The organism is Rugamonas aquatica, from assembly GCF_009380215.1.
Lineage (GTDB): Bacteria > Pseudomonadota > Gammaproteobacteria > Burkholderiales > Burkholderiaceae_D > Rugamonas > Rugamonas aquatica_B.
Genome location: NZ_WHUG01000001.1, coordinates 112,158 through 168,961, shown reverse-complemented (window position 1 = coordinate 168,961; position 56,804 = coordinate 112,158). Strand labels below are relative to the sequence as shown.

The following is a 56,804-nucleotide window of genomic DNA, read 5'->3' as shown; positions in this document are numbered from 1 at the left end:
CGCTGGACTACCGCAGCCAGGGCGCGGAGCTGGAACTGGAAGCACAGGCCACGCCGCGTCTGCACCTGCGCGCCGGCCTGGGATACACCAACGGCAAGCTGGCCCACGTGCCGCCACAACACCTGTCCGGCGCGAAGAGCGGCGCCCCACTGCCCAACGTCCCCAAGTACAGCATCGACCTGGCTGCCGACTACACCGCCGACACCCGGCTGTTCGGACTTGCCGGTCAGCTCAAAAGCAACGTCGGCTGGCAGTTCGTGAGCCAGCGCAGCGCCGACATCAAGCAGAGTTTCTACCTGCCCGGCTACGCGCTGCTGAACGCCCGCCTGAGCTGGCAACATCGGGACTGGAACCTCTACACCTACGCCAACAACCTCGCCAACCGGACCTACGCCATGACCGGACAAGCCTGGTCGGCCGGCGTGAATTCAGTCCGCCCGGGCCAAGGCCGCGAGCTCGGTCTCGGCGCCATCAAACAATTTTAAGGAAAGGACCGCCATGCTCGACACGATCGTAGACGGCGCCGTCAAAGCGCCGGCCGCGCGCCCAAGCCATACCTGGCCCATCCTCGGCGCGATAGTGGTGATCTACCTGGCGCTGGGCACCATCATGGGCTTTCTGCAAGGCCTGGGACCGGTGCTGCGCGGCCAGGGCATCCCCCTGCGCGATATGCGCGGGCTGTTTCTGGTGCTGATACCCTTCGGCCTGGCATTCTTGTGGGCGCCCTGGGTGGACCGCTTGCGCTGGCCATGGCTGCGGCATCGCAGCGGCTGGATCTTGAGCATGCAGGCACTGGCGCTGCTGGCGGTGGTCACCATGGCCGGCATGCCGATGCCGACCACGTCATGGTGGCCTACGCTGATCCTGGCCTGCGTCGCCACCGCTGCGGTGGCGACCACCGATCTGGCGGTGGATGCCTTCTGCGTCGAGCACGTCAACGCCGCGCACCGCGCACGCGCGGCGGCGGCCAAGATGGGCGGGATTTCCATAGGCGTCTTTGTGGGCGGCGGCGTCATCGTCGGCGAATACGCGCGCTTGCAATGGCAAGACAGCCTGTTGTGCATCGCCGCCATACTGGCGCTGGCCTGCGTGCCGGTGCGCAGCCTGTCGGTGCGGGAACGCGGCGGCCGCACGGCAGCTCATCGCGCCAACGCGGCGGGACAGGCCAACCCGTCCAGCCTGCGCTCGGCCCTGCGCGACCAGGTCTTGCGGCAACGGCTGCTGCGCGTCACCCTCGTCACGTGCAGCCTGCTGGCACTGTTCAGTTTCAACCGCCTGCTGCTGACCGACATGGGCGTGCCGCTGGCGCGCATCGCCTGGCTGCTGGGCACCATCACGCCGCTGGCGAACGCCATCGCCTGCCTGTTCACGCCCTGGCTGTGCCGACGCTGGCCGGCGCGCGTAGTGGCGTGGTGGGCGGCAGGATTCGGCATCTGCGCGACCTTGCTGCTGGCCGCCGCCTACTGGAACCAGCAGCAGGATCTGGCGATCGCCGCGGCAATTGCCAGCAGCGCCGCAGCCGCCGCGCTCTACGTGGTGCTGGCCAGCCTGATCCTCGGATGGGCCGACCAGCGCCGCGCCGCCACCGACTACGCGCTGCTGTACGGACTGGGGCGCCTGTTCGCGACGATAACGCTGCTGCTCCTGCCCGCCTGGATCGCGCACATCGGCTGGATACGGTTCTTGCTGGTCGATGCCACCGCATTCCTGATCGCGCTGACGCTGCTGCTACGCCTGCCGCCGAACGAGGCCGGGAGAACATAAAAGTCCGATACAAATGAACAGTGCGGCTCCGGCTCAGTGTCAGCTAAGCCGGAGCGGTTATAGTCATGTGCCGCCATCACATTGGATTTCCATGACTACCCTGAACACCGATCTGTTCCTGCTACTGGCCGCGCCGCATACGCCCCCGCCGATGGTGCTGGCCGCCGCCATCGCATTGGCCGAGGTGGCCATCCTGGCCGTGCCACTGCTGCTGGTGACGGGATGGCTGCGCGGCCGCCCGGCCTGGCGCCAGGCGGCGCTGGAGGCATGCCTGGCGGCCGCCGTCGCACTCGGGCTGGCGCAGCTGGCCGGCCTGATATTCCCCCACAATCGCCCGTTCATGGACGGCATCGCCCACGCCTGGGTTGCGCACGCGCCGGACGCCTCCTTCCCCAGCGACCATCTGACGCTACTGTGGTCCGTGGCGTTGAGCCTGTGTCTGCACCCTGCGACCCGCCGCGCCGGCGTTGGGCTGGCCCTGCTGGGCGTGCCGATGGCTTGGGCGCGCATCTACATCGGGGTCCACTACCCTGCCGACATGGCCGGCGCGCTGTTGATCGGCGCCATCGGCGCCTGCGTGGCGCGACAATTGGGCGCGCTGCCGGCGCTGGTCTGCCCGCCGGCCGAGCGCGTGTACCGCAGCCTGTTCCGGCCATTGATCCAGCGCGGCTGGGTACGGGAGTAAGCCATGCGTGTGCTGCTGGTCGAGGACGACCCGATGATAGGCGCGGCCGCGCATGCGGCGCTCAAGGCCGCCTCCTATGCGGCCGACTGGGTGCGCAACGGCCAAAGCGCGCTCGACACGCTTGCTTGCCAGCACTACGACCTGGTGCTGCTGGACCTGGGCTTGCCGGGCAAGGATGGCATGGCCGTGCTGCGCGCCCTGCGTGCGTCCGGCAACGAAGTGCCGTTGCTGATTATCACCGCGCGCGACGGCCTCGATGAACGCATCGAAGGCCTGGACAATGGCGCCGACGACTACGTGCCCAAGCCGTTCGAGATGAGCGAGCTGCTGGCGCGCATGCGCGCCGTGATGCGCCGCAAGGGGGGCAGCGCCGCGCCGGTGCTGAGCAACGGCGTGTTGACGCTTGATCCGGCCACGCGCCAGGCGTCCAGCGGCGAACTCACGGCGCAGCTGTCGAACCGCGAGTTCGCGCTGCTGCAGGCGCTGATGCGGCGTCCCGGCGCCATCCTGTCGCGCAGCGAACTGGAGGAACGCATCTACGGCTGGGGCGAGGAAGTGGAAAGCAACGCGGTCGAATTCCTGATTCATTCGCTGCGCAAGAAGTTCGGCGCGGGCGCCATCAAAAACGTCAGGGGGGTCGGATGGATGGTCGACAAAAGCATCTGAAGGATTCGCTGCAGCTGCGGCTGTCGCTGTGGCTGACCGGCGGCATCCTGGCGGTAGCCGTGCCGGCCGCCGCGCTGTCGTTCGTGGCCGCCTATGACGAGGCCAACGAACTGCAGGACGACACGCTGCGCCACGTGCACGCGCTGTTCGACCAGCACCGGCTGGTCGCGACGCCGCTCCGCGCGGCAGACAGCAATCCATTTGCCGGCGGCGACGAGACGCGCGTGGTGGTGCAGTTGCTGCCGTCGCAACCGGTACAGGCACCGGACCAGCGGACGGCCGACGAACCGTTGCAGCAGCTGGCCGCCCTGCCCGACGGCATCCACCGCCGCACCATCGCCGGCACGCCCTACCGCATCCTGTTGCAACGGCTGTCCACCGGCGAGCGGCTGGCGGTAGCCCAGGCGGCGGCGGTGCGCGACGAGATCGCGCTGGAAGGCGCCCTGCGCACATTGCTGCCGCTGCTGGTGTTGCTGCCGCTGCTGCCATTGCTGGTGGTGCTGATGTTGCGGCGCGGCTTTCGTCCCATCGCCACGCTGGCCGGCGATATCGACCGCCGCAGCGAGCATGAACTGCAGCCGCTGACGCCGGACTTCCTGCCGTCAGAAATGCGCCCCTTCGTTACCGCCATCAACCGACTGCTGGAGCGTGTCGCGCAAGCCATGCAGGCGCAGCGCCGCTTCGTCGCCGACGCCGCCCACGAACTGCGCTCGCCGATGACGGCGCTGTCACTGCAAGCCGAGGCGCTGGCCGACAGCGATTTGTCGCCGGCAGCGCAAGCCAAGGTGGCGACGCTGCGCTCCGGCCTGCGGCGCGGCCGCGACCTGCTGGAACAGCTGCTGTCGCTGGCCCGCGTTCAGGCCTCGCCAGCGCCGGCCGCTGAGCGCGTGTCGCTGCTGCACGTGTTCCGGCTGGTGCTGGAAGACCTGATGCCGCTGGCGCAGGCGCGCAACATCGATCTGGGCGTCACCAGCGACATCGACGCCGCGCCGCTGGCGAGCGAAGTCGATCTGCTGCTGATGGTGCGCAACCTGGTCGACAACGCCATCCGCCACACGCCCGACGGCGGCCGCGTGGACCTGGCGGTGCTGACCGGTGCGGAGGGCATCAGCGTGGAAGTGTGCGACTCCGGCCCCGGCATCGCTCCGGAAGAACGGGAGCGCGTGTTCGATCCCTTCTATCGCGCGCTGGGCAATGCACACACGGGATCGGGGCTGGGCTTGTCTATCGTGGCTGCGGTGGCGCGCCGCCTGGGCGCGCGCGTGACGCTGGACTATGTTGACCGGCAGGTGCCGGCCGGACTACGGGCCAGCATCCTGTTCAGCCGCTGAAGCGCTTACTTCGCCTGCGCCTTGTCGATCGCCGCCAGCAGGTCCGTCATCGCAGCCTTGCAGGCGGCGGCATCCGGACGACTGGCGCGCAGCGCGTCCAGCGCGCGATCGATCGCCTTGTCGACCACGTGCCAATCGGCGGCCGCGCGCGGCTTCAGACCGGCCTCGGCCTCGTCCCACGTGGTCTCCAGATCCTTGATGCGTTTCTTGCCGCCGGCCAGGTCGCCGGCATCGACAAGCTTGGCCGTGTCCTGGGCGATGGTGCGGAATTTCCCCAGGTCGCCCAGCTTGGCGCTGCTGGCAGCCTGCGCGGCCGGCAACAGCGGATTGGTCGGCGCAATGGCGGCCACCGCCAGGGTGACGGCCGCAACGGCCGCGATGATGGCGCGCTTGTAGATGTGGTTTTGCATGTCTGCTCCTCTTGGTTGAAAAATGAATGTCAGTTGGCTCGAACGGTAGGCGGCGTCCTGCTCACGAACGCCACCAGGGCGGCAATCGCCAGCAGGAACACGATGCTGGTGTTGACTGCACCCCAGCCGATGCCGCCGTATTCGGTGGATTGCGACAGCAGGTCGCCCAGCGAAGCGCCCAACGGACGCGTCAGAATGTAGGCCAGCCAGAACGTCAGCACCGGATTGGCGCCGTTGCGCTTGGCTGCGTAGATGATCGCGATCAGCATGCCGAACGCCAGCACGCCCAGCCGGAAGCCCAGCGCCAGCTCCTCCGTGGCCAGGTCGCCGGCCGCCGTGCCCAGCGCGAAGGTCAGCAGGATCGCCGCCCAGTAGAAACGTTCGCGGCGTCCGGTGTTGATGGTGGTGACGGACAGCGTACGTTCGCTGCGGTACCAGGCGGCAAACAGCAGGGCCAACAGAACGCCAAAGACGGCCGTGCTGAGGTACAGGCTCACGCCCAGGCGGTCGGTCAGCGCGTCGGTGATCTGGGTGCCCGCCACACTGAGCAGCACCACGCACAGCCAGTACAGCCAGGGCACGAAGCGCCCAGCGCGTAGTTGCGCCACCAGTGCGGCGGCCAGCAGCGCTGCGGTGATGCCGCCGGTGACGGCCGTGCCCAGGCCGGCGTTCACCGCCAGATAGTCGGCGCCAGTCTCGCCGACGGTGGTGGACAGGATCTTGATGACCCAAAAGCTCAGCACGGCCACCGGCGCCTTGTTGACCATGGCGACGGGCGCGGTAATTGGTTGATTCATGCAACACCTTGTCGAAGTTGAAGTGGGAGCGTGCAGACCATCATAGAGACTGACAATTAGCAGTCCATTAGCCTGGAAAAGTCGGAATTAATAGTCGCTTTTATGGCGCACAAATTCTCGCCGACATAATGCCGACCGCGATACAAATAACAAGCAAATTAATAGCCTTGACCCGCGTCAAGTTAATTAAAAATATATAAAAATTCACGTTGGAATAAGCCAACACAGACGTTATCTTTTTGAAAATTAATGCAATACTACCCATTCCGGTGCGCCGTTATTACGCGCACCTGATTCCCTCCAGAGTTATCACCATCCTCCACTTGTTACTATTGGAAAGGTAGTGTTATGCCTGTCGATAAAATAAATAAGCCCGCATCCGTTTTTCAACAAACATATGACGTGATAGTCATAGGCGGCGGCCCGATGGGGCTCGCCACCGCGTATTACAACAGCAAGCGTTCCGCTTCCACGCTGGTTCTGGAACAGTTCACCTTCTTCAACCAGCAAGGCAGTTCGGCCGGTGTTTCCCGCCAGTTCCGCATTCCCTACCCGGATGAATACATGGTGAAGATGGCCGAGGATGCCCTGCCCTACTGGGCTGAGCTGCAAACCCACAGCCAGGAACAACTGCTGACGACGGTCGGCACCTTGTGGTTTGGCGACCCGACCGTCCAGTCCACGGAGGGCAATATCGCCGCCGCGGAGTTGGCCATGCAGGCGCAGGACGTGCCGTACACCTCACTGACCGTCGGGGAAATCGAAGAACGCTATCATTTCAAAGACTTGCCGTCGAATTACCGGGGCCTGTTCCAGGCCGATGGCGCCAGCATCGACTTGCTGGCCACCCAGCGCACGCTATACGACTGCAATCTCGCCAGCCCCCTCGTGACGATGCTTGATCAGTCGCCGGTCATCGGCATTCAGCAATCCGATCAGCTGTTCATGGTGACGACTCCCGGCGGCACTTACGTCGGCAAGAAGCTGGTGATCGTTCCGGGGCCTTATATTAACGACGTCATTAACCTGCTCGATTTCAGAATTGAAGCGACGTATTGGAACATGGCCTCGGCCTATTTCAAAAAAACCGACCCCGCCATTCAATATCCGACCTGGTTTGTTTTCCAGCAGCCTGAAGGCAACAGCGGTAATCAATTCTACGGTTTTCCCGAGGTTGAATGGAATTACCCCGACTATATCCGGGTTGCGCCGGACTTCGTGATGACGCCCCTGTCCGATCCCAACCAGGCCAGCTTTGTCCCCAACCCCGAGGAATTGGCGTACACCTCCGAATGGGTGCGCAAGCATATGACCGGGCTTGATCCCACTCCGCATTACAAGTCCACCTGTCTGGTGGCGCTGAGCACTATCGCCGGCAAGGAAATGCTGATCGACTTTGCCCCGAGCTACGTGCCCAACCACAAGAACATCGTCATGTATGCCACCGGCTGGGCCGCCAAGTTCGTGCCGCTGCTGGGCAGCATTCTGTCGGAGATGGCGATCGACGGCAAAAGCTCATACGACATCTCGCACTTCCAGACCGGCCAGCTCTACTTCAGAAGCATGTAAATAATTTATCCACTTATATCGGGAGTCCAAAATGGTTGACAAGAACACGGCATTGAACACCGGCTTGCAGGATGGATTGAAACTCGACGTGGCCATCGTGGGCGCCGGCATTTCCGGCATCTACAGCGCCTACCGCCTGACCACGGAAGGCGCCAGCACCGGCAGCCAGGTACAGGTCTTCGACATGAACACCCGCATCGCCGGGCGGCTTGAATCGGTACGCCTGCCCGGCATGCCGACGGTACAGGGCGAGCTGGGCGGCATGCGCTACCTGACCTCGCAAAAAATCGTCACCACGCTGATCGAAGAGGTCTTCGCCGATCAGATGGAAGCGATTGATTTTCCGATGGGCGATCCGGCATATCTGTACATGTACTTGCGCAAAGACCGCTGCAAGCAAAACGCCTGGACGGAAGCGCAGAGCAAGGGGCAGAAGCTGCTGACCCGCTACTACCTGGACGACGACGACATCGGCTTCAGCGCCGACCAGCTGTTCAGCAAAGTGATCTACGACGTGCTGACCGCGGATCCGTGGTTCCGCGAGAATTTCGGCCAGCACGTCCGCCAGGTCGACGCCTATAACTACGTCATCGAACTGACGCTGCGGCAATGGGACGAGATCAAGCCCTACCTGACCTACCAATTCGAAGGCTCACCGTACGACAAGCGCCTCGTCAACGACATCGGCTTCTGGAATCTGCTCAAGGACCAGGTATCGCAGGAGGGCTATACCTTCCTGTCGACCGCCGGCGGCTACTACTCCAACACCATCAACTGGAACGCGGCGGAAGCCTTCCCCTACATGATCGGCGACTTCTCCGCCGGGGCCGAATACAAGACCATCGCCGAGGGCTTCGACAGCACGGTCTATGCGATGGCGAACGAATATATGCGTCACGAAGGCGCATGCATCTGGTCCGAAAACAAGCTGCTGACCTTCAACCAGCAACACCCGCAGAGCGCCACCCACCGCTATGAACTGGTCTTCCTCAACCTGCGCTCGAACCAGCAATGGCGGGTGTATGCCAACCGGCTGGTGCTGGCGATGCCGCGGCACTCGCTGGAGCTTCTGGACCAGGATAACTTCTTCTTCAACGTCAATGAAAACACCGAGCTGAACAAAAACATTCGCTCGGTCATCAAGGAGCCGGCATTCAAGATCCTGATGGGATTCGACACGCCGTGGTGGCGGGAGCTGGGCATCACCGCCGGCCATTCCATCACCGACCTGCCGATGCGTCAGTGCTACTACTTCGGAACCGCGAAAGTGACCGACCATTCGATGCTGCTCGGCAGCTACGGGGACATGGAGACGGAGACGTTCTGGAAGGCCTTGTCCGACGATCCGGTGAAGTTCCGTCCACGCGCGACCAAGATGGCGTCGCAGCGTGAAGTCGAAGCGCTGAACGACGTTGCCGCGAGCGACACGATGGTCAAGGAGATCGTCAAGGAATTACGCGAATTGCACGGCGTTGGCATTCCCCTGCCCTACGTTACCTGGTTCAAGGACTGGGGCGACGACCCGTTCGGCGCCGGCTATCATGCGTGGAAAGCCGGCTACAAGGTGCAGGATGTGATGCCCTACATGCGCAAGCCCTTGGCGACAGAAGACATACACATCTGCGGCGAAGCCTATTCGGACCAGCAAGGCTGGGTAGAAGGCGCCTTCTGCGAGGCCGAGAAAATGCTGCAGTCCTACTTCGGCCTGCCGCGCCCGAGCTGGTTGCCGGCTGACTACTACCTGGGCTGGTAGAGCGCCATGCCCGTAAGTTGCGCAGCAGCTTACGGGCAATCGCCATGCTGAAGTGATGTTTATTATCACCATAAATAATTCTTGACAGAAATATTTCAATGAGTACAATAACTTTAAAACAAGTAGTGTCTCACGCAAGGATTAACACTCCTCCATCCATATAAAAAAAGGACTGCCGCATATGGCGAATGATTTAGACGAAACAACCGGCCCGATCAACCATGAAGGCCGCGATATCAATGTAATCAACAAACAGATTCCCGTTCAAATTGGTACCGGCTCCCTGATCTTCGAGATTGCGCTTTGGACTGTCGGGACAATTCCCGGCATCATTTCCCTGGCAACTGGCGCGCGGCCGCAGCTGCATAGCATCGGATTCATCGTGGCAGGCGTTCTGCCGGGCCTGATTTTCTTGTTCATGAAAATCAACGCCCTGGCCTATCTGCGCAAACTGCAGCAAAAAATTCAGGCCGACGCATCTCAAATCGACAACTACCTGGAACAACGGGTCGTCATCCTTAACAACGTGGTTGGCCTGGTGGCCAAGGCGATCGATCTCGACAAGGATGTGATGAAGTCGGTGGCGGCATACCGCAGCGGTCAAGGCGGCAGTTCCGACGCTCAGCGCAATGCGGCCGCACAACAGATCGACGGGATTTTTTCACGCATCGGTATCGCGTGCGAGTCGTATCCAGACCTGAAGGCGCAAGCCGTTATTGCTGATGCGATGCGACAAAACAGCTATCTCCAAAAAGAAATCACCGCTGCGCGCACGCTGTACAACGACACCGTCTCGATATGGAACCAGGACGTGTTTGCCTGGCCCGCCAAGCAGATCGTTGCCGCCCGCGCCGGCTTCACCACTCGCATTCCATTTACGGCCTCCGCCGAGACCAAGGCCGCCGCCAGGGGTACGTTCTTTTGATCGATGACGTTCACGAGCCGTTGGAGCAATACGCGGCCCATTTCAAAACTGCTCACATCGACAACACCTCCAGCTTCTTCGAAGACCTTGTACGCCAGTCCGGCGTGGACGAAGATGCCAATGCCAGGACCGTTCAGCAGCTGCGGCAGCTGGAACAGCAAGCAGGAGGAGCGAGTTCCACCAACAAATGGTGGCGCGTATTGCGAGGCCTGGTCATTGCGGCCACGCTGTCGGCGCTGGTGTATGTCTTCATGCATTATTCGCGGCCGTGGCTGCTGGCGCCCGCGGCAATTTCCGCACCGGCGCTCTACTGGCTGCATCGCGTCATCAAAGATTCCTATGCGCGGCTGAAACAGCTGGAACAGGCATGCAACGCCAAGCGCGCCGAAGCATGGGGACAGATGGCGCCGCTCAACCGGCTGTTTGACTGGGACATCACGGCCAAGCTGGTGCAGAAAACCGTGCCACGCATCGCCTTCGACCCGTATTTTTCCAACGGCCGCATGCAAGAACTGCGCAACAGCTTCGGCTGGTCCGGCGAGCTGGGAGGCGACGAGTCCATCATCTTCTCCCACAGCGGCGTACTCAACGGTAATCCATTCATTCTGGCGCGTACTCTGACGCATTGGATGGGCAGCAAAACGTATCACGGCTCGCTGGATATCAGCTGGACCGAGCAGGTTCGCGGCTCCGACGGCAAATACCACACCGAGACGCACCATGAGACGCTACGCGCATCGATTGAACAACCGTTTCCGGAATACGACAACCAGACATTTATCGTTTATGGCAACGAGGCCGCGCCCGATCTGTTGTTCAGCCGCAGCCCGTCGAAACTCTCCAAGCTGGAAGACGGCTTCTTCGACAGGCTGCGAAAAAATCGCGCCATTAAAAAGCTCGAAAACAAGTCGCGTGACGTGGGCGAAGGAAAGACGTTCACGGTGATGTCCAACCGCGAGTTCGACGCCCTGTTTGATGCAACCGACCGCAACCATGAGGTGCAGTTCCGGCTGTTGTTCACGCCACTGGCACAGCAGGAGATGCTGAAGCTGCTGAAGGACAGCGAGGTCGGCTATGGCGACGACTTCGAATTCAGCAAACGGAATATGATCAATATCGTGGAGCCAGCGCATATGCGCCCGACCGACATAGGCGGGGAACCGGAAAAATTCCACGCCTATGAACTGGCGCAGGCGCGTGCGTTCTTCAACACCTACCACAACGATTTTTTCCGCTCCTTCTATTTTGGCATCGCACCGCTGCTGGCCATACCGCTGTACCAGCAGCACCGACCTCATTCCGATATCTACAAGGATACCTACGCCAGCAAATCGTGCTTCTGGGAGCATGAGGCGATCGCGAATTACCATGGCGAGGCGGCGTTCAAACACCCTGACTGCGTTACCCGGAGCATCCTGAAGACCGCGGCAAAAGTCGACGCCGATGGATCGCAACGTGTGCGCGTCACGGCCAGCGGATACGGTAGCGTCGAGCGTGTCGACCATGTCTCAGTTCGGGGTGGAGATGGCCATAGCCACCGGGTCCCGGTCTACTGGAACGAGTATTACGATGTGCGCCAGGCAGCCGACATGGTAGTGAGGGAGAAAGCGCCCACCAGCGACGATGAAGCCGCATTGCGCAAGGCGTTTGAACAGCGCGGGGTCGAATACCAGAAGGCCGTCCTTCGCCGCTCCATTGTTTCGGCGGTGTTGCCCGCTTAGTCAGTCAATACGGTTCGAACTGAATGCCCGCCTTGCGCAGCTGGGAGACCATCAAGCTCTTCCAGGGTCCTTCCGGCGACCATACCCGCGCGACCGATTCATAGGCAAGCTCGGGCTTCTCGTGAAGGACGATGGCGCGATACAGGAAGGTCATGCTGGAGGCGCGCATATTGACCTGGCAATGGACCAGCACTTTGCGGTCACGCAGCCGCTCCATGGCCGCCACGAAGGACTGGAAGTCGGCCTCGGTGGGCTTGCCGAAGCCGATAGGAATGTTGATGAACTCTAGCCCCTGCCGGCGAACGATCTCCGCTTCGCCGGCAACGGCATCCGACACGGTCGGCGGCGCCAGATAGATGACTGCGCCAAAACCCTGCGCGGCCAGGCTGGCAAGTGCCTCGGCGCTGGGCTGGCCCGACGTGACGAGCCGGGGCGAGATCGCGACCACGTTCGGCGCCTCGATCACTACATCCGTCGCGGATGCCGTGCTGCATGTCAGAAGTCCGGTGAGCAGCGCGAGCACCGCCATTGCGCGCCTCGTTTCAGCCACGATATGGCCCCTTGACTTCACCCCAGCCCCACTTGGGCATGGGCGCATCCTGATCGGCTTGCGCCCCCGGTTGCGAGTTGATGACGGCCAGACGCGAACCCCACTCCAGATAGCCAACCAGCGCCGAGCGGAATTCCGGGTCGTCGGGCATGTCCAGCTCATCGGCTGTTTCCAGCAGCAAGGCAACCCAGCGGCGCCGCTGCTCCTGGGCCAGATGCCGGTTGAGATGCTGCTGAATCATATGCGGATGCCCTCCATACTGCTCGGAGTAGGTGGTGGGCCCGCCCAGAACTTCGGCAAGAAAGGCAGCAACGTGCGCGGGATGATCGCCGCCCATATGGGCAAACACGGGAGCCAGCAAGGTATCGCGCTTGACATGCTCGTAGAAGCGCGAGGTCAGACGACGCAGGGCATCGATGCCGCCCAGCCATTCGTACAGCGTAGGAGTGTTTTCGGACATGCGTAACCTTTCAAATGCGGGCTAAGGCATCCAGGGTAGCAGGTCAATCAACGCGCGCGGCACATTTTGCGCATTTCACGAGTCCCGTGCGGCCTATCGTCCAACCGCCCTCCCTCGCCGCCACAGCCGCCCGCTTGGCCCACTGTTCCATGGGATCATTGGCGACTTCTTCGAATTCAAAGAACGCGCGGCAGTCATAAGATTCACACACCAGCATGAATTCACAGAACAGCATTTCTTCCAGCAAGTCATTCAACATTGAGATGGCCTTCCAAATGTAGAAAAACCCCTGGCAGCAGGGGTTTTTCCATTATTAACAACGCGCTACAGCCGCGACTTTATTCCCACTCGATAGTCGCAGGCGGCTTGCCCGAGATATCGTACACCACGCGGTTAACGCCCCGCACTTCGTTGATGATGCGGTTCGACACTTTGCCCAACAGCGAGTGTGGCAGGTGCGCCCAGTGTGCGGTCATGAAGTCCTGCGTCTGCACGGCGCGCAAGGCCACCACGTACTCGTAGGTGCGGCCGTCGCCCATCACGCCCACCGACTTCACCGGCAGGAACACGGCAAACGCCTGGCTGGTCGCTTCGTACCAGTTGGTCGGCACGGTGTCCTGATCGAAACCAGGCACCACCACCGGTTCGTACGGCGTGTTGCGCAGCTCTTCGATGAAGATCGCGTCGGCGCGGCGCAGCAGGTCGGCGTAGTCCTTCTTCACTTCGCCCAGGATGCGCACGCCCAGGCCAGGGCCAGGGAATGGATGACGGTAGACCATGTCATGCGGCAGGCCCAGCGCCACGCCCAGCTTGCGCACTTCGTCCTTGAACAGTTCGCGCAGCGGCTCCAGCAGCTTCAGCTTCATGGTCTCCGGCAGGCCGCCCACATTGTGGTGGCTCTTGATGGTCTGGCCCTTCTTGCCCTTGCCGGCCGATTCGATCACGTCCGGATAGATGGTGCCTTGCGCCAGCCATTTTGCATTGACCAGCTTGCCCGATTCGACCTGGAACACCTCGACGAATTCGCGGCCGATGATCTTGCGCTTCTGTTCGGGATCGGTCACGCCGGCCAGGTGGCCCATGAACTGGTCTTCGGCATCGACGCGTATCACTTTGACGCCCAGGTTCTTGGCGAACATGTCCATCACCATCTTGCCCTCGTCCAGGCGCAGCAGGCCGTGGTCGACGAACACGCAGGTCAGCTGGTCGCCGATGGCGCGGTGGATCAGCGCGGCAGCCACCGACGAATCGACGCCGCCGGACAGGCCCAGGATCACTTCATCGGTGCCCACTTGCGCGCGGATTTTCTCGACCGCTTCCGAGATGTAGTCCGGCATGTTCCAGTCCGATTTGCAACCGCAGATCTCGTGCACGAAGCGGCCCAGCATGGCCTTGCCCTGCACCGTGTGGGTCACTTCCGGATGCCATTGCACGCCGTAGAAACGCTTCTCTTCGTTGGCCATCGCGGCGATCGGGCAGCTCGGGGTGTTACCCATCAGGACGAAGCCTGGCGGCATCTCCAGCACCTTGTCGCCGTGGCTCATCCACACTTTCAGCATGCCGTGGCCTTCGTCGGTGACGAAATCGTTGATGCCGTCGAGCAGTTTGGTGTGGCTGCGGGCGCGCACTTCGGCGTAACCGAATTCGCGCACCAGGCCGTTCTCAACCTTGCCGCCCAGCTGGGCCGCCATGGTCTGCATGCCGTAGCAGATACCCAGCACCGGCACGCCCAGCTCGAACACGGCCTGCGGCGCGCGCGGCGAGTCGCCGTCCAGGGTCGAGTTGTGGCTGCCCGACAGAATCACGCCGGCGGCGCCGTAGTTGCGCACGAACTCGTCGCTGACGTCATACGGGTACACTTCCGAGAACACGCCGGAGTCGCGCACGCGGCGCGCGATCAGCTGGGTGACTTGGGAGCCGAAATCGAGAATGAGGATTTTTGAGTGCATGAGTAATGTACTGGAGAGGTAATGAATAGAAAAACGCCGGCTTAGCTAAGCCGGCGTTGCAAGGACTGTTAGTCGCCGGAACGGTAGTTCGGCGCTTCCTTGGTGATCTGCACGTCGTGCACGTGCGATTCGCGCATGCCGGCCGAGGTGATCTCGACGAACTCGGCTTTGTTACGCAGTTCGTCGATGGTGGCGCAACCGCAGTAACCCATCGATTGACGCACGCCGCCGACCAGCTGGAAGATGATCGCCAGCACGCTGCCTTTGTAGGCGACGCGGCCTTCGATACCTTCAGGCACGAACTTGTCGGCCTTCATGGTGGCGTCCTGGAAGTAGCGGTCGGCCGAACCGTCCGACATCGCGCCCAGCGAGCCCATGCCGCGGTAGGATTTGTACGAACGGCCCTGGTACAGGATCACTTCGCCCGGCGCTTCTTCGGTGCCGGCAAACATGGAGCCCATCATCACGGTCGACGCGCCGGCCGCCAGGGCCTTGGAGATGTCGCCCGAGAAGCGGATGCCGCCGTCGGCGATACATGGCACGCCGGTGCCTTCCAGTGCTTCGGCGACGTTGGAGATCGCGGTGATCTGCGGTACGCCGACGCCGGCCACGATACGGGTGGTGCAGATCGAGCCAGGGCCGATGCCGACCTTGACCGCATCCGCGCCGTACTCCACCAGCGCCTTGGCGGCGGCGGCGGTGGCGATGTTGCCGCCAATGACGTCCACGTGCGGGAACTTGGTCTTGATCCATCTCACGCGATCCAGGATGCCTTGCGAGTGGCCGTGGGCGGTATCAACCACCAGCACGTCGACACCGGCGGCGACCAGCAGTTCGATCCGCTCTTCATCCTTGGCGCCAACGCCGACGGCGGCGCCGACCAGCAGCTTGCCCTGCGAGTCTTTCGACGCCAGCGGGTGCTCGGTGGATTTCTGGATGTCTTTGACGGTGATCAGGCCGCGCAGTTCGAAGGCGTCGTTGACGACCAGCACGCGCTCCAGGCGGTGCTTGTTCATCAGGCGCTTGGCTTCGTCGCGGTCGGCGCCTTCTGCGCCTTCTTTGACGAACACCAGTTTCTCACGCGGGGTCATCTTGGCGCGCGCTTCGGCGTCCAGTTCCTGTTCGAAACGCAGGTCGCGGTTGGTGATGATGCCGACCACTTCCTTGCCTTCGACGACAGGGAAGCCGGAAATGCCATATTGCTCGGTCAGCTTGATGACGTCGCGGATCTTCATGGTCGGCGGGATCGTGATCGGATCGCGCAGTACGCCGGCTTCGAAACGCTTGACGCGCGCTACCTCGCGAGCCTGATCTTTGGGATTCAGGTTCTTGTGGATGATGCCGATGCCACCCTCTTGTGCCATGGCGATCGCCAGGCGGGCTTCAGTGACCGTGTCCATCGCTGCGGACAGCAACGGGATGTTCAGACTGATGTTACGGGTCAGACGAGTTTTGAGGGACGTATCGGCAGGCAGAACATTCGAGTACGCTGGGACGAGAAGCACGTCATCAAACGTGAGTGCTTTTTGGAGTAGACGCATAGCATTTCCTATAGGCGCAAAAGCAGATTATACAGAAATAGTGCCTCCCTGTCATAAACTTCTGTAAGCGCCTGCCTGCAAGGGCGTCTCCGGCGGCCTACGCCCCTTTTTGCGGCGGACGCGTCAGGCCTTATCTTTCTTCCGACGGCGAGCTACGACTCCCAGCAACATCAAGCCGGCAGCCATCATTACGTAACCTTCAGGTTCCGGTACTTGTCCCACATTGCCGACGTAGGTATGCTCATAGCTGGTCCAGAACATGGAAACCTCCTGATCTGTATGATTCGCATAGGTCAGATTGAAATCCTTGCTATAAGTGGCGCTGTATGGGCTAACGTAGTCAAGTGACAAACCCGTCACCTCCTGGCCCAGATAGCCGCCTGATACGTGCTCATCCCAAACCCAAAGATAGATTCGCACATCCGATGCGGCGGAGGCGTTAGGCAGGCCGGCGCCGGATTCGACGAATCCCGAAATGTGGCCGGACACGCTGATGGAGCTATGTGGCAGCAGCATGAAACGCCGGTCCTGAAAACTCGATGTGCCTGCCTGATCTGCTCCGCTGACTTCCGAGCGCCCCTGCATTTCCCCAGCGACGCCGCTATGGGAAGCCTGGACTTGAGCCGTGCTGCTGCTAATGGAAAGGTTGGCGGCGCGCAAATCGCTGTAATCCTGATGATAGGACCAGCCCCCTACATCGGAATCGGCGTTGATCCACGATTTCTGCTCGAGAAAACGGACGCCGCCCGTGCCATAGCCGTCAATGTTGCCAACCGTGAACTGCACGTTCGTGATGGCCGCTCCCGCGCTAACGGAAGCTGCAACCGATAGCGGCGATATAGCCGCCAGCGCGAGCCCCAGAACGGAACCGATTGCCGGAATGCAACTGCCTTTAATTTTCATCATACTCCCTTTAAGTGGCCGCACCTGTCGGTGCTCATTGGGAGATCTTATCATATTTTCATTGCAAAAATAAAAATATAGAAATTAAACAAAGCCCCCCCCCCTCGCCGCCCCGATCAGCAAGTCGCCAGCCTCCTCATGCCGGCATTTTTTGCATTTTCCTCAATATTCCCTCTAGAACATGTTGTAAAAAAGCCTCTACATTTCGACTGGATCAAAACAGGCCGGAGACTGCTTGTTTGCTAGCTAAGACGGGCTCATCACTATCGATTTAGAGTAATTTGATAAACAATATATATAGAAAGCCAAGATAGATTGCTGTAGTTTATGAAAAGTAGTCATTTGGGCCAGAGGCATATAACCGTTGCCGTCTGACATGTTCAACGCGCTCGCTTGCCGTAGCGAATTGTATGCAAGCAAACAATACCATTGGGGCATCATGAACTTGAATAAATACCTGATCGGACTCGTAGCCACCGTTGCTACCAGCTCCGTCTTCGCAAGTCCTTTACTGAACGAAGGTTTCAACAACATCAGCACCCTCGCCTCCAGTGGCTGGGTGATGACCAACAACAGCACCGGCTCGGTCGGCGGCAGCGCCGATGTGGCGAACGGCCTTACCAACTGGTTCCAGGGCGACACCTTCCCCTTCGGCGCAGCCGCAGGCCCTGGCACTTCCTACATCGGAGCGAACTCCCTCAACACAACCTTTGGCGGCGCCATCAGCAATTGGCTGATTACACCGGAAGTAGCGCTGTCGAACGGCGAAAAGCTGAACTTCTCGCTGCGCCTGTTCGGTGAAGGCCTTAAAGATACGGTCGAGGTTTACTACAGCGCCCACGGCGCCAGCGCGAACGTCGGCTCGACCACGTCGTCGGTCGGCGACTTCGTTCGACTGCAGACATACTCTTCCGACACCGACACCGACTGGCAAAACTATTCGGTTTCCCTGTCCGGCCTGTCCGGCAACACGACCGGTCGCTTCGCGTTCCGCTACGTCAACGCTGCCGGCGAAGGCAACCTCATCGGTATCGACTCGGTCAGCATCAGCGCCGTACCTGAGCCTACCTCCGCACTGATGCTGCTGCTGGGCCTGGGCGTGGTTGGTCTCAGCCGCAAGAAACTGCGCCTGCTGGCACTGGCCGGCCTGTCCGCCAGCACCCTGGTGGCGACCGCCGCCGAGCCGCAAACCACCGGCCCGAACGGCCTGATGAGCTTCCCGAACGCGCGTGTCGCCGTCCAGCCTGAACTGAACGGCAGCGCCACGCCAACCGGCAACGGCATGGTCGCCTATAAAGATGCAGCCACCGGTCAACTGGTCGGCCCATCGGCAGAACAGGCCGCCGAACTGGCCGCCGCAACCGTACCGGCAAGCAGCGCCAAGTTCGCCGCTGCCAGCGCCCGCGTCAAAGCCGGCGGCCGCGCAGCGCCGCTGACCACGTCGCGCGGCGGCGTCGGCCTCGCGCTTGACGAATCGACCGACAGCTACGCCGTCGTCCACAAGGATGCCGACGGCAAACTGATCGAATCCTGCGTTCCTGGTGAAAACGTCGCCCAACACCTGGCCCACGGCCATAGCCTGCCTGCCGTGCAAGGAGAACAACAATGAAGCGCTTCACCCTGAACGCCGTCGCCGCTGCGGCCGCCTGCCTGTTTGCCTCGTCGACCTGGGCTGCGGCCACCATCGTGATCGTCAACGGCGACCCTGCCAATGTCGGCTTCAATGACCCAACCGTCGTCGCACCGGTCGGCGGCAACGCCGGCACCACGCTGGGCACGCAGCGCCTGAACGCCTTCCAGGCCGCCGCCAACAAATGGGGCGCCACCCTGACCAGCAGCAGCACCATCCGCGTGCTGTCGACCTGGGAAGCGCTGACCTGCACCCCGACCTCCGCCGTCCTGGGCAGCGCTGGCGCGACCCAGGTGTTCCGCGACTTCGCCGGCGCACCGCAGACCGGCGCCTGGTTCGGCAAAGCGCAAACCGGCAAACTGACCGGCGCCGATCCAGACCCTAGCACCGCCGATATCCGCGCCCGCTTCAACATCAACCTGGGCACGGCCAACTGCCTGGCCGGCTCTCCGTTCTACCTCGGCCTGGACGGCAACCACGGCAACTCCGTCGACCTGGTCACCGTGCTGACCCACGAGTTCGGCCACGGCCTCGGCTTCCAGACCTTCACCAACGGCTTGACCGGCGCCCAACTGGGCGGCGTTCCAAGTATCTGGGACTTCTTCCTGAAGGACGCCACCACCAACAAGCTGTGGAAAGACATGACGAACGCCGAACGCATGGCCTCTTCGCTCAAGTCCAGCAAGCTGGTATGGACCGGTTCGATCGCCAACGCCGCCGCCGCCAATCTGCTGCAGCAGGGTTCGCCTGCGCTGACGCTGCTGAGCCCAGCCAACATCGCCGGCACCGTTCAGGTTGGCACCGCCAGCTTCGGCCCTGCGCTGAACAGCCCGGGCAAGACCGGCGAAATCATGCCGGTGGTGGATACCGCTCCCAACCTCGGCCTGGCTTGCGGCCCGCTGTCGGCGATCAATGCCGCAGCCGTCAACGGCAAGATCGCCCTGGTCGATCGTGGCGTTTGCTCGTTCACCATCAAAGCCAAGGCCGTGCAGGATGCCGGCGCGATCGGCGTGATCGTGGCCGACAACGTCGCCGGTTCGCCGCCGCCTGGCCTGGGTGGCGCCGATCCTACCGTCACCATCCCGGCGGTTCGCATTTCGCTGGAAGATGGCAATGCGCTGAAAGTGGCTCTGGCCAAGCGCACCCGCCTGCACTCCAACGTGTTTGCCAACCTGGGCGTGAACCTGGCCATGCGCGCCGGCGCCGATGCGTCTGGCCGTCTGCTGATGTTCGCACCGAATCCGTACCAATCGGGTTCGTCGGTATCGCACTACGACACCAGCGCCTTCCCTAACCTGCTGATGGAGCCGGCAATCAACGGCGACCTGACGCACGAGGTAACGCCGCCGTTCGACCTGTCCTTCCCGCTGCTGCGCGACATCGGCTGGTAAGACATCCCGGCACCTTGCCGAAAGCCCGTCGTCCACCCGGACGGCGGGCTTTTTTGCTTTACAGTTGACAGTTGCCGTGAATCATGGCGAAATTGATGCGTGCCTTACAGGAGCGTCCCCATGAAACACCGTACTCTGCATTGCCTGAGCGGCGCCCTGCTGCTGGCCGCATCCTCGCTGGCGATGGCCCAGTACATGTGGATCGATGACAAAGGCATCAAGCAACTGTCGGATCGCCCGCCGCCGCCGTCGGTGCCGGAGCAACGCATACTGAAGGCGCCCGGCAAGACGCCGTTCAATCCCAACGCCGCGGCAGCGGCCGAGCCCGAAGTACCTACCGAAGCCGCCCCGGATGCACCACCCGCCAAACGCCCGCCCACGCTGGCCGAACGCAACGCCGACTTCAACAAGCGCAAGGCCGACGCCGCAGCCGCCGACAAGAAGGCCGCCGCCGAAGCCCAGCAGAAAGCCGACATCGCCGCCAATTGCGACGCCGCCCGCAAGAACCAGCAGGCGCTGGCCGACGGCCTGCGCATGAGCAACTACGATAAAAACGGCGAACGCGGCATCATGGGCGACGAGGAACGCGCCGAAATGGCGAAAAAGAACCAGAAAGTGTTGGCTGGCTGCAAATAGCCCCTGTCGGGGCAAGGCCAAGCTGCCGTATGATATCGCTATCAAAACGCATATGACCGGCCCTTCATGATCAAGACTGCAGCGAACAAGAGCCGCGCCAGCGGCCGCATCACTTTGGCGATGGTGGCCGAGCGCGCCGGCGTGGCGACCATGACCGCCTCGCGCGCCATCACCCAGCCGGACATGGTGTCGCAGGCGCTGCGCGACCGCGTGGAGCAAGCCGTCACCGAACTGGGCTACGTGCCCAACCGCGCCGCGCGCGCGCTGGCCTCGTCGCAATCGAAGGTGATCGCGGTGCTGGTGCCGTCGCTGTCGAACGCGGTGTTCACCGAAGTGCTGGCCGGCGTGCAGGATGCGCTCGACGCCGACGACTACCAGATCTTGATCGGCAACACCCGCTACTCCGACAAGGAAGAGGAAAAGCTGATCGGCACCTACCTGCAATCGAATCCCGACGGCATGCTGCTCTCCGGCCTGAGCCACAGCCCGCGCGTGCAGCAGATCCTCACCAATTCCCGCGTGCCGGTGGTGTCGATGATGGACATGTCCACCGACCCGGCGCAGCTGACGGTGGGCTTCTCGCAATTCCAGGCCGGCCATGCGATGACGCGCTACCTGATCGAAAAAGGCCACAAGCGCATCGGCTTCATCGGCGCCCAGCTGGACGAGCGCACGCTGCGCCGCGCCGAGGGCTACCGCCGGGCGATGCTCGACGCCGGCCTGGCCGACATCAAGCTCGAAGTGATGGTGGGCGAACCGTCGACCATCGCGCTGGGCGCCGAGCTCGTGGGCCGCATGCTGGCGCAGGCGCCCGATTGCGACGCCATCTTCTGCTGCAACGACGACCTGGCGCACGGCGCCATCTACCAGTGCCAGCGGCGCGGCATCGCGGTGCCGTCGCAGCTGGCCATCTGCGGCTTCAACGACTTGCCGGCCTCGGCCTGGATGAATCCCTCGCTGACCACCATCGGCACGCCGCGCTACCGCATCGGTTTCGAGGCCGCCCGGCTGCTGCGCGCAGTGATCAAGGGCGAGCAGCCGGCCAACCGGCAGATCGACCTCGGCTTCACGCTGATGGCGCGCGAGAGCGCCTGAGCGGTCATAGCCCGCTGCTGCGTCGCAGCATCAATTCCGGTTTACAAATTTCGCCAGAGCCGTACACTGAGCCCACGATTGTTAGCGCTATCATTATGGAGACGACTTGATGCTACGCCCCACCCACGACGGCAACCGCTACGAACTGACCAGTCCCACGGCGATGCCGCGCGCGGCGGGCTTCCTGTGGAACCGCAGGATGATGATACAAGTGACCTGCCGCGGCTACGCCACCGCGCAGTTCATGCAGCCGGAGCCCGCCAAGTACGCGCACGCGCCCAACCTGGAGGCCAGGACCTTCATGCAGCCGGAGCAGAACTACTACGCCCATCATCCGGGCCGCTTCTTCTACATCAAGGACGAGGACAGCGGCCAGCTGTTCTCCGCGCCATACGAACCGGTGCGCGCGCCGGTGGACGCCTTCGCTTTCTCGGTCGGCAAAAGCGACATCGCCTGGACCGTCGAACACCTGGGCGTACGCGTCGAACTGACACTGAGCCTGCCCACCGACGACGTGGCGGAATTGTGGTCGCTGCGCGTGACCGACCTGTCCGGCCGGCCGCGCCGGCTGAGCGTCTATCCCTACTTCCCGATCGGCTACATGTCGTGGATGAACCAGTCAGCCGAATACCGCGCGGACCTGGGCGGCGTGGTCGCCAGCAGCATCGCGCCGTACCAGAAGGTGGCCGACTACTTCAAGCAAAAGGACTTCAAGGACAAGACCTACTTCCTGTGCGAGGAAGCGCCGCAGGCATGGGAAGCGCAGCAGCATGCCTTCGAAGGCGAAGGCGGCCTGCATCACCCCTCCTCCATCCAGGCCGAGCAGCTCTCCAACAGCGATGCGCGCTACGAGACGCCGACCGCCGCCGTGCAATACCGCCTGGCGCTGGCCGGGAACGCGTCGCATGAATACCGCTTCCTGTTCGGCCCCGCCTTCGACGACGCCGAGATCGCGGCCATGCGCGCCAGGTACCTGAGCACCGCCGCCTTCGACGCGGCGCGCCGCGACTACGCCGCCTACATCGCGGAAGGCCGCGGATGCCTGCACATCGAAACGCCGGATCCGGAGCTGGACAACTTCGTCAACCACTGGCTGCCGCGCCAGGTGTTCTACCACGGCGACGTCAACCGCCTCAGCACCGATCCGCAGACCCGCAACTACCTGCAGGACAACATGGGCATGAGCTTCATCCGGCCCGGCGTGATGCGGGCGGCCTTCCTGCACGCGCTGTCGCAGCAGGAAGCCAGCGGCGCCATGCCGGACGGGATACTGCTGGCCGAAGGCGCCGAACTCAAATACATCAACCAGGTGCCGCACACCGACCATTGCGTGTGGCTGCCGGTGGCCCTCAAGGTCTACCTCGACGAGACCAATGACTACGCCATCCTCGACGAGGAAGTCATCGGCCACGAAAGCGGCATCGCCCTCACCGTCTCCGAGCGCGTGAGCAGCGCGATGGACTGGCTGCTGCAAGCACGCGACCAGCGGGGCCTGAGCTACATCGCGCAAGGCGACTGGTGCGACCCGATGAACATGGTCGGCTACAAGGGGCGCGGCGTATCCGGCTGGCTGACCGTGGCCACCGCCTACGCGCTGAACCTGTGGGCCGACATCTGCGACCGGCACGGCGCCGCCGCGCTGACGGAGAGCGCCAAACACTTCCGCGCCGGCGCCGTGGCCGTCAACTGCGCCGCCAACGAACACCTGTGGGACGGCGACTGGTACGCGCGCGGCATCACCGACGAGAACGTCGCCTTCGGCATCAGCAAGGATGTGGAAGGCCGCATCTGGCTCAACCCGCAGGCCTGGGCCATCCTCGGCGGCGCGGCCGGCGACGCGCAGCGCGCCGCCATGCTGGAGCAGGTCGAGCAGCAACTGGCGACGCCGTACGGCGTGGCCATGTTCGCGCCGCCGTACAGCGCCATGCGCGACGATGTCGGCCGCGTCACGCAGAAGCATCCCGGCTCGGCGGAAAACGGCGCGGTCTACAACCACGCCGCCGCGTTCTACATCTACAGCCTGTACACCATCGGCGAGGGCGACCGCGCCTACAAACTGCTGCGGCAGATGCTGCCGGGACCCGACGAAAACGATTACCTTCAACGCGGCCAGCTGCCGGTCTTCATCCCCAACTACTATCGCGGCGCCTGGCACCAGTATCCGCGCACCGCCGGCCGCTCCAGCCAGTTGTTCAACACCGGCACGGTGTCGTGGGCCTACCGCTGCTTCATCGAGGGCTTGTGCGGCCTGCGGGGCGATGGCGACGCGCTGCGCATCGCGCCGCAGCTGCCGAAGAAGTGGGACCGCATCAAGGTCACGCGCACCTTCCGAGGCGCGACCTTCAAGCTCTCCATACAACGTGCGGACGTTGGCGAAACCCAGGTCTGGAGCGAAGGTAAACGTTTGACCGATTGCCGCGTTACCGGTATCGTTGCGGGTGGAGCACACGCGCTGGACGTATTGATCCCGCGTTGAACGATCAATTCAAATTACAAGGACACGGTAATCGTATGAAGAAGCGTCTCTGGCTGTCACTGGCACTGGTTTATCCCCTCATGTTGGCTCACGCTGCGGACGACAAGCGCCCGTGGCTGGACAGCGCGCAATCGCCGGACGCGCGCGCCGTGCAGCTGGTCGCCGCGATGACGCTGGACGAAAAAATCCAGACCGTGTTCGCCTACTTCTCCACCGAGTTCGCGCCGAAGAAGTTCACGCCGCCGAAAGAAGGCCGCCCCGATTCGGCCGGCTACGTGCCGGGCATCGCCCGCCTCGGCCTGCCGCCGCAGTACCAGTCGGACGCCGGTGTCGGCGTGGCCACGCAGGCCGTGTCGAAGAAGCCGTACGAGCGCACCTCCCTGCCCTCCGGCCTGGCCACCGCCGCCACCTGGAATCCGAAGCTGGCCTTTGCCGGCGGCGCGATGATAGGCGGCGAGGCGCGCAGCAGCGGCTTCAACTTCCTGCTGGCCGGCGGCGTCAACCTGATGCGCGAGCCGCGCAACGGCCGCAACTTCGAATACGGCGGCGAAGATCCGCTGCTGGCCGGCGTGATGGTCGGCGAGCAGATACGCGGCATCCAGTCCAACCATGTGGTCTCCACGGTCAAGCACTACGCCTTCAACGACCAGGAGACCAACCGCAATCACGTCAACGTGAAGATCGCCGACGCGGCGGGCCGCATGTCCGACCTGCTGGCCCTGCAGATCGCGATCGAGCGCGGCCAGCCCGGCGCGGTGATGTGCGCCTACAACCGCGTCAACGGCGCCTACGCCTGCGAGAGCGACTACCTGCTGAACCAGGTGCTGAAGCAGGACTGGGCGTATCCGGGCTTCGTCATGTCCGACTGGGGCGCCACCCACTCCACCATTCCGGCCGCGCTGACCGGCCTCGATCAGCAGTCCGGCCATCCGTTCGACAAGGCGGCCTACTTCAACGAAGGCTTGAAGGAGGCTGTGGTCAACGGCCATGTGCCGCAGGCCCGCCTTGACGACATGGTCAAGCGCATCACGCGCGCCATGTTCGCCAACGGCCTGGTCGAGCACCCGGTGGTCGCGCCCACATCGGCCGGCGCCGGCATCGACTTCGCCGCCAACGGCAAGGTGACGCAGGCCGACGCTGAAGAAGCCATTGTGCTGCTGAAGAACCAGCACAAGCTGCTGCCGCTGGATGCGAGCGTGCGCACCATCGCCATCATCGGCGGCCACGCGGATGTGGGCGTGCTGTCGGGTGGCGGTTCGGCGCAGGTGTATCCGGTCGGCGGTTCGCCGGTCGCCAATGAAGGACCGGCACACTTCCCCGGCCCGATGATCTATCACCGCTCGTCGCCGATGCAGCAGTTGACGGCGTTGACCAAGGCGCGCGTGGTCTACCACGACGGCAAGGATGCCGCCGCAGCAGCGAAGCTGGCCGCGTCCAGCGATGTCACCATCGTGTTCGGCAACCAGTGGATGGGCGAGAGCATCGATGCGCCCGACCTGAATCTGCCCGGCCAGCAGGATGCGCTGATCGCCGCCATCGCCAAGGCCAATCCGAACACCGTGGTGGTGCTGCAGACCGGCGGGCCGGTGGCGATGCCGTGGCTGGACAAGGTCGGCGCGGTACTGGAGGCCTGGTATCCCGGCACCAGCGGCGGCGCGGCGATTGCGCGCATCATCAGCGGCGAGATCAATCCGTCCGGCCGCCTGCCAGCCACCTTCCCCGCGTCGGCGGCCCAGCTGCCGCGCCCCGTCATCGACGGCGACGCCAGGACCAAGGACGAGAACATCATCGAAAAAGTCGTCACCGACTACGACATCGAAGGCGCGGCCGTCGGCTACAAATGGTTCGACCTGAAAGGACACAAGCCGCTATTCCCGTTCGGTTACGGGCTGTCGTACACCAGCTTCGCTTACTCGGACCTGAGCGCCAGGGCTGCGGGCAACGGCGTGGAAGTGAGCTTCACCACCCGGAATACCGGCAAGCGCGATGGCAAGGCCGTGGGCCAGGTGTATGTATCGCCGGTGGCCGGCGGCTGGGAAGCACCCAAACGCCTGGGCGGCTGGGACAAGGTCGAGCTGAAACCTGGCGCCAGCGGCAAGTCCACGCTGCGCATCGATCCGCGCCTGCTGGGCATGTACGACAGCGCCAGCAAGACCTGGAAGATCGCCGCCGGCGACTACGTGGTGACGCTGGCCGAATCGGCAGGCGCCGCACCGGCCGCCAGCGTCAGGCTGCATCTGGAAGCGCAGACCGTCAACGTCAACGGCCGCTGATGCGGCGGATCCGCGGGAACGTCAATCCTGTGCCGCCGACGCGGCCAGCAATGGCGCGCTCCCCTGGCGGAATATGCGCTTGACGGTGGCGTCGTCGAAGTACCTGGCGTACAGCACCGGCACCACCTCGTCGACCACCATGCTGCGGATCGCGCTCGCATAGCGCGCCCGCGCTCCGGCGCCGACCGTCTTCCTCGACATGTAAATGCCGGTGATGCGGGCGCTCGATTCCGGCATGGGGATCACCGACGGCGCGGCCTTGAAACGTCGGCTCTTCAGATGCCTGGCGTAGATCGGCGGCGTGGCCAGAGTGCCGTCGGCGCGGCCCATTTCCAGTTTGCCGAACACCGTGTCGAAATCGTTGACCACCTCCAGCCTGCCCGCGGCGGCCAGCAGCGCCAGCTGGGTTTCGACGGCAGGGTCGTAGCTCATTCCACGCGTGACGTTCAGCCTTCCGCTGCCGCGCGCGACAAAATCGGTCAGGCTCGTGTAACGCTGGCCGGCCGGATCGGACAGGACCAAGTCGTATTGAAGATAGGCGTATGGCAGAAAGCTGGCGTAGGCATCGCGCTCCGGCGTGCGCAGCGCCGCCAGCGTCATGTCGATGCGCCCCGCCTCCAGCTCGACGAACAGGCGCTGCCGCGGATACCAGATGAATTCGAAACGGCAGCCGGTCCTGCGCGCCAGCTCCTTGGCCACGTCAACCGAAATGCCGCGTATTTCCCCGGCTTCGCGGAAGGATGTGTAGCCAAGATCGCTGAACCCGACCCGGGTCAGCGCCGGACAAGCCTCCTGCGCCTGGGCGGCGGCAAGGCCGAGCCACAAGCCGGCGATCGCGAATATCCGGTGGCGCATCCAGTGTCTCATCATGGGCCCATGTTTTGCGGTGCAGACGAGTGTAGCCCAGCTTGCCGCGCTTGCGCAATCCGGCGCGGCGATCCGGCGCAGCGCCGTACACTAACGCCTGGACTACCTGGAGATCACCATGCAATTCGCTAAACATGCGGAGCTGCAACGCGCGCTGGCCGACGCCGCGCCAGACATCGTTGCGCCGCCTCTGATGCTGACGGCAGCAGTGCCCCAGCCTGCCGAACAGATCGCCGATGCGAACCTGAACATCGTGCGCCACAAGGACAGCGGCTGCATCCAGTTCGTGTTCCCGGTGCAGCGCACGCAGCTGATGGCTGCCGTCGGCCACGGCAACTGGATCGTGCAGGCCGCTCTACGCGTGAAGGAGCGCGTGACGCAGCAAATGATCGAAACCATCGAAGCCCACAACAAGCCGGAAGGTTTGCTCAGCCTGCGCCACGGCTGGCGCCAGCCTGCAACGGCGGCCGAACTGGCGGCCTCGCGCGGGCGCAAGGTGCTGCTGTTCGTGCACGGCGTGTTCAGCTCCATCGAAGGCGCCTTCGCCGACCTGGATGCGGACGGCACCATGCAGCAACTGCTGGCGCGCTACGACGGCCAGGTCTATGGCTACGACCACTGGACCATCGCCAAGACGCCGCAGCAGAATGCGCTGGACCTGCTGTCACACCTGCCGGTCGATGCCGGATGGGATGTCGACATCGTCTGCCACAGCCGTGGTGGATTGACGGTGCGCTCGCTGCTGTCGGCCGCGCCGCACGCCGAGGATGCCGTGCTGGGTGCCATCGCAGCGCAGCGCGTGGAGCGTATCGCCAAGGTGGGCAAGGTGTTCTTCGTCGCGGCGGCCAACCAGGGTTCGCCGCTGGCGTCACCTGACGACATCAAGAACTTCCTCAACACGACGGCGATGCTGGCCTCCTTCAGCGGCGGCATGGCGCTGGACCTGGTGATCGGACTGGCGCGCATGATGGTCTCGCTGGGCTTTTCGCGGCCCAGCGTGGAGGCGCTGGCGACCAGTTCAGCGCTGATCGGCCAGTTGAACGGCAGTGAGACGCTGCTGACCAGCGCCAGCATCTACTATGCACGCGCCGACTTCGATTTCGGCAAATCAGCGCTGGAACGCACCGGTGCGCTGATCAACCGCATGCTGCTGGAAACCGACAACGACGTGGTGGTGCCTTACACCAGCGTGCTGCTGCCGGAGGCGCAACCCGCCGACGAACGCATGCTGAGCTTCGGCACGCCGCAACAAAAACAGTCAGAGGTCTGGCATACCGAATTTTTCAAGCAAGCGCCGATGCGTGATTTTCTGAAGCGCGCCGTCTTGCCCTGACCTCAGTCCGCCGATTTGCGCCGGCGCCTGGCGTTTTTCGGGTCGGCGATCAGCGACCGGTAGATTTCGACGCGGTCGTGTTCGCGCAGCACGGTGTCCAGCGTCTTCTTCTTCGCGTAGATGCCGACCTGCATCGTCGCCAGGTCGACTTCCGGCGCCTCCTGCAGCACGCCGCTGATGGCGATGGCCTGCTCGATGGTGGTGCCGGCCGGCACCTGCAAGGCGCGCAGGAACTGCACCGCGTCGCTGGCGTAGCAGACTTCGATGTTGAAGGTTTCAGCTGCCATACACCGTTTCCGCCCGTTTGCAGAAGGAATCGACCATGCTGTTGGCGATCATGCCGAACACCGGCCCCACCAGCTGCGCCAGCAAGGCGCTGGAGAACTCGTAGTGCAGGTCCAGCTCGATCTTGCAGGCGTCCTCGCGCAGCGCCTTGAAGGTCCACACGCCGTCCAGGCACTTGAAAGGACCGTCCACCAGCTTCATCCTGATCTCGGTCGACGGCGTGTTTTGATTGCAGGTGGTGAAGCTCTGCCGCACGCCGTGGTAGTTGATGCCGACGCTGGCCGTGACCGCATTGCCGTCCCGTTCGCGTATTTCCACACCACCGCACCACGGCAGAAACTGGGGATAGTCCTCGATCGCCGCGACCAGATCGAACATCTGTTGGGCGCTATATCCGAGGAAAACTGATTTGTGCACTACTGCCATAGTCGAACCATTTGCTATGATGTTGAATTATTCGCGTTTCTGTGCGCGAAGCAGTAGTTTAACCGATAGCATCCCATGACCATAGCCGATAACAAAAAAGCCTTTTTTGACTACTTCATTGAAGACCGCTACGAAGCCGGTATCGTTCTTGAAGGCTGGGAAGTCAAAGCCATCCGCGACGCCCGCGTGCAGATCAAGGAAGCCTACGTCACCATCAAGGGCGACGAGCTGTACCTGTTCGGCGCCCACATCAGCGCCCTGCAGACCGCTTCCACCCACATTTCCCCGGAAGCCATCCGCACCCGCAAGCTGCTGCTGCACCGCAAGGAGATGGACAAGCTGATCGGCAAGGTCGAGCGTTCCGGCTACACGCTGGTGCCGCTGAACCTGCATTACAAGGGCGGCCGCGTCAAATGTGAAATCGGCCTCGCCAAGGGTAAGAAAATGCACGACAAGCGTGCCACCGAGAAAGACCGCGACGGCAAGCGCGAAGTGGCCGCCGCCATGAAGACCAATCGCCGCTGAAAAACCCGCCCGCTCTGTTGCGCGCCCTGTACAAAACCCGGTCCCGTACCGGGTTTTTTATCGTCCAATGAGTTTCTAATTAGAAACTACCATGCTAAACTGGGAGCAGCATGATTTTACATTCGCCGTCTGTGCCTGCGCTGCGGGCAACGGCCGCGAACCGGACTAGACTTTTGACGACGAGGCAATGATGGCGCTGAAAACTGCAACGGCTGTGGCAGCCGGAATATTGCTCGCAGGTTGTGCGTCGCACTACACGCCGACGCCGCTGGCGACGAACTTCCCCACCACCAAGCAGGCCAAGCTGCAAGCCGCTTACCACTGGGGCGTCATCTCCGACAATATCGAAAAGAACATCGTGGCCCAGCTCAAGAAGGGCCCGCCACGCCCGGTCTTCCTCAATGAACCGAAAGAGCCGAGCGCCTTCCAGCGCGCGCTGACCACCCAGCTGACCACCTCGCTGGTCAACGACGGCTACGTGGTGTCGCGCTCGCCGGCCGGCTCGCTCAAGATCGACATGGACGTGCAAGCCGTCACCTTCAACGCCAACCGTCCGCAATACCGCTACCACGGCGAAAGCGCCGCGCTGGCCACCGGCGTGTGGGTGCTGAGCGAGATCGAAGCGCCGGTGCTGGCTGGCGTGGCGGTGGGCGCCGGCGCCTGGGATTCCTACGCCTGGTTCAACGCCCAGTTCGCCCCCGGCGCCACGCCCAAGACCGAAATCATCGTCACCGTCTCGGTGTCCGACCAGTTCCGCTACGTCGCGCGCACCACCTCGGCCTACTATGTGGCCGACAGCGACCGCGTCCTGTACGGCATCATCGACCCCGAGCCGGTAGACCCCGCACAGACCCGTATCTTCAAAGTTCGCGGAGACATGTAATGCCGATCCAAGTTTTGACCAAGCCGCTGGCCCGCGCGGCCCTGCTGGCGCTGCCGCTGTTGTTGCTGGGCGCGTGCTCCTCGACGCCGACCAAGGACGAAGGCAATTATTCGACCATCTCCTCCAACCAGTTCATCGACGCCAACTACAAGGCCGCCGATTCGCTGATGCACCAGCTCAGCGGCAAGCTGATGGCCGACAAGCCGCTGATCATGGCCACCATCGTCAACATCGATGCGCTGGAGCAGACCACGACGCTGGGCCGGCTGGTGTCCGAGCAGCTGTCCACGCGCCTGGCGCAAGGCGGCCTGAGCATGCTGGAAATGAAGCTGCGCAACAGCGTCTACCTGAAGCGCAACCAGGGCGAGCTGATGCTCACGCGTGAGATCGGCGAAGTGGCCACCGCCCACAATGCGCAAGCCATCGTGGTCGGCTCGTATGCGGAGACCAGCGACATGGTGTTCATCAACATCAAGGTGATCCAGCCGAACACCAACTTCGTGCTGGCCGGCCAGGATTATGTGCTGGCCAAGGAAGCCATCGTCCGCTCCATGCTGCAGCGGAACTGATCTACAACAGGCGCGGCAGCACCTCGCTGGCCGTCGCTTCCACTTTCAAGCCGATCAGATCGTCCGCCCGGGTCTTGCCCAGGTTGATGGCCGCGATCGGCTTGCCCGTCTCGGCCGCCAGCTTGCAGAAGCGGTAGCCGGAAAACACCATCAGCGACGATCCCACCACCAGCAGCGCATCGGCCTGCTCCATCATTTGCAGCGCGGCGGCCGTGCGCGGCGGCGGGATGTTATCGCCGAAGAAGATCACGTCCGGCTGCAAGGTGCCGCCGCAGGCGTCGCAGGATGGCATGTGGAAGTCCTGCAAGGCATCCAGCTCGACTTCGGCATCGCCGTCGGGGCGGGCTTCGGGCACCACGCTGTCCACGCCGGCTGCCGCGCTGGCGGCCAGCACCGGGTTGGCTTCGACCAGCCAGGCCTGGATGTCGGCGCGGCGGTGCAGCGTGCGGCAGCCCAGGCAGATCACGCCGTGGATGTTGCCGTGCAGCTCGATCAAATTGCGGCTGCCGGCGCGCTGGTGCAGGCCGTCGACGTTCTGGGTGATGACGGAATCGATGCGGCCGGCTGTCTCCAGTTCGGCCAAGGCCTGGTGGCCGGCGTTGGGGGCGGCCTGGGCCAGCGTCGGCCAGCCAGCCATGCTGCGCGCCCAGTAGCGGCGTCGCACGGCCTCGGACTTGCGGAAGTCCGGTCCCTGGATGGGCGTGCGGCCGCGGCGGACGCCGTCCTTGTCGCGATAATCGGGAATGCCGGAGGCGGTGCTCAGGCCTGCGCCGGTCAGCACCAGCACGCGGCGGTGCTGGTGCAGGAAATCGGCTAACTGTTCAACTTGCGGGTTCGGGTTCATGGGCGATATGGTAGCCGAGATCGCCGTTGGGGGCACTTGGTGTGGGGCTGTTCTCGCCCCATTGCCCGAAGGTATTTTTATCAATAAGCTTCATTGTAGTTATTTAGAAATTAAATTATGAACGCTTCAAGAATCATCATAGTGAAATCGGGAGATAAAGCGTATGACCACCTTTGCGCAGAAAAAATACATTACTTCCGCGCTGCATCGAATTTCCAGCATTTACTCGACATGTGGTTGATTGCTTTCCCTTCTCAATGAAAACTAGTGAGTGACTTGGCTTTAATTCATCATTAAAAATAAATGAAACACTAAAGCAAAACTATATCTCATCATCATTTAAATCACGTTTTTTCTTTGAACGCTCCCTACCTCGCTCCAGCTTAAACTCATCTCCCTTAACAGCATAAATCTCTTCGAGTTTTTTTCTATTTATCTCGCTCATTCCATTCGTTATCGAACTTAACCTTAGCTCGATTAAATTCTTTTCCTTGCGCTCCTCCATCTCGCTATATCCTAATTTTTTTATACCATTATTTAAAATGGCGTATATTTCTCTTGCATTAATCAGAACCAAATTATCCTTTAATAATTTTATTTTTCTGGTTTGCTTTTGCAAAGCACCTCCTAGAAGGCCTAATTTACTTGGCCTTATGAATAGAATTCCATTTCCTGCCACACCCATGTTTTCCGTGTGGGAATTTCCATCTTCATCGACCTCATTTAATCCAGATAAAACCCTTTGCCAACATTTACTTAAAAACTCACTTGCAATTTCTGCTTGATTTTCCGGATTCAAATATAGCATTTCAAAAAACAGTAGTCCTGCACAATCTGCTGAAGCATTTTTTCCTGATACAATAATTTTCCCTAGCCAATTGCGAGTATTTTCGGTATTTTCTTGTTTTGATTCAGAATTTCGCATGATTAGAACATCAAGCGGAGTTATTTGCGCGTTTGTTTTTTCCGAGATATTCTTTATTAAATAATTGCATGATGACAATAATTTTGAAATTCTAGGATTTTGTGAAAGGACAGACTTCTCTGAGAGAACACGATAGATCTCTATCAAATACCGATCTTCCTTTGACTCGAGAAGAAAATCTGCGATCTCATCATTAATTGCAGAACCCAATTCAATCACATCACCATATTTTAAATTATCAAATTCCGTGATGTATGATGAGACTAAAAATTCATGAAATGAGCGATGGGCAAAGTAGAGGAAATTTGAATCCTTTTCTTCAGTTAAAGAAGAAACTAGATACTCAGTTCGTTTTGCCAAAATATCAATAGCCTGTCCATCCGAAAGACCATCTAACAAATAATTGGGAACTTCCTCTCTAATGAAAGTACCTTGGATACCTGGCCTTGTCCAAGACCACCAGGCTAACCGACACAAAAAAAGACGCCGATGTTCAGCTGGGATAAAGCTTCTTGCTCTCTTTTCCTGATCTCGCTGAATAACCTGTCGAACAAAATCTTGATACAAACGGAATCTGCTTGTTCCCTTGAATGTGTAATTTGGATCAGCCGCCAAAAGGCCTACAATTCTGGTCTGTACCGGACGTTGCAAAATTTCATCATCGATATCTTGAATCACTTCAGCAATGCGCGAGAGCCGGACACTCGTATTAGTCATTACGGTGTTCTTCGATTTCAGAAAGCCGTTGAGGAAAATTTCTTGCTCTGTCACGTTAAAAAAACACAACTTTCTTTCTTTCCATGCCGGAAAATCAGAGTTTTGAAAAAATTGATCTCCTATTTTTGAAAGACCACGAATTAACAACTTACTAGACTCTGATGTGAACGCATTTGGCCTCCCTAACAAGAGAACTTTAGAGCCAGGTATTCTTAGCTTATTAAATTCTCTGAAGTTTGATCGGAAATCATGCTCGGTCATAGCATGTTTCATTTCATCAAACCCATCCAATATTATTAATAATCGCCCAGCAGAGTTCAAATGCATCAATGCTTTATATGAATAGCTTTCCAGGGAGTAGCGAGATGTAAAATGCTTGCCAAATAAACCTGCAAGCTCGGTTTCATGAACGACTTGTCCAAGCGGCAGTAATATTGGCAACCGTTCGTTCTCAGGGTCATTTAAGTAACGTGAAGCCTGCTCTGAGGCCAAGCGTTTTGCCAAGCTGCTTTTCCCGAGCCCGTAACCTCCAAGAATTGCTAGCCCTGTATCATCTATCATTGGAGAATAAATCCACTCCTGAACATTCTCAAAAGCAGTACCTTCCACTCCCTCGAATCGACCCTCCACATAATATTGATGAATCTCATCTGAAATAAATTCATCAGCTAACGCTTCTACATATGGTTGAAGTCCAACTAACCAACGCTCCAAATCGGCAATGGTCATAAAGCGTAAAGTTCTGGCCTTTTCAATAAATTGGCGTGACGTTGCCTCTATAGATTTATTTGAAATTACGAGAAGCAAATTAACTTCACCATTCTCTAATGCAACGTGATAATCACTAAGGATTTTAGAAAAGTCGGTAGTATTTAGAGCCCGATTGTAATTCTTGCATTCAACGGCAACCTTTATGCGTTTTCCGAGCTCCATCATAGAAAAAATTATGTCTGCATTCTTCCACGCAGCTTTTCCTTCGGTATGTGCATCTAAAAACTTGCTTTTTAGCAAGTTTAAGACATGATCACGGAAGGAATTACCAATGTTTTTTGAATTCATGTGTCTAACTAGTTCCTTATATCGATTCAAGAGGATTGAATCTTAGATGTCCGATCACAGAAGGGCGGCCAAATCCCACCATGTTTGACCTTCAGTTGTTGTGCGAACGTACAATGATTATAAATTCACATCTTACGTGCTTTCCACTGTGGAATATGCACGCATTGTCACCTCGTCTTAGACTCCCTTTTCGGAAATCCACCCTTCCCCACCCAGTGGTAGCATTGAACGATAAAATTTCCCAACTTGTAGAACCGTTTTCGTCCGGCAAGGTATTAACGGGGGAATGGAGGATGGCGGATGCAGCAAGAACGGGGCCGGATCAGCGGCCCAAACCCGGAATCGGACGAGGTGCGCCTGCTGGCCAGGATAGCGGCCGGGGACCGGCTCGCCTTTGAAACGCTGTACCGGACGTACTTTTCGCGCCTGTCGCGCTTCATCGGCCGGATGGCGCGCAATGCGGCGCTGATCGAGGAAGTGGTCAACGATACGATGCTGGTGGTGTGGCAGAAGGCCGCCACCTTCGATGGCAGTTGCAAGGTGTCGACCTGGATTTTCGCCATCGCCTATCGCAAGACCCTGAAGGGATTGAAGGCCAGCGACGATCCGGTGGAATCGGATTCATCGCTGTACGAGGACGACAGCGGCAACCAGCCGGAGCAAACCATGAACCGCCAGCAGTTGCAGCACACCGTGGCAGAGGCGCTGGACCAGCTCCCCGCCGCGCAACGCGCAGTAATGGTCCTGACCTATTATCATGACATGGCCTACAGCGATATCGCCGAAGTAGTGGACTGTCCACTGAACACGGTGAAGACCCGCATGTTCCATGCGCGGCACAGATTGAAAGACTTGTTGTGGAACGAAAGAGAGAGCAGCCGATGAACGGGCGCATCTTCAGAATGGATATCCCGGCCCACCAGGCGGTGCAGGAACTGCTGCCCTGGTTCGCCAACGATCAACTGGCGCCGGACGAGGCGCAGCGGGTGCAGGAGCATCTGCAGACCTGCACGCAGTGCCGGCAGGATCTGGAATGGGAACGCGAGATGCGGACCGAGGCCGCCAGCGCGGGCGACGCATTGCCCGCAGGCGTGGACATGGAACGCGCCCTGGCGAAGCTGATGCCGGCACTGGGGCCGCAGGAACAGAACGCTCCATCGCCAAACGCTAGCGGCACGTCGCACACCGGTGCGGCTGCCATCGCCACGCCTGTCCAGGCCGCAGCCTCCGCGCCCCGCCCCGTATCGTGGTGGCGCGCAGCGGCGGCCAACCAGCCTTCGTGGCTGCGCTGGACGGTGGCCGCGCAATGGGTGGCGATCATCGGCCTGGGCGCCCTGCTGCTGCGGCCGGACAGCGATCCCGCGCCCTACCGCGTGCTGGGTTCGGCAATCAGCAACGGCGGCAACCTGGTGGTGGTGTTCCAACCCAACACCAGCGAGCGCGACCTGCGCCGCGTGCTGCAGGCCCAAGGCGCGCGCGTGGTCGACGGCCCGACCGTGACCGACGCCTACCTGCTCACCGTGCCCGCCGCCAACCGCGACCGCGCACTGCAAGCCATGCGCGCGGATCCGGCAGTCAAGCTGGCCGAGCCGCTGGATGCTGGGAGCTCGCCGTGAACACCCGCTGGCTACGCACCGGCCTGATGCTCGCCTGCCTGGCCGGCACGCCGCTGGCCGCCCTGGCCACATCGGCCGCTGAACAGCAGCCGGCCCCGGCACAGGCTGCGCCGCCGGACGGCGATGAAACGCTGCGCCCGCTGGCAGCCGCGCCCACCCGCGATCCCGGCGAACATCACTTGCTGGTGATGCTGCGCCTGCCCGCCACGCATTTCCGTCCGGACGCCAGCTACGGCGGCCGCTACATCGACGACAGCGGACGCGGCGCCCGCCGCCGCCGCGCCGAAGAGCTGGCCCGCCAGCACGGCCTGACCCTGGTGGACGACTGGCCCATGCCGGTGCTGGGCCTGGACTGCTACGTCATGCGCTACCCGGACCACGACAACGCCGAACGCATCATCGCCAAACTGGCCCGCGATCCGCAGGTGGAATGGGCGCAGCCGGTGGCCAGCTTCGAAGGCATGGCGACGCTGCCCGCACGCGCCGCAGCCGACACTCCGCAGCCGTCGGGCAGCGACGCCCTCTATCCGGTCCAGCCCGCCGCACGCTACTGGCACGTGGCCGAGCTGCACCGCCAGACCACAGGCCGCGACATCAAGATCGCCGTGATCGACAGCGGCATCGACGGCAGCCACCCCGACCTGCTGGGCCAGTTGGCCGTCAACACCAACTTCGTCGACAACGCCGCTCCGCCGCCGGAAAACCATGGCACCGCCGTGGCCGGCATCATCGCTGCGCGCGCGGGCAATGGCGGCATCGTCGGCGTCGCGCCGCAAGCCAGGCTGATGGGCCTGCGCGCCTGCTGGCAGCAGCCCGACCTGGCCACGCGCTGCAACAGCTTCACGCTGAGCAAGGCGCTCAACTATGCGATCCTGAACGGCGCCCAGGTCATCAACCTCAGCCTGGCAGGGCCGCCGGATCGCCTACTGGACCGCCTGCTGGACGTGGCGCTGGAGCGCGGCATCGGCGTGGTCGGCGCAGTCGATGCGAAGGCGACCGGCCCGGCCTTCCCCGCCAGCCATCACGGCGTGCTGGCGGTGGCATCGCAGCCGTCGGCGGGCAGGCTGGCGGCCGCGCCATCGGCACATTCGGCAGCGTACACCGTGGCGCCGCCCACCGCCGCCGCTCCATCCGGAGACCCGCCACTGCTAGCCCCCGGCAACGACATCCCGACCACGGCGCCAGGCGGGCGCTGGTCCTTCGTCAGCGGCAGCTCGTACGCGGCGGCCCACGTCAGCGGCATGCTGGCCTTGATGGCGCAGCTACAGCCGGGCGCCACGCCCGCACAGTTGCGACGCCTGCTGCAACCGGGCGATGCGCTGAACACTGTTAATATCGACGCATGCGCCACCATCTCCCGCCTGCTCCGCAATTGCAGTTGTTCGTGCACCGCCGCCGGTCTCACGCAACGTGGCGTCGGCCCGTGACGCTGCGCGCCGCCGCCCTCGCCTGCATCGCGATCCTGCCACTCCTGCCGTGGCGCCACGCCATGGCGCAGACCGATTTCAGCGGCAGCGTCGCGCTGCAATCGGATTACCGCTATCGCGGCCAATCGCTCGGCGACGGCCAGCCGGTGCCGCAACTCACGCTGAACCTCGACCACGCCAGCGGCTGGTACGCCGGCCTGTTCGCCAGCGGCGCGGCGATGGGCGATCTGAACGGCTACAAGGTGCAAGCCTACGGCGGCTACGCGCTGCGGCTGCGCTCGGGCTGGAGTGTCGAAGCCGGTTGCAGCCGCACCAGCTACACCCAGTTGCACTTCGTCGACTACAACGAATGCTATGCCGGCGCATCGGCCGAGCGCATCACCACGCGGCTGTACTATTCGCCGCACTACTTCGGCCACCGCGCCCGCACGCTGTACGGCGAGGTCAACCTGTTCTACCCGCTCCATCCCAGCGTCAATCTGATCGCCCACGCCGGCCTGCTGCACACGCTGAGCGGCATGGCGTGGCCCGGCGTGCCGGCCGGATCGCGCCATGACTACAAGCTGGGCGCCAGCGTCCCGCTCGGCAACTGGACGATACAACTGGCGCGCGAGCAGACCCAGGACGACGGCATCCACTACAACCACTATCCGCCGCGCCCGGCGCGCGCCTGGGTGCTGAGCACGACTTACTCGTTCTAGCGCTTTATCGGGAACCTTGCGGCGACAAGCGGGAATCCACGGGATATCAACCCTGATCCCGAAAGGAGCCGCCATGCGCGCCCGTCCATACACCATCCTGGCCACCCTGGCCCTGTCCGCCTGCGGAGGCGGCGGCTACGATACGCCTATGGCCCCACCGCCAGTCGTCACGCCACCAGCACTCACCCAGTTCAAACTCACCAAGCTGGTCGGCGACACCGCCGGCAGCGCGGCCCAGACCGACGCCAAACTGGTCAACGCCTGGGGCATCGCCTTCAATCCGAGCGGCTTCGTCTGGGTCGCCAACAACGGCAGTTCCACCTCCACGCTGTATGACGGCAACGGCATGGCGCAGGCGCTGGTGGTGGCCACGCCACCGTCGCCGACCGGCATCGTCTACAACGGCAGCGCCGATTTCCGCGCCAGCCCGTTCATCTTCGCCACCGAGAGCGGCAAGATCGCCGCCTGGTCGCCCACGGCCGACCGCAACAACGCCGTCACCTTGTTCGACGGCGCGGGCGCGCAGGCGGTCTACAAGGGCCTGGCCATCGCCACCTGGAACAACGCCAACTACCTGTACGCGGCCGACTTCCACAACAGCCGCGTCGACATCTTCGACGCCAACTTCAACAAGGTGACGCTGCCCGGCGCCTTCCGCGACACCACGCTGCCGGCCAACTATGCGCCGTTCGGCATCCAGGCCGTCGGCGACCGCATCTACATCGCCTACGCCCAGCGTGAAAGCGGCGGCGACGACGAAGTGGCAGGTGCCGGACTGGGCGCGATCGACGTGTTCGATACGGCGGGCAACCTGGTCAAGCAATTGGCGATGGGCGGCGTGCTCAACGCCCCGTGGGGCATGGCGCTGGCGCCGGCCAACTTCGGCACCTACAGCGGCAAACTGCTGGTGGCCAACTTTGGCGACGGCAAGATCAACGCCTACGACCCGGCCACCGGCGCCATGGCCGGCACGCTGTCCAACACGAGCGGCAGCGCCATCGTCATCGACGGTTTGTGGGGCATCGCCTTCGGGCCGGGCGTCAACAGCCAGCCCGTCAACACGCTGTTTTTTGCCGCCGGACCAGGCGACGAGGCGCATGGGCTCTACGGTCGCATCGATATGCAGTAAAGCCACAAAATCAGAGTATTCCTACCAAATAGGCAAAAATCGCTTGGTTCACGATGATTACTGAATTACAATTATCATGTCTAACGAGAAACATGAATTGCCAAGTCACAACACACACAGGGAATTACAACGATGAAAACCATTAAAATGATCAAATCCGTCGCAATCGCTGCCCTGCTGGCAAGTGGTAGCGCAATGGCCGCGCCGGTCGAACTGCTGCTGAACGGCGGCTTCGAAGCCGACCTGCAAGCCAACGGCACTTGGGCAAACTACACCAACCTGACCGACTGGACCGGCGGCGCCTACGGCATCGAACTGCGCAACAACGTGGCCGGTGTCGCGGCACAGGGCGTCAACTTCGTCGAGCTGGACACCTATCACAACAGCAGCATCAGCCACGACGTGCTGACCGGCCTCGGCCAGCAGTACACGCTGAGCTTCCAGTTCCAGGACCGTCCAGGCGTCGACACCTCGTCGCAAGGCCTGGCTGTGACCTGGGGCGGCAACGCGGTCGCCAGCGTGAACAACTCGCTGGGCGGCGGCTGGGAAACCCGCACCTACACGCTGACCGGCAACGGCGCATTGATGTCGCTGAAGTTCACCGCCATCGGCACCGACGACAGCCTGGGCACCTCGCTGGACAACGTCTCGCTGACCACCGCCGTGCCTGAACCTGAAACCTACGCCATGATGCTGGCCGGCCTGGGTCTGGTCGGCTTCGCCGCCCGCCGCCGCAAGGCAGCCAAGTAAGCAGCACTGCATGCCGCAATGAACAACGCCCCGAGGTCGGGGCGTTTTGTTTTTCAGGCGGAGATGCGGCCGCGCAGCTCTTCCACCGCCGCGCACCAGTCGGCGTAATGCTCGCTGTCGGCCCACAGTTCGCGCAACTCGGATTGCTCGGACAGGATGCGTTCGATGGCGCGGCCGGCCTTCTCGGCCAGGTCGGTACGCACGCGGGCCTTGGGCTTGCGCGCTTCCACCCAGGCGTCCACCGCCGCGCTGTCTTCGCTGCGCTCGCCGCCCTTGCCCTGCAAGCGCGCCAGCACTTCGATCGCCACCAGCGCCTCGGCGCCGAACGGCGCTTCCAGCACGCCACCGTTGTTTTCCAGCGCCGTGTCGAGTGTGTTCTCCACCGCCTCCAGGTTGCTGGTCTGTTCCAGATCTTCCGCCCAGTCCTGCGCGTAATCATTGCCGAACGCGTCCACCGCCCATGTACCCATCGCTGCTCCTGTCGAGGCCGCTTTTTGCCGGCGGCCCATATGATATATTGTTTCCTCCAACATTTTATCAGACGCCTCCATGTCGCTACATCCATCCTCCCCGTATCTGAAGGTGCCGGCTGGCGCGCGCTGGAAAGACGCAGTGGCCGGCAAGCCGGCCGCCGACATCGATCCCCATCTGGCGCCGCGCATGCAGATCACGCCGCAGCAACAGGTGGCGTCGGCCGGCAGCTGCTTCGCACAACGCATTGCCGAAGCGCTGCAGCAAAGCGGCTACGGCTACATGGTGGCCGAGACCGGCCCCGGCTTCATCGCCGAGGCGGACCGCAAGGCGCTGGGCTACGGCGTCTATTCCGCGCGCTACGGCAACATCTACACCACGCTGCAACTGCTGCAACTGTTCGACCGCGCCTACGGCCGCTTCGAACCGGCCGAACCGTTGTGGCGCAATGCCGAAGGCGGTTATGTCGATCCGTTCCGGCCGTCGGTGCAGCCGGGCGGCTACGCCAGCGAGAGCGAATGCCTGTGGGACCGGCGCGAACACCTGGCGGCCGTGCGCAGCATGTTCGAACAGCTCGACGTGTTCGTGTTCACGCTGGGCCTGACCGAATCGTGGCTCAGCAACGAGGATGGCGCGGTGTTCCCGGTCTGTCCCGGCTCCGGCCTGGGCGGCGAGTTCGATCCGGCCCGCCACGGCTATCACAACTTCAGCGTGGCCGAGGTCAGCGAGCATATGTCGCAGTTCATGACGCGGCTGGCCGAGGTCAACCCGCGCGCACAGGTGATCCTGACGGTGTCGCCGGTGCCGCTGATGGCGACCTTCGAGGAACGCCATGTGCTGCAAGCGACCACGTATTCGAAAGCGGTGCTGCGCGTGGCCTGCGAGGAGATCGTGCGCAAGCACGCCAACGCGCACTACTTCGCGTCGTATGAAATCGTCACCGCAAGCGGCGACAGCAACAACTACTTCGCGCCCGACCGCCGCAGCGTGCTGCCGGCCGCCGTGGAGCACGTGATCGCCTGCTTCCGCCGCCAGTACATGGGCGATGCGGCCATCCCGGCAGCGGCCGCCGCACCGCGAGCCGCCACGCCCGCGCTGCCGGACCAACCGATGTGCGACGAACAACTGGTGATGGACGCACTGGCCAGCCACACGGCGAAAGGACAAGCATAATGGCGGTTACCCTGCTCGGCACGCCGAGTCCCATCCACCTCATCGGCGAAAGCCACACGCTCATCTTCCGTAATCTGCTGTTCCGCACCGCCGGCAGCGAGCAGCTGTTCCAGACCCGCACCCGCTACCTGCCGCACGTGCTGGCGCAGAATTTCTGCGATCCGGCGGTGCGCGCGTTTCACCAGGATTTGCTGGAAGCGTTCCGCGCCGAGGAGCTGCTGCGCCCCGACCTGTCCCCGGCCCACCATTCGCTCGACGGCAGCACCATCAGCGGCGCCTGGATGGAGAAGCGCGCCGTCGTGGCGCCGGCCGTGGTGCTGTGCATCGGCGACCTGGATATCCATCATCTGCTGAGCCAATTCGCCGACTACGATTTCGAACTGCCCGACGATCCGCACTACGGCGTCGACCGCGACAGGCGGCCGGTGGCCTACGCCACCATCCGCGCGCAGATGGAGAAGCTGCTGTCGCCCTTCACAGAAGGCCTGCGGCTGCTGCGCGCCTTCGGCTTCACGCGCATGATGGTGCACTGCGTGCCGCCGCGCACGCCGGACGACGCGGCCACGCTGCGCTGGACCAAGGTGCACAAGTCGGTGCGCGCCAAGCTGACGGTGATCGCCAATCAGTTCCTGGCGCGCGAGTGCGCGGCCATCAGCATCCCTTTCATCGACGTGTGGCCGGAGCTGTGCGAGGACGGCTATCTGCGGCCGGAGTTCGATCTGGACGGCACCCATCTGACGGTGGCGGCGGCGCAGGTTTCGCTCGACAAGATCGTCGCCAGCCTGCGGCAGCATACCTGGGACGCGCACAACGTCGCGCGCTACCAGCACGCGGCCACGCAAGCGCCCCGCCATGCGCAGGCGGTGGCGCTTGAACGTCCGCTGCCGGGTGTCAGCATCGGCCGGCTGGACGTGCCGGCACACACGCTGCAATCGCTGGAGGCATCGCCTGACAGCTACCGCGCCGTATCGGAGCTGGTGTCGCGCGCGGACTGGGTTTCGGCGCCGGCCGCCGGCCGCGCCGCGCTGCTGACCGCGCAACCGAGCGCCGAACAACTGGCACTGGCGGCGCAGCTGCTCGGCCAGGGCGTGGGCCAGGCGGTGCTGCACGGGGACGTGGACTATGCGATGACGGTGTCGAGCTTCCGCCCGAGCCGCATCCCAGCGGGCAGCGCACCGCAGGTGCTGGCGCGCGCCGCGCAAAGCTCCGGCGTGCGCAAGGCCGTGCTGCGGCTGGGCGGGAATGGCGTCATAGGTTTCGCCTCCATCGCCGGCGAGACGGTGCATGTGATGAGCAGCGAGCCGGGTGCGCTGGCGGTGTACGATCCGGCCGCCACGCTGTGCAGCCTCGATCCGACGCTGGGCGACATCAGCCTGGTGGAGATCGCGCTGATGCCGCTGGCCACCAGCGAACCGTTCCGCGTGGTGTGGAGCGGCCTGCATGAGTGGCCGCTCGACCCCTTCCAGTACGGCGTGGCAGGCATGACAGCCGCCCCGCCGTTCGACGGCCCGCAGGTAACGGTGCGGGCGATGGCGATGGCTTAAGGCCTTAAGCCTTGGCCGGCTTGACCAGCGGCGCATCCTTCTGCGATTTGACCACTTGCATGGCGGTGGCGATCAAGCCGCTCATCTCGCCCAGGTTGGCCGGGATGATGATGGAGTTGTTGGTCTTGGCCAGTTGCGAGAAGGCGCCAACGTACTGCTCGGCGACCTTCAGGTTGACGGCGTCCTCGCCGCCCGGTTCGCGGATCGCAGCACCCACCTGGCGCAGCGCCGACGCATTCGCCTCGGCCAGCGCGACGATGGCTGCGGCCTGGCCCTGCGCGCGGTTGATGGCGGCCTGCTTGTCGCCTTCCGAACGGGCGATCTGCGCTTCACGCTCGCCGCTGGCGATGTTGATCTGTTCCTGCTTGCGGCCTTCCGATGCCGCGATCAGCGCGCGCTTCTCACGCTCGGCGGTAATCTGCGCCTGCATCGCGTGCAGGATTTCCTTCGGCGGCGTCAAATCCTTGATCTCGTAGCGCAGCACCTTGACGCCCCAGTTGGCGGCCGATTCATCGATCGCGTTGACGATGGCGGTGTTGATATGCTCGCGCTCTTCAAACGTTTTATCCAGTTCCATGCGGCCGATCACCGAACGCAGCGTGGTCTGCGCCAGCTGCGTGATGGCGGCGATGTAGTTGGACGAACCATACGAGGCGCGCATCGCATCGGTGATCTGGAAGTACAGGATGCCGTCAACCTGCAACTGCGTGTTGTCGCGCGTGATGCAGACCTGCGGCGGCACGTCGAGCGGGATCTCTTTCAGCACGTGCTTGTAGGCGATGCGGTCGACAAACGGAATCACGATGTTCAGGCCAGGCCCCAGCGTGGCGTGGTACTTGCCCAGCCGCTCGACCACCCAGGCGTGCTGCTGCGGAACGACATTGATGGTCTTGAACACAAACACCAAGGCCAGGATGAAAAGGATGAAGGTGACATTGCCGAAACTGATATCCATAAAACTCTCCAGTAGGTAAATCTTAAGCCGCCACGATCAGGCGGCTGCCGCGTACTTCGCGTATCGTGTATTGCCCGGGCGCCGCGCCGCTGCCGGCCGCTGCACCCGTCTCCAGTTCCACATCCCACAGCGCGCCGCGATACATCACGCGCGCCGCGCCGTCCTGCCAGGCCGGCACGTGCACGGTCTGGCCGATGTCCATATTGACGTTGGGGTCGCGCGCGGCCTCGGTGCGGTTTTCCAGCTTGCCGAAACGGCTGCGCCGCAACAGCACGGTGGCCGCCACGCCGACCACGGCGGCAAGCAGCGTCTGCGTCGCCATGCCAAAGCCCAGCAGCGCAGCCAGCGCGCCGGACGTCAGGCCGATGGCGATCATCAGCAGGTAAAAGGTTCCGCTGAACAGTTCCAGGATCACAGTAGCGCCAGCCGCCACCAACCAAAAACTCCAGTCAGCCATGATGCACTCCTCTCAGGTTTAAAAATGCAAAAACCCCCGCTTCCCGGTGCGGGCTGCGAGGGTTTTTGCTACAAGGCGCTTGGTATTGATAGTGTTATTTGCAACTCAATTCGACAACACCAGTCTAAACCAATTTACGCCTACGTCAACACTTAATTACTTTTGCAGTGCTGCCAGCTTCTGCCAGGTATCGATCACCGAGTCCGGGTTCAGCGACATCGATTCGATGCCCTGCTCCATCAGCCAGACCGCGAAGTCCGGATGATCGGAAGGCCCCTGGCCGCAGATGCCGATGTACTTGCCCTGCGCGCGGCAAGCCTTGATCGCCAGCGATAGCAAGGCCTTGACGGCTTCGTCGCGTTCGTCGAAGTCGGCCGCCAGCAGCGCCATGCCGGAATCGCGGTCCAGACCCAGGGTCAGCTGGGTCAGGTCGTTGGAACCGATCGAGAAGCCGTCGAAGTGTTCGAGGAACTTGTCGGCCAGGATGGCGTTGGACGGCACTTCGCACATCATGATCAGACGCAGGTCGTTCTCGCCGCGCACCAGACCGTTTTTAGCCAGCAGGTTGACGACCTTCTCGGCCTGGCCCAGCGTACGCACGAACGGCACCATGATCTCGACGTTGGTCAGACCCATGTCGTTACGCACGCGCTTCATCGCGGCGCATTCCATTTCGAAGGCGCCGGCGAAATCGGCAGCCAGGTAGCGCGCCGCGCCACGGAAGCCCAGCATCGGGTTTTCTTCATCCGGCTCGTAGCGCGAACCGCCGATCAGCTTCTTGTACTCGTTGGACTTGAAGTCCGACAGGCGCACGATCACTGGCTTCGGCCAGAAGGCGGCGGCGATGGTGGCGATACCTTCGGCCAGCTTGTCGACGTAGAAGGCTTTCGGCGAGGCGTGGCCGCGCGCGACCGACTCCACCGCTTTTTTCAGATCGGCGTCGATGTTCGGGTATTCCAGAATCGCTTTTGGATGCACGCCGATGTTGTTGTTGATGATGAACTCAAGACGCGCCAGACCAACGCCGCCGTTCGGCACGGACTGGAAGTCGAACGCCAGCTGTGGATTGCCGACGTTGAGCATGATCTTGGTCGGCAGCTTGGGCAGCTCGCCGCGCGACACTTCCGAGATTTCGGTTTCCAGCAGGCCGTCGTAGATCTTGCCCTCGTCGCCTTCGGCGCAGGACACGGTGACGAAAGTGCCGTCCTTCAGGATCTCGGTGGCGTCGCCGCAACCGACAACCGCAGGCACGCCCAGTTCACGGGCGATAATCGCCGCGTGGCAGGTACGGCCGCCGCGATTGGTGACGATGGCCGAAGCGCGCTTCATCACCGGTTCCCAGTTAGGGTCGGTCATGTCGGCGACCAGCACGTCGCCCGGCTGCACGCGTTCCATGTCGGCCGGATCGTGGATCACGCGCACAGGACCGGCGCCGATCTTCTGGCCGATAGCGCGGCCCGAGGCCAGCACGGTGCCACTCGATTTCAGCTTGAAGCGCTGCTGCACATCGGTCGCCTTCTGCTGCGACTTGACGGTTTCAGGACGCGCTTGCAGGATGTACAGTTTGCCGTCGCGGCCATCCTTGCCCCACTCGATGTCCATCGGACGGCCGTAGTGGTTTTCGATGATGACGGCGTACTTGGCCAGTTCCACCACTTCGGTGTCGTTCAGCGAGTAGCGGTTGCGCAGTTCGACCGGCACGTCCACGGTCTTGACCGAGCGGCCAGCCTTGGCTTCGTTGGTGAACTCCATCTTCAGCAGCTTGGAGCCGATGTTGCGGCGGATGACAGGCGATTTGCCTTTTTCCAGCATCGGTTTGTGGACGTAGAATTCGTCCGGATTGACCGCGCCCTGCACCACCGTCTCGCCCAGGCCATAGCTGGAGGTGACGAAGACCACGTCCTTGAAGCCGGACTCGGTATCGATGGTGAACATGACGCCAGCGGCGCCCAGGTCGGAACGGACCATGCGCTGCACGCCGGCCGACAGCGCGACTTCAGCGTGGGTGAAGCCTTTGTGTACGCGGTAGGAGATGGCGCGGTCGTTGTACAGCGATGCGAAGACATGCTTCATCGCGTCGAGCACGTTCTCGATGCCGACCACGTTGAGGAAGGTCTCCTGCTGACCGGCGAACGAAGCGTCCGGCAAGTCTTCGGCGGTGGCCGAGGAGCGCACGGCGAACGACATCTCGGTGCTGGAATCGGCAACCAGCTGGTTGTAGAAGGTTTCGATTTCCTGTTGCAGGCGTGGCTGGAACGGGGTTTCGACGATCCATTGACGGATCTCGGCGCCGGCTTGCGCCAGGGCGCGCACGTCGTCGATATTCAGGTCGGCCAGACGGTCGGCGATGCGCTCGGCCAGCGGCTTGCCGCCGTCGACGCTGTGCGACAGGAAGTCACGGAAAGCCTGGGCCGTGGTGGCGAAGCCGCCCGGAACCCGGACGCCGGCGCCAGCCAGTTGGCTGATCATTTCGCCTAATGAGGCGTTTTTTCCGCCGACGGATTCAACATCCGTCATGCGCAAATGTTCGAACGATGCGACGTATACCGCTCCGTTACTCTGCTCCTTCAATGCTGCGTTGGACATAATGACACCTTTTTGATGATAGAAATCTTCCAGCGAGGCGCAGACTTGTTTCTTGTTATTCTGGTCGTCGTGCAGCACAATCTTACCTATGGCGCCCATTCTACAGCCTGCGGCCCAAATTGACGATTCACAATAATGACAGGCTTACTCTACATGACACAAGAACAACGTCCTCCCCTGCCCGCCGTGGCCCGCACGGTCTTCTTCGTTTCCGACGGCACCGGCATCACCGCAGAAACCTTTGGTCACTCGGTTTTGACCCAGTTCGAGCTGCGCTTCCGCCAGATCCGGCTGCCCTTCATCGATACGCTGGACAAGGCGTACGACGCGGCACGCAAGATCAACGAGGCGTTTGCGACTGATGGTCAACGGCCGATCATCTTTTCCACGCTGGTCAAAACCGAACTGTCGAACGTGATCCGCCAGTGCAAGGGCATGCACATGGATTTGATCCAAACATTCGTTGCTCCATTGGAACAAGAACTGGGTGTCAAATCGACCCATACCATCGGCCGTTCGCACAACATTGTGGACAGCGAGGAATACAAAAACCGCATCGAGGCGATCAACTTCTCGCTGGCGCACGATGACGGCCAGTCGCACAAGAACCTGTCGTCGGCGGACGTGATCCTGGTGGGCGTATCGCGCTCGGGCAAGACCCCGACCAGCCTGTACCTGGCGATGCAGTACGGGATCAAGGCGGCCAACTATCCGCTGATCCCGGACGATTTCGAGCGCGGCAAGCTGCCGTCGTCGCTGTACGAGTTCAAGCCGAAGATCTTCGGACTGACCATCACGCCAGAGCGCCTGGCCGAGATCCGCAACGAACGCCGCGCCGGCAGCAAGTACGCGTCGATCGAGAACTGCCGCTACGAAGTCAACGAGGCGGAGATGATGATGAAGCGCGAAGGCATACGCTGGCTGTCATCGACCACCAAGTCGATCGAGGAAATCTCGACCACCATCCTGCAAGAGATCAAGCCTAACCGGCGCGAGTATTAAGTGACCGTCGCTCCCGCGAAAGCGGGAGCCCATGCTGCGCCGGCGGCCTCGCCGGCCATGGATTCCCGCGTGCGCGGGAATGACACTTCAGACGCGCGGCGGATCGGTTTCGCGGGCGTAGATGCGGCGATGGGCCAGCGCATCCTCGAACCGCGCCAGCGCCACGCTGCTGCCGCCACGCTCCGTGATAATCAGGCCGGGATCGGTCTCACCATCCGGCAGCGCCAGCGGCAGACCTGCCGCGTACACCAGCTGCGCGCCGTTCCCCAGCGCCAGCAGCGGCTTGTCGTGCCGGTACTGCAAGCGCAGGAACTCCATCGCCGCCACCTCGCGATTGAGTAGCGTGCCGCCCGGCGTGGTGCTCTGCGGCTGGTCGTCCGCCAGCGTGTAGGCGTCGGCGCGATCCGGCACGATGGCGCCATCCCATAACATCGACGGCCCCGTCTCGAAACTGATCTCCACGTCCAGGTCCGAACCCGGCAAGGGGCCGACCCGCTCGCCCACCAGGCGCGGCACCACACCGACATCCAGCAACGCTGCATACAACTGCCGCACCTGCCCCGCATCGACGCCCGGCGCCACCAGCAGCGCCACCCGCAAGGTCTTGAGGCCCGTGGTGCCGGGACGGCTGAATAGCGACAATGCCGGCGACGGCGGGTAGTCGTGGATCGGCAGATCCGTCGACAGCGGCAACGGCGGCGGCACCTCCATGCCCAGACCATCGGCCACGCCCTGCGCCAGCTTCTGCGCGACGTTGACCAGACCAGCCAGTACGCGGCGGCGTATGGCCGGCGTCTGCACCCGCGTCAGCTCGAAGCGGAAGGCGGCGATGATGTGGTTCTGCTCCACCGGCGTCTGGCTGTTCCAGAACAGGCGCGCCTGCGAGTAGTGGTCGGCAAACAGCTCCGGCTTGCCGCGCACCTTGGCCGCCGTCAGCGGCTCGGGGAAGCTGGTGAAGCCCGCCGCCCCGGCCTGGAACGGACACCCGCCCGCCAGCGAATTGGGCTCGTAGCTGACCCGCCCGCGATTGAGCGACTGCCGGTGCATGCCGTCGCGCTGGTTGTTGTGGATCTGCGCCAGCGGCGTGTTGATCGGGATCTCGTGGAAGTTGGCCCCGCCCAGGCGCGAGATCTGCGTATCGATGTATGAGTGGATACGCCCTTGCAGCAACGGGTCGTCGCTGAAGTCGATGCCCGGCACCACGTGCGCGGCGCAGAAGGCCACCTGCTCCGTCTCGGCGAAGAAGTTATCGGGATTGCGGTCCAACACCAGCTTGCCCAGCGGCTGCACCGGCACCATCTCCTCCGGCACCAGCTTGGTCGGATCAAGCACGTCAAAGGGGAACTGCGCAGCCTGCTCGGCGCTGAAGGTCTGCACGCCCAGCTCCCACTCGGGGAACTGGCCGGCCTCGATGGCCTCCCACAAATCGCGCCGATGGTAGTCGGGATCGGCGCCGGTCAGGCGGGCCGCCTCGTCCCACACCAGCGAGTGCGTGCCGGCCATCGGCGTCCAGTGGAATTTGCAGAACAGCGAAGCGCCCTGCGCGTTCACCAGCCGGAAGGTGTGCACGCCGAAGCCCTGCATCATGCGATAGCTGCGCGGGATAGCGCGGTCCGAGGTGTGCCACATCAGCATGTGCGTGATCTCGGGGCTGAGCGAGGCGAAGTCCCAGAAGGTATCGTGCGCGCTGGCCGCCTGCGGCATGCCGTTGTGCGGCTCCGGCTTGACCGCGTGGATCAGGTCCGGGAACTTCATCGCGTCCTGGATGAAGAACACGGGGATGTTATTGCCGACCAAATCCCAGTTGCCCTGATCCGTATAGAACTTGACGGCGAAGCCGCGCACATCGCGCACCGTGTCAGCCGAACCGCGTTCGCCGGCCACCGTCGAGAAGCGCACGAACACCGGCGTGCGCTTGCCCGCTTCAGCGAACAGCGAAGCGCGCGTGATGGCGCTGTGGTCGGCGTAGCTTTCGAAGTAGCCGTGCGCCGCCGAGCCGCGCGCGTGCACCACGCGTTCCGGGATGCGCTCATGATCGAAGTGGGTGATTTTCTCGCGCAGGATGAAGTCTTCCATCGCCGTCGGGCCGCGCAGGCCTATCTTCAGGCTGTCCTGGTTGTCGGCCACCTTCACGCCCTGGTTGGTGGTCAGTTCGCGACCGCTGTCGTCCACCCGCACGCGGTCCAGCGGGCCATCGAGCGGATTGTCGCCGATGTCCGGATGGCCGTCGCCGACCTTGGGCGAGGCCACCGTTTCAGTACTGGTGCCGGCGGTGGTGAGCTGGCTGGCCGGCGTGCGCGTCTCGCCCACATGCGGGGTGAAAGCGGCTTCGCCATATTCCAGCGGCTTGGTCTCGTTGAAGGGCATGTCGGCGGCGAGCTGCTCGTCGGTGGTGACTTTTTCCAGCAGCTGATCGGCGATCTGATTCGGAGGGCCTAGCCGCTCCGGATGCGGCGGTTCGGCCGGGCCGGCCACCGTGCTCAGAATGGAACCGGCGCCGTCCACCGCGCCGCCGTTGTCTTTGGGATTAGCCATGTCGCACCTCGTGAATGATCGCCTGCCCGGGCGGGAGGCGGAGATTCAGTGTGCTTTTCTAACGGCCTTAGGTATTTGACGGCGCGCAAACCGAACGCAGCGGGCCGCGCCCGCTGCGCTTAGAAGAAATGTTGCCAATCGGCCAGCCAGGCCGGGAACTCCTCGACCGGCATCGGCTTGGCGATGTAATAGCCCTGGGCATAGGTGCAGCCCAGTCCTTGCAGGAAATCCCAATCCTGCTTGGTCTCGACGCCGACCGCCACCGAGCGCCGGTCCAGGCTGCGCGCCAGGCCCAGGCAGGAGCGCAGCACTGTGCCGATGGCCTGCTTCTTGGACGCCCCGTCGACAAAGCTGCGGTCGATCTTCAATTCGGAGAACGGAATGCGCGCCAGCAGCTGCAGGTTGCTGCGCCCCGTGCCGTAGTCGTCGATGGCCAGGCCGAAGCCCTTCATGCGCAAGCGCAGCAGCCGTTCCAGGAAATGCGGATCAGTGGTCAGCACCGCCGACTCGGTCATCTCGAAGGTGATGTAGTCGGGCATGATGCGATGCCGTTCCAGGCAGGCCGCGATCTGCTCCATGAACTGCGGATGCGCCAGCGTGCTCTGGTCGACATTGATGGAAAACGAAATCGGTATGCCCTGGTCGTGCAGGGTGCGGCAGGCCGCCACCGACTTTTCGATCATGCTCCAGTCGAGAAAGTCGATGCGGCGGTTATCCTCCAGCACCTGCATGAACGACGCCGGCCCAAGCACGCCATACAGCGGATGGCGCCAGCGGGCGAACATCTCCAGTCCCTTGACCTGCCCTGTCTCCAGCTCGATCTTGGGTTGGAAGAAGGGATCGAACTCGCGCATCTGCAAGCCCTGCCCCACCTCGGCGAACGAGATGGCCGGCGCCTGCTCGCGGCCGGCGCTGCGCGCTTCCTCGGGTTGCAGGTAGTTGGCGATCAGCGATTCCAACCGGCTACCGATCACCGGCTTGCCGATCGCGCCCAGCATATTGATGCCATAGGCGGCCGCCATCGTCTCCACGGAAAACAACACCGCATTGGACTGCGCACCCACCACCACCACGCCCACGCGCGATTTGGCGTCGGCCAGGCGGCGTATCAGTTCCAGCGCATCCATGCCCGGCAAGGCCAGGTCGATGATGGCGATATCGACTTTAGGTGTGATGCCGGCGCTGAAATGGCGCAGTGCAGTATGGCCGTCGGGAGCCTGCGTGATGCGGCCCACGCCCAGGTGCACCAGGATATCGGCCAGCGCATGGCGTTGTACCTGATCCCCTTCGGCTACCAGAAAGTGCAACTGCGCGATATCCATGTACGGCTCCCAAAGCTGCGTTTATGTCTGATTCTGCCTTACTTGCTCGAAAAAGCATACTGCCGCGCAGGCGGCGACGTTGAGCGACTCCACCTGGCCGAGGTGCGGGATCACCACCTGATGGGTCGCCATCGACAGCAGATCGTCCGCCACGCCTTGCCCTTCGTGACCGAACAGCCACGCCACCGGCTGGCGCAGGTCGACGTCGTACAGGCGCTGGGTGGCGTAGCCGCTGGTGGCGAGCGACGTCACCTTGGACGCGGCCACCAGCGCCGCCAGGTCGACGTTCTCGAAAATCTCCAGCACGAAGTGCGCGCCCATGGCCGCGCGCAGCACCTTGGGCGACCAGCAGAACGCCGAACCGGCGCTGCAATACACCTGGGTGATGCCGGCCGCCGCCGCGCTGCGCAGGATGGAGCCGACGTTGCCGGGATCCTGCACGTTATCGAGCAGCACCGCCGACACGGCCAGCGGCTCGGTCACGGCGCGCTCCGGCGTCTCGATCAGGAACATCACGCCGACGCCGTGTTCGACCTGGCTGACGGCGTTGTACAGCGCATCCGGCAATCCCAGCACGTGTGCGTGCTGCGCCTCCAGCTGGCCGACGATGTCCATCACTTCCGGGTTGTGCAGCGCCGATTCGCTGACCACGCACTGCTCCGGCAGGCCGCGCAATTGCAGGAAGGCCTGGCACAGGTGCACGCCGTCGAGCAGCGTGCGGCCGGACTTGCGGCGCGCCTGCGAACTGCCGGCCAGCTTGACCAGCTCTTTGTACTGCGCGTTGTCGCGCGAGGTGATGGTCTTCATGCTGCCTTCCCCGCGCGCAGCGCGAATTCTTCCAATACCTTGCGCACCGGCGCGAAGGAACGGCGGTGCACCGGCGACGCGCCGTGCTCGCGCAGACGCTCCAGGTGCAGCGCGGTGCCGTAGCCCTTGTGCTGGTCGAAGCAGTACTGCGGATACTGCGCGTGCAGCGTCACCAGCGCGGCGTCGCGTGCGGTCTTGGCCAGGATCGAGGCGGCAGAAATCGCATCGACCTTGTCGTCGCCGCCCACCACTGCGATGCTCTGGATCTTCATCACCGGGCAGCGGTTGCCGTCGATCAGGGCCAGCGTCGGCACGGTGCTCAGCGCCTCCACGGCACGCCGCATCGCCAGCATCGACGCCTGCAAAATATTGAGCTTGTCGATTTCCTCTTCCGACGCTTCGGCGATGGCCCACGCCAGCGCGTTGGCCTTGATCAGTGGCGCCAGGAGATCGCGTTTGGCTTCGGTCAGCTTCTTGGAATCGCGCAGGCCTTCGATGGGACGCGAGACGTCCAGGATAACGGCCGCCGCGTACACCGGGCCGGCCAGCGGACCACGGCCCGCCTCGTCGACGCCGCATATGATTTCATCGGGCGAGTCGGGCAGGAAGTCGAACAGGCCGGGGTTTTGATTATTCACGTTGATTCTCGTTGATACAGTTAAGCTTTGATGACCTTGAGCACGGCGGCCGCGCTCTCCACCGCGCTGTTGCGCAGCAGGCTGTGATGCATGTCGGTGAAGCGCTCGGCCAGCCGCAGGCGGTGCGGCGCGTCGCTCAGCTGCTTCCACATCGCGTCCGCCAGCGCCTGCGGGTTGGCCGCGTTTTGCAGCAGCTCCGGCACCACGAACTCGCGCGACAGGATGTTCGGCAAACCGATCCACGGCTGGTAGCCGAAGTGGCGCAGGATCTGCCATTCCAGCTCCATCATGCGATAGGCGATCACCATCGGCTTCTTGAACAGCGCCACCTCCAGCGACGCCGTGCCCGACGCCACCAGCACCGCGTCCGCCGCTGCGATGGCCGTATGCGACTGGCCGTCCAGCAGCTGTATTTCGACGTCCTGCAGGCCGGCCTGCGCCACCAGTTCGAGGAAGTACTGGCGCTGCCGCTCGCCCGCCATCGGCGCCACGAAACGCAGCGAACGGTCGCGCTGTTGCAGCAGCCGCGCCGCGCCGACGAAGGCCGCCGTATTGTATTTGAGCTCGGACATGCGGCTGCCCGGCATGATGGCCACCACATTGGCGTCCTCCGGCAAACCCAGCGCGCGACGCGCGCCCGCCTCGTCCGGCGCCATCGGGATCAGCTCCGCCAGCGGATGGCCGACATAGCTGACCGGCACGCCGGCCTGGCGGTAGATCTCCTCTTCAAACGGAAACACCACCAGCATGTGCGACACGGCGCGGATGATTTTCTTGATGCGTCCACCGCGCCAGGCCCAGATCTGCGGCCCGATGTAGTGGATGGTCGGAATGCCGGCCGCCTTGAGCTGCTCTTCCAGCCCGAGGTTAAAGCCCGGATAGTCGGCGCCGATGAAGGCTGCCGGCCGCTCGGCCAGCAACTGGTCACGCAGCTGGTTTTGTATGCCCTTGATTTCGCGGTAGCGCGGGATCACGGCCAGCAGGCCGCGCACTGTCAGCTTGTCCATGGGGCAGTGCGATTCGAAGCCCTGGGCCATCATGTGTTCGCCGCCGATGCCGTGGAAGCGAGCTTCCGGCAGATGCGGGCGCAATCCCGACAACAGCCGCGCCGCCAGCAAATCGCCGGACGGCTCGCCGGCCACCAGCGCCAAAGACAGCGGCGACGCAGCCGGCGCGGAGGCCGGCGTCAGGTCAGCGGACGATGCCACGGCTGGCGATACTGAGGAATTCGCGCATCGAACGAATCTGCTCGGCCGCTGCCGGCGTCGCATCTTCTTCCGCTTGCAGCGCGACCTTGGCCTCTTCCAGCGTCAGGCCGGAACGGTAGATCAACTTGTAGGCGGTGCGGATGCCGTTGATCTGCTCGCGCGTGAAGCCGCGGCGTTTCAGGCCTTCGATGTTGACGCCGTGGGCCTGGGCCGGATTACCGTTCAACAGCACGAACGGCGGCACGTCCTGCGTCAGCGAAGTGCTCATGCCGACAAACGCGTGCGCGCCGATCTTGCAGAACTGGTGCACATTGGCGAAGCCGCTCATGATGACCCAGTCGCCGATTTCGACGTGGCCGGCGATCTGCGCGTTGTTCGAGAAGATCGTGTTGCTGCCGACCTGGCAGTCGTGCGCCAGGTGGACGTAGGCCGAAATCCAGTTGTCGTTGCCCAGCGAGGTCACGCCCTTGTCCTGCACCGTGCCGGTGTTGAAGGTGCAGAACTCGCGGATGGTGTTGCGGTCGCCGATGGTCAGGCGGGTCGGCTCGCCGTTCCACTTCTTGTCCTGCGGCGCGGCGCCGATCGACGAGAACTGGAAGAACTTGTTGTCGCTGCCGATGGTCGTATTGCCCTCGATGACCACGTGCGGACCGACCACGGTGCGCGGGCCGATCACGACGTTGGGGCCGATCACCGAGTACGGTCCCACTTCGACGGATTCGTCGAGCTGCGCCTTCGGATCGATGATGGCGGTGGCGTGGATCTTGGACATGATTACTTCCCTGCTGGCTGGCTGGCGTCCGTGGCGCTGCGGATGGTGCACATCAGTTCCGCCTCGACCGCGGTCTGGCCGTCGACCGTGCCGACCGCCTTGTACTTCCAGATGCCGCGCGCGACGCGCAGGATCTCGACGTTCATCACCAGCTGGTCGCCCGGCTCCACCGGACGCTTGAAGCGCGCGTTGTCGATGCCGACGAAGTACACCACCGAGTTCTCGTCCGGCTTGATGTCCATGGTCAGGAAGGACAGGATGGCGGCGGTTTGCGCCATCGCTTCGATCATCAGCACGCCCGGCATCACTGGCTTGTGCGGGAAGTGGCCGTTGAAGAATTCTTCATTGACGGTGACGTTCTTGATCGCGGTGATGGTCTTGCCCGACTCCCAGTCCAGCACGCGGTCCACCAGCAGCAGCGGATAGCGGTGCGGCAGGTACTGTTTGATGGCGTGGATATCCAGGCACTTCTTGGTGCAGGTGGATTCGGAGGTAACAGGGGTGGCAGGGGTGGTGGTGGTCATGATTATTTCTCGTCTTGATTCGTCAATGTTTTAATTGTTTTTTCCAGCGCGCGGATTTTATCGCGCATCGTCGACAGATTGCGAACGATGGCGGCCGATTTTTCCCACTCGCTGTTTTTGGCCAGCGGATAAAAGCCCGTGTACTGTCCCGGTTCCAAAATGGAGCGGGACACCATGCTGCCCGAGCCCACATGCACCTTGTCGGCGATGGTCAGATGTCCCAGCACCA

General features: G+C 62.6%; 53 protein-coding genes (2 of these 53 cut by a window edge). 28 read left to right on the top strand and 25 right to left on the bottom strand.

Annotated elements, in window-relative coordinates:
• The 5 genes from GEV02_RS00820 to GEV02_RS00800 all read left to right on the top strand — a co-directional run.
• On the top strand, positions 1–485 hold the final stretch of the coding sequence (locus tag GEV02_RS00820) for a TonB-dependent receptor (protein WP_152836063.1). The gene continues 1,726 nt to the left of window position 1, outside the view; the window shows 485 of its 2,211 coding nt (coding positions 1,727–2,211); its start codon lies beyond the left edge, outside the window; the stop codon is at positions 483–485.
• Between the two features lie 13 nt (positions 486–498).
• Positions 499–1,764 (top strand): MFS transporter, encoded by a 1,266-nt coding sequence (locus GEV02_RS00815; RefSeq protein ID WP_152836062.1) that lies wholly within the window; start codon positions 499–501, stop codon positions 1,762–1,764.
• A gap of 91 nt (positions 1,765–1,855) precedes the next feature.
• Positions 1,856–2,449, top strand: coding sequence for an undecaprenyl-diphosphatase (locus GEV02_RS00810; RefSeq protein WP_174998913.1), 594 nt, complete (start codon positions 1,856–1,858; stop codon positions 2,447–2,449).
• A 3-nt stretch (positions 2,450–2,452) separates the two neighbouring features.
• The gene (locus GEV02_RS00805; protein ID WP_152836060.1) at positions 2,453–3,115 is read left to right on the top strand and encodes a response regulator transcription factor; all 663 of its coding nucleotides are present in this window, start codon (positions 2,453–2,455) and stop codon (positions 3,113–3,115) included.
• Positions 3,091–4,446, top strand: coding sequence for a sensor histidine kinase (locus GEV02_RS00800; RefSeq protein ID WP_152836059.1), 1,356 nt, complete (start codon positions 3,091–3,093; stop codon positions 4,444–4,446). Before GEV02_RS00805 ends, GEV02_RS00800 begins: the two co-directional genes overlap by 25 nt.
• A 5-nt stretch (positions 4,447–4,451) precedes the next feature.
• On the opposite strand, the gene GEV02_RS00795 is transcribed toward GEV02_RS00800, so the two are convergent.
• Positions 4,452–4,856, bottom strand: a complete 405-nt coding sequence (locus GEV02_RS00795) for a histidine kinase (RefSeq protein WP_152836058.1) — start codon at positions 4,854–4,856, stop codon at positions 4,452–4,454.
• 29 nt (positions 4,857–4,885) lie between these two features.
• Positions 4,886–5,623, bottom strand: a complete 738-nt coding sequence (locus GEV02_RS00790) for a COG4705 family protein (RefSeq protein ID WP_174998960.1) — start codon at positions 5,621–5,623, stop codon at positions 4,886–4,888.
• 378 nt (positions 5,624–6,001) lie between these two features.
• On the opposite strand from GEV02_RS00790, the gene GEV02_RS00785 reads away from it, so the two are divergent.
• The 4 genes from GEV02_RS00785 (at position 6,002) to GEV02_RS00770 (ending at position 11,621) form a co-directional block, all read left to right on the top strand.
• Positions 6,002–7,222, top strand: coding sequence for an FAD-dependent oxidoreductase (locus GEV02_RS00785; RefSeq protein WP_152836056.1), 1,221 nt, complete (start codon positions 6,002–6,004; stop codon positions 7,220–7,222).
• A gap of 31 nt (positions 7,223–7,253) precedes the next feature.
• Complete coding sequence (locus tag GEV02_RS00780; protein ID WP_152836055.1) at positions 7,254–8,975, top strand: flavin monoamine oxidase family protein; 1,722 nt, start codon at positions 7,254–7,256, stop codon at positions 8,973–8,975.
• Positions 8,976–9,156: 181 nt separating this feature from the next.
• The gene (locus GEV02_RS00775; protein WP_152836054.1) at positions 9,157–9,900 is read left to right on the top strand and encodes a LemA family protein; all 744 of its coding nucleotides are present in this window, start codon (positions 9,157–9,159) and stop codon (positions 9,898–9,900) included.
• Entirely contained in the window at positions 9,897–11,621 is a 1,725-nt protein-coding gene (locus tag GEV02_RS00770) for an MAG1210 family protein (protein ID WP_152836053.1), read from the top strand. The genes GEV02_RS00775 and GEV02_RS00770 overlap by 4 nt, the downstream gene beginning before the upstream one ends.
• A 4-nt stretch (positions 11,622–11,625) precedes the next feature.
• Here the strand turns inward: GEV02_RS00770 and GEV02_RS00765 are convergent, their stop codons facing one another.
• From GEV02_RS00765 to GEV02_RS33090, 6 genes are all read right to left on the bottom strand, one after another.
• Entirely contained in the window at positions 11,626–12,150 is a 525-nt protein-coding gene (locus GEV02_RS00765; RefSeq protein WP_174998911.1) for a protein tyrosine phosphatase family protein, read from the bottom strand.
• A 13-nt stretch (positions 12,151–12,163) separates the two neighbouring features.
• Positions 12,164–12,631, bottom strand: a complete 468-nt coding sequence (locus GEV02_RS00760; RefSeq protein WP_152836051.1) for a group II truncated hemoglobin — start codon at positions 12,629–12,631, stop codon at positions 12,164–12,166.
• 43 nt (positions 12,632–12,674) lie between these two features.
• Positions 12,675–12,890: a hypothetical protein gene (locus tag GEV02_RS00755; RefSeq protein ID WP_152836050.1), complete on the bottom strand. Its 216-nt coding sequence runs from the start codon at positions 12,888–12,890 to the stop codon at positions 12,675–12,677.
• A 79-nt stretch (positions 12,891–12,969) separates the two neighbouring features.
• Entirely contained in the window at positions 12,970–14,580 is a 1,611-nt protein-coding gene (gene guaA, locus GEV02_RS00750; RefSeq protein WP_152836049.1) for a glutamine-hydrolyzing GMP synthase, read from the bottom strand.
• A 68-nt stretch (positions 14,581–14,648) separates the two neighbouring features.
• Positions 14,649–16,121, bottom strand: coding sequence for an IMP dehydrogenase (guaB, locus tag GEV02_RS00745; protein ID WP_152836048.1), 1,473 nt, complete (start codon positions 16,119–16,121; stop codon positions 14,649–14,651).
• Between the two features lie 123 nt (positions 16,122–16,244).
• Positions 16,245–17,027, bottom strand: coding sequence for a PEP-CTERM sorting domain-containing protein (locus GEV02_RS33090; RefSeq protein ID WP_152836047.1), 783 nt, complete (start codon positions 17,025–17,027; stop codon positions 16,245–16,247).
• Between the two features lie 436 nt (positions 17,028–17,463).
• On the opposite strand from GEV02_RS33090, the gene GEV02_RS00735 reads away from it, so the two are divergent.
• From GEV02_RS00735 to GEV02_RS00710, 6 genes are all read left to right on the top strand, one after another.
• Positions 17,464–18,633 carry a choice-of-anchor J family PEP-CTERM protein gene (locus GEV02_RS00735; protein ID WP_235922559.1) on the top strand — a complete coding sequence of 390 codons (1,170 nt, stop codon included), beginning with the start codon at positions 17,464–17,466 and terminating at the stop codon, positions 18,631–18,633.
• Entirely contained in the window at positions 18,630–20,045 is a 1,416-nt protein-coding gene (locus GEV02_RS00730; RefSeq protein WP_152836045.1) for a PA domain-containing protein, read from the top strand. The genes GEV02_RS00735 and GEV02_RS00730 overlap by 4 nt, the downstream gene beginning before the upstream one ends.
• A gap of 120 nt (positions 20,046–20,165) precedes the next feature.
• Complete coding sequence (locus GEV02_RS00725; RefSeq protein WP_152836044.1) at positions 20,166–20,681, top strand: DUF4124 domain-containing protein; 516 nt, start codon at positions 20,166–20,168, stop codon at positions 20,679–20,681.
• Positions 20,682–20,747: 66 nt separating this feature from the next.
• On the top strand, positions 20,748–21,776 hold the full coding sequence (gene gntR / locus GEV02_RS00720) for an HTH-type transcriptional regulator GntR (RefSeq protein ID WP_152836043.1): 1,029 nt from the start codon (positions 20,748–20,750) through the stop codon (positions 21,774–21,776).
• A 109-nt stretch (positions 21,777–21,885) separates the two neighbouring features.
• On the top strand, positions 21,886–24,252 hold the full coding sequence (locus GEV02_RS00715; protein WP_152836042.1) for a GH36-type glycosyl hydrolase domain-containing protein: 2,367 nt from the start codon (positions 21,886–21,888) through the stop codon (positions 24,250–24,252).
• A 35-nt stretch (positions 24,253–24,287) separates the two neighbouring features.
• Positions 24,288–26,525 carry a beta-glucosidase family protein gene (locus tag GEV02_RS00710; RefSeq protein WP_152836041.1) on the top strand — a complete coding sequence of 746 codons (2,238 nt, stop codon included), beginning with the start codon at positions 24,288–24,290 and terminating at the stop codon, positions 26,523–26,525.
• A gap of 21 nt (positions 26,526–26,546) precedes the next feature.
• Here GEV02_RS00710 and GEV02_RS00705 read toward each other — a convergent pair whose 3' ends face one another.
• Positions 26,547–27,380, bottom strand: coding sequence for a substrate-binding periplasmic protein (locus GEV02_RS00705; RefSeq protein WP_174998909.1), 834 nt, complete (start codon positions 27,378–27,380; stop codon positions 26,547–26,549).
• A gap of 130 nt (positions 27,381–27,510) precedes the next feature.
• Here GEV02_RS00705 and GEV02_RS00700 point away from each other — a divergent pair, with 130 nt between their 5' ends.
• Positions 27,511–28,725, top strand: a complete 1,215-nt coding sequence (locus GEV02_RS00700; protein ID WP_152836039.1) for an esterase/lipase family protein — start codon at positions 27,511–27,513, stop codon at positions 28,723–28,725.
• 2 nt (positions 28,726–28,727) lie between these two features.
• Here the strand turns inward: GEV02_RS00700 and GEV02_RS00695 are convergent, their stop codons facing one another.
• Both GEV02_RS00695 and GEV02_RS00690 read right to left on the bottom strand, forming a co-directional pair.
• Positions 28,728–29,012, bottom strand: a complete 285-nt coding sequence (locus GEV02_RS00695; protein ID WP_152836038.1) for an RnfH family protein — start codon at positions 29,010–29,012, stop codon at positions 28,728–28,730.
• Entirely contained in the window at positions 29,002–29,436 is a 435-nt protein-coding gene (locus tag GEV02_RS00690) for a type II toxin-antitoxin system RatA family toxin (RefSeq protein WP_152836037.1), read from the bottom strand. The genes GEV02_RS00695 and GEV02_RS00690 overlap by 11 nt, the downstream gene beginning before the upstream one ends.
• 75 nt (positions 29,437–29,511) lie before the next feature.
• Here GEV02_RS00690 and smpB point away from each other — a divergent pair, with 75 nt between their 5' ends.
• From smpB to GEV02_RS00675, 3 genes are all read left to right on the top strand, one after another.
• Complete coding sequence (gene smpB, locus GEV02_RS00685) at positions 29,512–29,961, top strand: SsrA-binding protein SmpB (protein ID WP_152836036.1); 450 nt, start codon at positions 29,512–29,514, stop codon at positions 29,959–29,961.
• Positions 29,962–30,148: 187 nt separating this feature from the next.
• Positions 30,149–30,844 carry a hypothetical protein gene (locus GEV02_RS00680; RefSeq protein ID WP_235922557.1) on the top strand — a complete coding sequence of 232 codons (696 nt, stop codon included), beginning with the start codon at positions 30,149–30,151 and terminating at the stop codon, positions 30,842–30,844.
• Positions 30,844–31,413: a FlgO family outer membrane protein gene (locus GEV02_RS00675; RefSeq protein ID WP_152836035.1), complete on the top strand. Its 570-nt coding sequence runs from the start codon at positions 30,844–30,846 to the stop codon at positions 31,411–31,413. Before GEV02_RS00680 ends, GEV02_RS00675 begins: the two co-directional genes overlap by 1 nt.
• Position 31,414: 1 nt before the next feature.
• On the opposite strand, the gene GEV02_RS00670 is transcribed toward GEV02_RS00675, so the two are convergent.
• Both GEV02_RS00670 and GEV02_RS00665 read right to left on the bottom strand, forming a co-directional pair.
• Positions 31,415–32,257, bottom strand: a complete 843-nt coding sequence (locus GEV02_RS00670) for an NAD-dependent protein deacetylase (RefSeq protein WP_152836034.1) — start codon at positions 32,255–32,257, stop codon at positions 31,415–31,417.
• Between the two features lie 322 nt (positions 32,258–32,579).
• The gene (locus tag GEV02_RS00665) at positions 32,580–34,958 is read right to left on the bottom strand and encodes an NACHT domain-containing protein (protein WP_152836033.1); all 2,379 of its coding nucleotides are present in this window, start codon (positions 34,956–34,958) and stop codon (positions 32,580–32,582) included.
• Positions 34,959–35,258: 300 nt separating this feature from the next.
• Between GEV02_RS00665 and GEV02_RS00660 the strand changes: the two genes are divergently transcribed.
• The 6 genes from GEV02_RS00660 (at position 35,259) to GEV02_RS00635 (ending at position 40,581) form a co-directional block, all read left to right on the top strand.
• A complete protein-coding gene (locus GEV02_RS00660; RefSeq protein WP_152836032.1) occupies positions 35,259–35,843 on the top strand; it encodes an RNA polymerase sigma factor in 585 nt (194 codons plus the stop codon).
• A complete protein-coding gene (locus GEV02_RS00655) occupies positions 35,840–36,574 on the top strand; it encodes a zf-HC2 domain-containing protein (protein WP_152836031.1) in 735 nt (244 codons plus the stop codon). Before GEV02_RS00660 ends, GEV02_RS00655 begins: the two co-directional genes overlap by 4 nt.
• Positions 36,571–38,001 carry a S8 family peptidase gene (locus tag GEV02_RS00650; RefSeq protein ID WP_328595682.1) on the top strand — a complete coding sequence of 477 codons (1,431 nt, stop codon included), beginning with the start codon at positions 36,571–36,573 and terminating at the stop codon, positions 37,999–38,001. Before GEV02_RS00655 ends, GEV02_RS00650 begins: the two co-directional genes overlap by 4 nt.
• Positions 37,998–38,702, top strand: coding sequence for a TorF family putative porin (locus tag GEV02_RS00645; protein WP_328595681.1), 705 nt, complete (start codon positions 37,998–38,000; stop codon positions 38,700–38,702). The genes GEV02_RS00650 and GEV02_RS00645 overlap by 4 nt, the downstream gene beginning before the upstream one ends.
• 73 nt (positions 38,703–38,775) lie before the next feature.
• Positions 38,776–39,831, top strand: a complete 1,056-nt coding sequence (locus GEV02_RS00640; protein ID WP_235922555.1) for a TIGR03118 family protein — start codon at positions 38,776–38,778, stop codon at positions 39,829–39,831.
• Positions 39,832–39,963: 132 nt separating this feature from the next.
• A complete protein-coding gene (locus tag GEV02_RS00635) occupies positions 39,964–40,581 on the top strand; it encodes a PEP-CTERM sorting domain-containing protein (RefSeq protein ID WP_152836030.1) in 618 nt (205 codons plus the stop codon).
• Between the two features lie 53 nt (positions 40,582–40,634).
• Here the strand turns inward: GEV02_RS00635 and GEV02_RS00630 are convergent, their stop codons facing one another.
• Positions 40,635–41,051 carry a DUF4259 domain-containing protein gene (locus GEV02_RS00630; protein ID WP_152836029.1) on the bottom strand — a complete coding sequence of 139 codons (417 nt, stop codon included), beginning with the start codon at positions 41,049–41,051 and terminating at the stop codon, positions 40,635–40,637.
• 79 nt (positions 41,052–41,130) lie between these two features.
• On the opposite strand from GEV02_RS00630, the gene GEV02_RS00625 reads away from it, so the two are divergent.
• Positions 41,131–42,225 carry a GSCFA domain-containing protein gene (locus GEV02_RS00625; protein WP_152836028.1) on the top strand — a complete coding sequence of 365 codons (1,095 nt, stop codon included), beginning with the start codon at positions 41,131–41,133 and terminating at the stop codon, positions 42,223–42,225.
• Positions 42,225–43,769 carry an SGNH/GDSL hydrolase family protein gene (locus tag GEV02_RS00620; protein ID WP_152836027.1) on the top strand — a complete coding sequence of 515 codons (1,545 nt, stop codon included), beginning with the start codon at positions 42,225–42,227 and terminating at the stop codon, positions 43,767–43,769. The genes GEV02_RS00625 and GEV02_RS00620 overlap by 1 nt, the downstream gene beginning before the upstream one ends.
• Positions 43,770–43,773: 4 nt before the next feature.
• Here GEV02_RS00620 and GEV02_RS00615 read toward each other — a convergent pair whose 3' ends face one another.
• The 3 genes from GEV02_RS00615 to ppsA form a co-directional block, all read right to left on the bottom strand.
• Complete coding sequence (locus GEV02_RS00615; protein WP_152800719.1) at positions 43,774–44,724, bottom strand: SPFH domain-containing protein; 951 nt, start codon at positions 44,722–44,724, stop codon at positions 43,774–43,776.
• A 22-nt stretch (positions 44,725–44,746) separates the two neighbouring features.
• Positions 44,747–45,181: an NfeD family protein gene (locus tag GEV02_RS00610; RefSeq protein ID WP_152836026.1), complete on the bottom strand. Its 435-nt coding sequence runs from the start codon at positions 45,179–45,181 to the stop codon at positions 44,747–44,749.
• Between the two features lie 156 nt (positions 45,182–45,337).
• Positions 45,338–47,767, bottom strand: a complete 2,430-nt coding sequence (gene ppsA / locus GEV02_RS00605; RefSeq protein WP_152802245.1) for a phosphoenolpyruvate synthase — start codon at positions 47,765–47,767, stop codon at positions 45,338–45,340.
• 153 nt (positions 47,768–47,920) lie between these two features.
• Between ppsA and ppsR the strand changes: the two genes are divergently transcribed.
• The gene (gene ppsR / locus GEV02_RS00600) at positions 47,921–48,769 is read left to right on the top strand and encodes a posphoenolpyruvate synthetase regulatory kinase/phosphorylase PpsR (RefSeq protein ID WP_152836025.1); all 849 of its coding nucleotides are present in this window, start codon (positions 47,921–47,923) and stop codon (positions 48,767–48,769) included.
• A gap of 87 nt (positions 48,770–48,856) precedes the next feature.
• On the opposite strand, the gene GEV02_RS00595 is transcribed toward ppsR, so the two are convergent.
• The 8 genes from GEV02_RS00595 to lpxD all read right to left on the bottom strand — a co-directional run.
• Positions 48,857–51,304 (bottom strand): catalase, encoded by a 2,448-nt coding sequence (locus GEV02_RS00595; RefSeq protein WP_152836024.1) that lies wholly within the window; start codon positions 51,302–51,304, stop codon positions 48,857–48,859.
• 119 nt (positions 51,305–51,423) lie between these two features.
• Positions 51,424–52,626, bottom strand: coding sequence for an EAL domain-containing response regulator (locus tag GEV02_RS00590; RefSeq protein WP_152836023.1), 1,203 nt, complete (start codon positions 52,624–52,626; stop codon positions 51,424–51,426).
• 21 nt (positions 52,627–52,647) lie between these two features.
• Positions 52,648–53,433, bottom strand: coding sequence for a TrmH family RNA methyltransferase (locus GEV02_RS00585; protein ID WP_008449270.1), 786 nt, complete (start codon positions 53,431–53,433; stop codon positions 52,648–52,650).
• Positions 53,430–54,071, bottom strand: a complete 642-nt coding sequence (rnhB, locus tag GEV02_RS00580) for a ribonuclease HII (RefSeq protein WP_328595680.1) — start codon at positions 54,069–54,071, stop codon at positions 53,430–53,432. The genes GEV02_RS00585 and rnhB overlap by 4 nt, the downstream gene beginning before the upstream one ends.
• Positions 54,072–54,091: 20 nt before the next feature.
• Positions 54,092–55,279, bottom strand: a complete 1,188-nt coding sequence (lpxB, locus tag GEV02_RS00575) for a lipid-A-disaccharide synthase (protein WP_328595679.1) — start codon at positions 55,277–55,279, stop codon at positions 54,092–54,094.
• Complete coding sequence (lpxA, locus tag GEV02_RS00570; RefSeq protein ID WP_152836022.1) at positions 55,263–56,051, bottom strand: acyl-ACP--UDP-N-acetylglucosamine O-acyltransferase; 789 nt, start codon at positions 56,049–56,051, stop codon at positions 55,263–55,265. The genes lpxB and lpxA overlap by 17 nt, the downstream gene beginning before the upstream one ends.
• A gap of 2 nt (positions 56,052–56,053) precedes the next feature.
• Positions 56,054–56,575 (bottom strand): 3-hydroxyacyl-ACP dehydratase FabZ, encoded by a 522-nt coding sequence (gene fabZ / locus GEV02_RS00565; RefSeq protein ID WP_008449277.1) that lies wholly within the window; start codon positions 56,573–56,575, stop codon positions 56,054–56,056.
• A gap of 2 nt (positions 56,576–56,577) precedes the next feature.
• Positions 56,578–56,804 carry the end of a UDP-3-O-(3-hydroxymyristoyl)glucosamine N-acyltransferase gene (lpxD, locus tag GEV02_RS00560; protein ID WP_152836021.1) on the bottom strand. The gene runs 829 nt beyond the window's last position, so the window shows 227 of its 1,056 coding nt (coding positions 830–1,056); its start codon lies off the right edge, out of view — the gene reads right to left on this strand; the stop codon is at positions 56,578–56,580.

What these genes read in the sequence shown, in the direction of transcription:
- GEV02_RS00815 (WP_152836062.1), top strand. Translation starts at nt 499, where the DNA reads ATGCTCGACACGATCGTAGACGGCGCCGTCAAAGCGCCGGCCGCGCGC.
- GEV02_RS00810 (WP_174998913.1), top strand. Translation starts at nt 1,856, where the DNA reads ATGACTACCCTGAACACCGATCTGTTCCTGCTACTGGCCGCGCCGCAT.
- GEV02_RS00805 (WP_152836060.1), top strand. Translation starts at nt 2,453, where the DNA reads ATGCGTGTGCTGCTGGTCGAGGACGACCCGATGATAGGCGCGGCCGCG.
- GEV02_RS00800 (WP_152836059.1), top strand. Translation starts at nt 3,091, where the DNA reads ATGGATGGTCGACAAAAGCATCTGAAGGATTCGCTGCAGCTGCGGCTG.
- GEV02_RS00795 (WP_152836058.1), bottom strand. Translation starts at nt 4,856, where the DNA reads ATGCAAAACCACATCTACAAGCGCGCCATCATCGCGGCCGTTGCGGCC.
- GEV02_RS00790 (WP_174998960.1), bottom strand. Translation starts at nt 5,623, where the DNA reads ATGGTCAACAAGGCGCCGGTGGCCGTGCTGAGCTTTTGGGTCATCAAG.
- GEV02_RS00785 (WP_152836056.1), top strand. Translation starts at nt 6,002, where the DNA reads ATGCCTGTCGATAAAATAAATAAGCCCGCATCCGTTTTTCAACAAACA.
- GEV02_RS00780 (WP_152836055.1), top strand. Translation starts at nt 7,254, where the DNA reads ATGGTTGACAAGAACACGGCATTGAACACCGGCTTGCAGGATGGATTG.
- GEV02_RS00775 (WP_152836054.1), top strand. Translation starts at nt 9,157, where the DNA reads ATGGCGAATGATTTAGACGAAACAACCGGCCCGATCAACCATGAAGGC.
- GEV02_RS00765 (WP_174998911.1), bottom strand. Translation starts at nt 12,150, where the DNA reads ATGGCGGTGCTCGCGCTGCTCACCGGACTTCTGACATGCAGCACGGCA.
- GEV02_RS00760 (WP_152836051.1), bottom strand. Translation starts at nt 12,631, where the DNA reads ATGTCCGAAAACACTCCTACGCTGTACGAATGGCTGGGCGGCATCGAT.
- GEV02_RS00755 (WP_152836050.1), bottom strand. Translation starts at nt 12,890, where the DNA reads ATGTTGAATGACTTGCTGGAAGAAATGCTGTTCTGTGAATTCATGCTG.
- guaA (WP_152836049.1), bottom strand. Translation starts at nt 14,580, where the DNA reads ATGCACTCAAAAATCCTCATTCTCGATTTCGGCTCCCAAGTCACCCAG.
- guaB (WP_152836048.1), bottom strand. Translation starts at nt 16,121, where the DNA reads ATGCGTCTACTCCAAAAAGCACTCACGTTTGATGACGTGCTTCTCGTC.
- GEV02_RS33090 (WP_152836047.1), bottom strand. Translation starts at nt 17,027, where the DNA reads ATGATGAAAATTAAAGGCAGTTGCATTCCGGCAATCGGTTCCGTTCTG.
- GEV02_RS00735 (WP_235922559.1), top strand. Translation starts at nt 17,464, where the DNA reads ATGAACTTGAATAAATACCTGATCGGACTCGTAGCCACCGTTGCTACC.
- GEV02_RS00730 (WP_152836045.1), top strand. Translation starts at nt 18,630, where the DNA reads ATGAAGCGCTTCACCCTGAACGCCGTCGCCGCTGCGGCCGCCTGCCTG.
- GEV02_RS00725 (WP_152836044.1), top strand. Translation starts at nt 20,166, where the DNA reads ATGAAACACCGTACTCTGCATTGCCTGAGCGGCGCCCTGCTGCTGGCC.
- gntR (WP_152836043.1), top strand. Translation starts at nt 20,748, where the DNA reads ATGATCAAGACTGCAGCGAACAAGAGCCGCGCCAGCGGCCGCATCACT.
- GEV02_RS00715 (WP_152836042.1), top strand. Translation starts at nt 21,886, where the DNA reads ATGCTACGCCCCACCCACGACGGCAACCGCTACGAACTGACCAGTCCC.
- GEV02_RS00710 (WP_152836041.1), top strand. Translation starts at nt 24,288, where the DNA reads ATGAAGAAGCGTCTCTGGCTGTCACTGGCACTGGTTTATCCCCTCATG.
- GEV02_RS00705 (WP_174998909.1), bottom strand. Translation starts at nt 27,380, where the DNA reads ATGCGCCACCGGATATTCGCGATCGCCGGCTTGTGGCTCGGCCTTGCC.
- GEV02_RS00700 (WP_152836039.1), top strand. Translation starts at nt 27,511, where the DNA reads ATGCAATTCGCTAAACATGCGGAGCTGCAACGCGCGCTGGCCGACGCC.
- GEV02_RS00695 (WP_152836038.1), bottom strand. Translation starts at nt 29,012, where the DNA reads ATGGCAGCTGAAACCTTCAACATCGAAGTCTGCTACGCCAGCGACGCG.
- GEV02_RS00690 (WP_152836037.1), bottom strand. Translation starts at nt 29,436, where the DNA reads ATGGCAGTAGTGCACAAATCAGTTTTCCTCGGATATAGCGCCCAACAG.
- smpB (WP_152836036.1), top strand. Translation starts at nt 29,512, where the DNA reads ATGACCATAGCCGATAACAAAAAAGCCTTTTTTGACTACTTCATTGAA.
- GEV02_RS00680 (WP_235922557.1), top strand. Translation starts at nt 30,149, where the DNA reads ATGATGGCGCTGAAAACTGCAACGGCTGTGGCAGCCGGAATATTGCTC.
- GEV02_RS00675 (WP_152836035.1), top strand. Translation starts at nt 30,844, where the DNA reads ATGCCGATCCAAGTTTTGACCAAGCCGCTGGCCCGCGCGGCCCTGCTG.
- GEV02_RS00670 (WP_152836034.1), bottom strand. Translation starts at nt 32,257, where the DNA reads ATGAACCCGAACCCGCAAGTTGAACAGTTAGCCGATTTCCTGCACCAG.
- GEV02_RS00665 (WP_152836033.1), bottom strand. Translation starts at nt 34,958, where the DNA reads ATGAATTCAAAAAACATTGGTAATTCCTTCCGTGATCATGTCTTAAAC.
- GEV02_RS00660 (WP_152836032.1), top strand. Translation starts at nt 35,259, where the DNA reads ATGCAGCAAGAACGGGGCCGGATCAGCGGCCCAAACCCGGAATCGGAC.
- GEV02_RS00655 (WP_152836031.1), top strand. Translation starts at nt 35,840, where the DNA reads ATGAACGGGCGCATCTTCAGAATGGATATCCCGGCCCACCAGGCGGTG.
- GEV02_RS00640 (WP_235922555.1), top strand. Translation starts at nt 38,776, where the DNA reads ATGCGCGCCCGTCCATACACCATCCTGGCCACCCTGGCCCTGTCCGCC.
- GEV02_RS00635 (WP_152836030.1), top strand. Translation starts at nt 39,964, where the DNA reads ATGAAAACCATTAAAATGATCAAATCCGTCGCAATCGCTGCCCTGCTG.
- GEV02_RS00630 (WP_152836029.1), bottom strand. Translation starts at nt 41,051, where the DNA reads ATGGGTACATGGGCGGTGGACGCGTTCGGCAATGATTACGCGCAGGAC.
- GEV02_RS00625 (WP_152836028.1), top strand. Translation starts at nt 41,131, where the DNA reads ATGTCGCTACATCCATCCTCCCCGTATCTGAAGGTGCCGGCTGGCGCG.
- GEV02_RS00620 (WP_152836027.1), top strand. Translation starts at nt 42,225, where the DNA reads ATGGCGGTTACCCTGCTCGGCACGCCGAGTCCCATCCACCTCATCGGC.
- GEV02_RS00615 (WP_152800719.1), bottom strand. Translation starts at nt 44,724, where the DNA reads ATGGATATCAGTTTCGGCAATGTCACCTTCATCCTTTTCATCCTGGCC.
- GEV02_RS00610 (WP_152836026.1), bottom strand. Translation starts at nt 45,181, where the DNA reads ATGGCTGACTGGAGTTTTTGGTTGGTGGCGGCTGGCGCTACTGTGATC.
- ppsA (WP_152802245.1), bottom strand. Translation starts at nt 47,767, where the DNA reads ATGTCCAACGCAGCATTGAAGGAGCAGAGTAACGGAGCGGTATACGTC.
- ppsR (WP_152836025.1), top strand. Translation starts at nt 47,921, where the DNA reads ATGACACAAGAACAACGTCCTCCCCTGCCCGCCGTGGCCCGCACGGTC.
- GEV02_RS00595 (WP_152836024.1), bottom strand. Translation starts at nt 51,304, where the DNA reads ATGGCTAATCCCAAAGACAACGGCGGCGCGGTGGACGGCGCCGGTTCC.
- GEV02_RS00590 (WP_152836023.1), bottom strand. Translation starts at nt 52,626, where the DNA reads ATGGATATCGCGCAGTTGCACTTTCTGGTAGCCGAAGGGGATCAGGTA.
- GEV02_RS00585 (WP_008449270.1), bottom strand. Translation starts at nt 53,433, where the DNA reads ATGAAGACCATCACCTCGCGCGACAACGCGCAGTACAAAGAGCTGGTC.
- lpxA (WP_152836022.1), bottom strand. Translation starts at nt 56,051, where the DNA reads ATGTCCAAGATCCACGCCACCGCCATCATCGATCCGAAGGCGCAGCTC.
- fabZ (WP_008449277.1), bottom strand. Translation starts at nt 56,575, where the DNA reads ATGACCACCACCACCCCTGCCACCCCTGTTACCTCCGAATCCACCTGC.